Here is a 55,489-nt window from a genome sequence, read left to right as displayed (position 1 = left end):
GTCGACCTTCACGCCGGTCGCGCGGACGCGCTCGGCGAGGGCCGGGACCTGGGCGAGGCCGGGACGCGGCGCGAGATCGGCCTCCTCGGGCTCGCCGTCCATGGTCAGCAGGTTCATGACGTGCCGGAGCTCGGTCATCGCCGCGCGCCCGCCGGACTCGACGGCCCGCATCGCCGCCTCGGCGCGGTCCGGTTCGTCCCGCAGGACCATGCGGGCCGCACCCGCCTGAACCACCATCACGCTCACATTGTGGGTCACGACGTCGTGCAGTTCCTGGGCGATGCGCGATCGTTCCCGTTCGACGGCGCGGCGGGTGGCCTCCTCCTGCCTCGCCTCCAGCGCGCGGACGCGCTGCTGCCAGGTGTGGATCGCGTTCGCGCCGAGCCCGACCGGGATCAGCAGCAGGAAGCCGAGCAGGCTCGGGTTCATCTGGGGCACCAGCGAGTGGCGGAAGAGGACGACCGCCAGGACGTCCACGACGGCCGTCCCGATCGCGAGCCGCTGGTGCGGGCTGTAGACGACGGCGCTGTAGGCGGCGATGACCAGGGCCGCGAACGTGAAGGTCGGATTCAGGTAGACGCCCTTGTGGAACAGCACCGCCGCGACGGACACCGTCCACAGCGCGCCGAGCGGGTACCGGCGGCGGACGGCGATCGGCAGGGCGATCAGGAGCGCCAGCGCGATGTGCCACCACACCGACAGGCCATGGAGCGTGGTGTGCGCGGGGTCCAGCCCGCGCATGCCCGGGACGTGCACGCCCGGCCCGTAGTGCGGTTCGGGCGGTGGGGGTGGTGCGAGCGGTGCACCCGGAACATCCGGCGCGTCAGGTTCGTCCGGGACGTCCGGCGGGTCGCTCGGGTCCGGGGGGTACTGGTCCCCCGGAGGAAACGGGTGCGGACCATCGTCGGACACGTCCATCACGACGCCCAGCGCGCCCACGGCCAGCAGGACGGCCAGCACCGCGTCCGCCATGACGGCCCAGCGGGACGTGCGCGACGGCGGGTCCGGCGTCACGCGCCAGAGCGCGTTCCAGAGGGCGGCCCGGCGGTCCGCGAGGACGGTTCTGCTCACCGGCTCACTATGGCAAGCAACCAGAAACCGGCACATCCTCCCCGGGAACGCGACGGACCCGCCGCGCGGCGTACATCGCGAGGATGACCCGGACCGGGAATCGCCCGCGCGGCCGACCCGATCCCATCAGCGCGGCCGACGCGCCGTCCGCCCCACGCTTCCTACCGTCTGGGCGACCCCAGACGATGAGGAGACGCCGTGATCGAGATCCGCGCGGTGACGAAGTCCTATGACGACGGCGGGCCCGCCCTCGCCGACCTGAACCTGACCGTGGCGGAGGGCGAGGCGCTCGCCGTGCTCGGGCCGTCCGGCAGCGGGAAGTCGACGCTGCTCAACCTGGTCGCGGGCCTGGACCGTCCCACCGAGGGGACGGTCACGGTCGCCGGGACGCGCGTGGACGACCTGTCCGAGACCGCGCTCGCGAGGTACCGCCGCAGGAAGGTCGGGATGGTGTTCCAGTTCTTCAACCTCCTGGACGACCTGACCGTCATCGACAACGTGCTGCTGCCCGCGCAGCTCTCGCGCATGTCGCGGCGCGCGGCCCGGGACCGCGCCGAGGAGCTGCTCGGGAAGCTCGGCGTCCTCCAGCACGCGCGGGCGTTCCCCGGACGGCTGTCGGGCGGCGAGCGGCAGCGCGTCGCGGTCGCCCGCGCGCTGATGAACCGCCCGCCGCTGCTCCTCGCCGACGAGCCGACCGGCGCGCTGGACACCGCGTCCGCCGCCGACGTCCGCGACCTGCTGACCGGCCTGAACGCCGACGGCCAGACGATGCTGCTGGTCACGCACGACACCGCGCTCGCCGACGCGTGCGCGACCCGGACGATCGAGCTGACCGACGGCCGGATCACCCGGATGGCGACCCGATGAGCGCGCTCGGACGGATCGTCCGCTCGGGCGTGGCGCGCAAGCGGGTGCAGACCCTCGTCCTGACGCTGACGACGATGCTGGCGGTGACCGCGTCCGTGCTGGCGGCGGGGCTGGTCGTGGCGTCCCGGGCGCCGTTCGACCACGCCTTCGCCAAGCAGCACGGCGCGCACCTGACCGCCCGGTTCGACGGGAGCCGCGCCACGCCGGAGCAGCTCGCCGCGACCGCGCACGCGCCCGGCGTCACGGCCACGGCCGGGCCGTTCCCGGTGCTGACGCTGCGGCCGTCCTTCGGTGAGGGCGGCGGCGGCCCGGACCCGCTCCCGATGACCATCGCCGGACGTCCCGCGCCGGACGGCCCCGTCGACGACGTCGACCTCGTCGACGGCCGGTGGGCGACGACACGGGGCGAGATCGTCGTCGACGCCGACGGCCCGCCGTTCCCGGTCGGCCACAAGGTCACGTTCTCGCAGGCGGCGGGCCATCCGACCCTCACCATCGTCGGACGGGCCCGGTCGGTCGGCCGCAGCGCCGACGCGTGGGTCGCCCCCGCGCAGCTCACCGCGCTGACCACGCGGGCCCCCGACCAGCAGATGCTCTACCGGTTCCGGCACGCGGCGACCGACGCCCAGATGTCCGCCGGCCGCGCCGCGGTCACCGCCGCCGCCCCGCGCGGCTCGCTGACCGGCGCGGGCTCCTACCTGACGATCCGGCACAAGGCGCAGCGGGAGACCGCGACGTTCGTGCCGTTCATCGTGGCGTTCGGGCTGCTCGCGCTCGTGATGTCGGTGCTGACGATCGGGGTCGTGGTGAACGCCGCCGTCGCCGCCGCGACGCACCGGATCGGCGTGCTGAAGTCGCTCGGCTTCACGCCCTCGCAGGTCGTGACCGGGTACGTGGGCAAGGCGCTGATCCCGGCCGCGATCGGGACGGGCCTCGGCGTCGTGTTCGGCAACCTGCTGGCGATCCCGGCGATGCGCCAGGAGGGCAACGCCTACCAGACCGGGTCCCGGACGGTCGCGCCGTGGATCGACGTCGCGGTGGCCGCCGCCGCGCTCGCCGCCGTCGCGGTCACGGCCCTGGTCCCCGCGCTCCGCGCCGGACGGCTCCGGGCGGCGGAGGCGATCGCGATCGGGCGCGCGCCGCGTCCCGGCCGGGGCCGGACGGCCCGCCGCCTGCTCGGAAGACTGCCGCTGGCGCGTCCGGTGAGCCTCGGCCTCGCCGCGCCGTTCGCCCGTCCGGCCCGGTCGGTGGCGATGGGCCTGGCGCTGATGCTCGGCACGGCGGCGGTCGCGTTCGGAACGGGCCTCGCCCTCTCCCTGAACGGCATCCAGAACGGCCTGAACCAGGACGAGGCCGGAGCCGTCACGGTCCACGTCATGGGCCGCCCCGGCATGCAAGCCGGCCCGGACGGAGCACCCGAGGCCCCCGCGCCCGGTCAGCGGCCCCGGAACGGGCCGGCGCCCACCCCCGAGCCCGCCGACCCCGCCGCCATCGCCCGGACGATCGAGGCGCAGCCGGGCACCCGCCGGTACTTCTCCGTGTCCGAGGCGCGGATCGGCGTCGCCGGGATGACCAGCGCCGCCTCCCTGACCGCCTACACCGGGGACGCGTCGTGGGGCGCCTTCCAGATCGTCTCCGGGCGCTGGTTCCACGGCCCCGGCGAGGCGGTCGCGCCGTCCGCGCTGCTGAAGGCGACCGGGACACGGGTCGGCGGCACGATCACCCTGACCAACGCCGGACGGACCGCCCGGGTCCGGATCGTCGGCGAGATCATGATGGTGCGCGACGACGGCATGGACGTGCTGACCGACACCGCGTCCACGGCACCGCTCGGCATCGGCTTCGACCCCGGAATGACCGAGTTCCACATCGACGTCAAGGACGGCACCGACGCGGGCGCCTACACCAGGTCGCTGGACCGTGCCCTGCAAGGCGTCGGCGGAGCCGCCGACCGGAACACCGCCCACATCAGCCCCACGGTCGTCGCCATGGACACGCTCGCGGGGATGCTGACCGTCCTGCTGGTCGTGGTGGCCGGGCTCGGCGTGCTCAACACGGTCGTGCTCGACACCCGCGAACGGGTGCACGACCTGGGCGTCCTCAAGGCGCTCGGGATGGCTCCACGGCAGGTCATCGGCATGATCATCACAACGGTCGGGCTGGTCGGGCTGTGCTTCGCGGCGGCCGGGATCCCCCTCGGGATGGCGCTCCACGCGGCCGTCGTCCCGGAGATGGGCAAGGCCGCCGGGACGGGCATCCCCTCCGCCGACCTGAACGTCTTCGACCTGCCGCTGCTGGCCGTCCTGCTGCTCGGCGGCGTCCTGATCGCGGTCGCGGGCGCGCTGCTCCCCGCGGGCTGGGCCGCCCGGACCCGCACGTCCACGGCCCTCCGCACCGAATGACCCACCCCGAACCCCCGCACACCAGACACCCGCGCACCGGACGACGGCGTGCCGGACGGGTCAGGGCCAGCGGTGGGCGGCGTCCGGCGCGGGAAGGTGGGGCGGCAGGTAGCACATGGTGGTCACGTGCTCGTCCTTGCAGGTCAGGCACAGGTAGGTGCGATGGCCGCGCAGCCCCCGCCCCCGTTCCAGGCACGGCGGGCAGCCGCACGGGGACCAGCCGACGATCACCCGGCCGGGCCCCAGGCGGTGCCCGCGCGGGCACAGGAAGGGCACATGCTCGGTCGTCACACCGAGCACTCTAATCGAACATACAATCGAAAAACACCAGCGGCCCGGCATAACGCCGGGCCGCGAGGCGTCGGGTCACCGCGTCCAGTGGGGGTCGCGGCCGGACAGCGCCAGCGCCCGCGCGAACACCGGCGCGGACGCGTCGATCTCGACCGGGTCGGCGAACCCGTCGTACTGGCGGTAGATCTCGGCGTTCGCCTCCACCACCGACAGGACGAACACGGCGGCCTCGTCCGAGACCTCGAACGTCTGCCCCGTGGACATGGCGACGTCCCATCCGTGGACGGCCATCTCCTTGATCACCATCCCCGCGATGTCCTTCGCCGGGACGGTCATCTCGCCGAGGTCGATGTCGCCCTCCCAGACCTCCGGGTCGGCCCAGGCGGCGACGGCCCGGTCGAGCTGCGCGGCGTAGGCGACGGCCCAGTCCGGGTCGGCGGTGAAGTCGCGCCCGGTCAGCTCGTCCGGCAGGGCCTCCCGCCGCGCCCGGTGCTCCAGGCCGTGCGAGGTGTAGAGGACCCAGTGGTTCACCAGCGTCCGCAGGTCGAAGTCGGCGCACGTCGTCGTGTCGTCCCAGTGGCCCGCCGGGACGCCCCGGGCGACGCGCGCGGCCTCGGCGGCGCATTCCTTCATGTGAGTGTGCAGGTCCTTCATGACGACCACACTAAGGGCCCGCGACCTCCCGGTTCTTGGAGATTCGCGACAGCTAGGCTGGTCCCCGTGGAGAACCCGTCACCCGGCGACAGCACGACATCCCGCGAGAGCACACCCCCCGCCGGGAACGCAACGCCCGACCCGAACACGACGCCCCGCGCGGGCGCGGCACCGGGCGCGGCGTCCGGCTCAGCACCTGGCGCGGACGTCACGGCCGACGGCGGCGCGGCGGCCCTCGGACGAGTCGCGCGGGGGGTTCTGTATCCGGCGCGGCATGTGGAGGTGGTCGAGACCGCGCGGCACGACCCGTCCCCCGAGGCCGCCCGGTACGTCGAGCTGTACTGGCACGTGCGGTGGCGTGTGGACGAGCCGCACGACAGCAAGGTCCTGTCGTATCCGAGCGTCCACCTGGTGTTCGAGGACCCGGAGCCGATGATCTACGGGGTCGTCCGCGACCTGTTCGTGCGGCGGCTGGAGGGCGAGGGCCAGGTGCTCGGGGTGAAGTTCCACCCGGGCTGCTTCCGGCCGTTCGCGGGCGGACCGGTGAGCGCGTTCACCGACCGCACCGTCCCGGCCGCCGAGGTCTTCGGCCCTGAGGTCGTCGACGTCGGACGGCGGGTCATGGCGGGCCGCGAGACCGCCGACCTCGCCGCCCCGGCCGAGAGGTTCCTGCTCGACCGGCTGCCCGAGCCCGACCCGACGGCGCACGAGGTCGCGGGGATGGTCGAGCGGATCACCGCGCGTCCGGACCTGTTCCGCGTCGACCAGGCCGCCGAGGCCCTGCACGTCTCCACCCGCACGCTGCAGCGGCTGTTCGCCGAGTACGTCGGCGTCACCCCCAAGTGGGTGATGCGCCGCGCCCGGCTCCAGGAGGCCGCGACCCGCGCGGACGCGGGCGACACCGTCGACTGGGCGGCGCTGGCCGCCGACCTGGGCTATTTCGACCAGGCCCACCTGGTGCGCGACTTCACCGCCACGGTCGGCGTCCCGCCCGCCCGCTACGCCCGCAGCGTGTAGACAGTCCGATCCGAACCAGGAGTGGGGGACGCATGGCCCGAGCGGGGCTGACGGTGGACAGGATCGTCCAGGCGGCGGCGGAGATGGCCGACGAGCAGGGGGTGGAGAACGTGTCGGTCTCGGCGCTCGCGCGCCGGTTCGGCGTCCGGGACGCGAGCCTGTACTCGCACATCAGGAGCCTGGCCGACCTGCGCCGCCGCGTCGCCCTCAAGGCGGGCGACGAGCAGGCCGGACGCATCGCCGAGGCCGTGGCCGGACGCGCCGGACGCGACGCCCTGGTCGCGTTCGCCAACGCCTACCGCGACTACGCCCGCGAGCACCCCGGCCGCTACGCCGCCATGCAGATCCCCGTCGACCCGGAGGCGGCCAGGCTCGTGGCCGAGGGCCGGGCGGAGGGCTCGCGCGGCGTCGAGGTCACCGCCGCGATGATGCGCGCCTACGACCTGCCCGACCCCGACCTGACCGATGCCGTCCGGCTGCTGCGCAGCACCTTCCACGGGTTCATCTCCCTGGAGGCGAACGGCGCGTTCGGGCATCCGCGCGACGTCCAGGCGTCCTGGGACAAGGCCCTGGAGGCCCTGCACCAGCTGCTCACCGCCTGGCCGAGGACCTGAAAGGCCCGGCACCACGGCATGGCTTGCCGTCGTGCCGGGCTTGACAGGTGGTCTGCGCCGCGCAGGTGGTCAACGCCGCGCGGGCGGTCGGCGGGTCAGTGGTCGCGCGTGGTGACCAGCCCGGCGAGGCCGCGGAGGTGCTCGGCGGCCGGGCCCGCCGGATCGGCCGCGTCGAGCTCGGCCAGGGCCTCCTCGAGCAGTTCGAGCGCGCGGGTGCGGGCCCAGTCGCGTCCGCCCGCGGCCTCGACGAGCTCGGCGGCCCGGGCGCGTTCGGCCTCCCCGAGCGGACGGTCCTGGTGGTAGAGGGCGGCGAGCTCCCCGGCCGCCGCCGTGCCGGACGTCAGGGCCGCGACCACCGGCAGGGACTTCTTGCGGCTGCGCAGGTCGGAGTGCGCGGCCTTGCCGGTGGTGGCCGGGTCGCCCCAGATGCCGAGCAGGTCGTCCACGAGCTGGAAGGCCAGCCCGAGGCGGTGCCCGAACGCGGTGAGCCGGGCGGCCCGCGCCGCCGGGGCGCCGCCGTACAGCGCGCCCAGCCCGCAGGACGCCCCGATCAGCGCGCCCGTCTTCCGGTCGGCCATCTGGACGCACTCGGCCAGGTCCACGTCCGAGCGGCGCTCGAACGACATGTCGCTGGACTGCCCTTCGACCAGCTCCAGCACCGCCCGCGACAGCATCACGACGCCCTCGCCCGCACCGGCGAGCAGCTCGAGCGCGCGCGCGAGCAGCGCGTCCCCGGCGAGGATCGCCGGACCGGCGCCGAACACGTTCCACGCGGTCGGACGGTGCCGCCGGGTGAGGTCGCCGTCCATCACGTCGTCGTGCAGCAGCGAGAAGTTGTGCACCAGCTCCACCGCGACCGCGGCGGGCAGCGCGGCCTGCGCCGTGCCGCCCGCCGCCTCGGCGCACAGCAGCGTGAGCGCGGGCCGCAGCACCTTCCCTCCGTCCGCGCGGGCCGGACGGCCCTCGGCGTCCTCCCAGCCGAAGTGGTAGGACGCGATGCGGGCCATCGAGCCCGGCATGCTCCCGACCGTGTCCCGAAGCCCGGGATCGATCAGGTCCCGGGCCCAGGTGAGCGTCTCCGCCGAGGACGCGCCCGCCGGACGGGCCGGGCCGCGCGCCCGCCGGGCCGCGGGCGGCTCGGCGGGCGGCTCGGCGGGACTCGGTGTCGCCTCGGTCGCCGGCGGGGCCGCGGGAACGGTCGCTGCGGCGCGCGTCGGCACAGTGCGTCGGCGGGGCACTACGGCCTCCTGGTGGGGGTGAGGGGGATGGGGGGACGTGCGGGTCACCGGTTGACTTCGACGTTCTCCAGAACACCGAGCGCGTCCGGGACCAGGACGGCGGCGGAGAAGTAGGCGGACACGAGGTAGGACAGGACGGCGCGGTCGTCGATCCCGGTGAACCGGGCCGACAGGCCGGGCTGCAGCTCGTCGGCGAGGCCGGTCTGGTGCAGGCCGACGACGCCCTGGTCGTCCTCGCCGATCCGCATCGCGAGCACGGCGCTGGTGCCGCGGTCGCTGATCCGGATCTTGTCGCAGGGGAAGATCGGCACGCCGCGCCAGGCCATCACCTGCCGCCCGAACCGCTCGACCGACCCCGAGTAGACGCCCTGCCGGGTGCACTCGCGGCCGAACGCGGCGATCGTGCGCGGGTGCGCCAGGTAGAACTTCGTCCCGCGGCGGCGGCTCAGCAGGTCGTCCATCGCCTCGGGGGTCGGCGGGCCGGACCGGGTCTGGATCCGCTGCTTCAGGTCCGCGTTGTGCAGCAGCCCGAAGTCGCGGTTGTTGACCAGCTCGTCCTCCTGCCGCTCGCGCAACGCCTCGACGGTCAGCCGCATCTGCTGCTCGACCTGGTCCATCGGGTCGCTGTACAGGTCGGCCACCCGGGTGTGGACGCGCAGCAGTGTCTGCGCGACGCTCAGCTCGTACTGCCGCGGGGACGGCTCGTAGTCGGCGAACGTGCCGGTCAGGACGGGCTCGCCCTCGTGCCCGGACATCAGCTCGATCTCGGCCTCGCCCTTGGCGTTGGTCGCCGGACGGGGCGCGCCCGCGAACGACGCCAGCCGCTCGCGCAGCTCCGGGTAGCGGCCGAGCAGCTCGCCGATCTGCTCGTTCGACAGGACCAGGACGCTCGTCGGGGTGACCGCGCGGTAGGCGTGCTCCCACTCGCCCGGCGCGGGCAGCAGCGCGCTGGCGCCGAAGTAGCGGCCGTCGGCGAGCAGGTCGAGCACGGCCTCCGCGCCGTACTCGCCCCGGCCGACCCGCTCGACCTTGCCGTGCGCGACGAGCACCACCCGGTCGACCGGGCCGCCGGGCTCGACGATCAGGTCGCCCGGCTCGTACTCGCGCTGGACGAACCGTCCGGCGGTGTCGGTCAGGAGCGCTTCGTCGACGCCCGCGAGCTGCGGGATCTCGGCCAGCTCGGCGGGGATCACGTTGATCGCGGCGCCGGTGTTGACGAACTCGACGATCCCGTCCCCGACGGTGTGGGCGAGGCGGCGGTTCACCCGGTAGGTGCCGCCCCCGACCTCCACCCAGGGCAGCAGCCGCAGCAGGTAGCGCGGCGTGATGCCCTGCATCATGGGCGCGGACTTGGTGGTCGTCGCCAGGTTCCGCGCGGCCCCGGTCGACAGGCTCAGCTGCTGCGGGTCCGCGCCCGCGGGAGTGGTCACTGCGCCACCCCGATCTCCACGCTCTCCAGCACGGCGAGCGCGTCCGGCACCAGCACGGCGGCGGAGTAGTAGGCGCTGACCAGGTAGGACATGATGGCCTTCTCGTCGATCTGCATGAAGCGGGCCACCACGCCGGGCTGGACCTCGTCCTTGAGGCCGGTGCGGTGCAGGCCGACGACGCCCTGCGCGGACTCGCCGGTCCGCATGAGCATGACCGAGCTGGTCCGGGTCTTGCTGATCGGGATCTTGTTGCACGGGAAGATCGGCACCCCGCGCCACGCCGGGATGTGGTGGCCCTGGACCTCGACCGGGTCCGGGTAGACGCCCTGCCGGCTGCACTCGCGGCCGAACGCGGCGATCGTGCGCGGGTGCGCGAGGAAGAACGCGGGCTCCTTCCACACGAGGGTGAGGAGCTCGTCCATGTCGTCCGGGGTGGGCGGGCCGGACCGGGTGGGCACGCGCTGCCGCAGGTCGGCGTTGTGCAGCAGCCCGAAGTCGCGGTTGTTGACCAGCTCGTGCTCCTGCCGCTCGCGCAGCGCCTCGATGGTCAGCCGCAGCTGCTGCTCGGTCTGGTCCATGGGCTGGCTGTACAGGTCCGCGACGCGGGTGTGCACGCGCAGGACGGTCTGCGCGACGCTCAGCTCGTACTCGCGCGGCTCGGGCTCGTAGTCGACGAACGTGCCGGGCAGGACGGGCTCGCCCTCGTGTCCGGCGGCGAGCGCGATCGCGGCCTCGCCGTCGGCGCTCTTCGCCGCCTCCGGACGGTCGCGGAAGGAGTCGACGTGCTCGCGCAGGCCCTGCGCGCGGTCCATCAGCTCGCGGAACCGGGCCACCGGGAGGGTCAGGACGGTCGCGGGGGTCACGGCCCGGACCGAGAACTCCCAGTCGTGCTCCCCGCCCTCCAGGACGTCCGCGCCGAAGAAGGACCCGTCGGCGAGGGTGGCGAGGACGGTCTCGCCGCCGTACTCGCCCTCGCCGACCTTCTCGAGCTTGCCGTGCACGACGAGCACGACGGTGTCGGCGTTCTGCCCCGCCGTGACGATCACGTCACCCGGCTCGTACTCGCGCTGCTCGAACCGGCCCGCGAGCTCGCCGAGGACGTCCTCGTCCTCGTAGCCCCGCAGCACCGGCAGCTCGCCGAGCTCGAGGGGGATGACCTGGACGTCGGCGCCGGTCTGGATGAACTCGACCCGGCCGTCCCCGATGGTGTACGCCAGCCGCCGGTTGACCCGGTACGCGCCGCCCGCGCACTGCACCCACGGGAGCAGCTTGAGCAACCAGCGCGAGGAGATGCCCTGCATCTGGGGCACGGTCTTGGTCGTGGTCGCGAGGTTCCGCGCCGCGCCGGTCGCCAGACTCCGCTGCTGTTGGTCGGTCTGCTGTTCGGTCACGCTGGACACCACCGTTCCGGTACTTGTCGGCCGCCGAATGGCGCGCTATCGCGCGCGGTCCTCCTGACCGACGCGTCGCCGGGGGGATGGACCGCGTGCAGCAGTGACATTACCCAGCGTAATCACACTGACACAACGGAAGTATTACCTCACCTTGGGTAACACAAAACGCAATCCTTAGGCGACCCTTGCCCTGCCGCCGCGGGGACCGGCCCCCGGGAACCGCCCACCCGCCGCCGTCCCGCCGCCGGTGGACGAAGTCGATCAACGACGGCGACCCGGCGATCACGCTCGGTGATCGCCGGGTCGCGCCGGACGGGGAAGGGCCTTACAACTCGTCAGGAAGTTCGGGGAGCTGGACGGTGCGCTGCGGGTCGCGTCCGCCGTTCGACGACCCCCCGGTCTCGTCCTCGTCCTCCGGGATCATCAGGAGCGCCTGGGTCGTCTGCGACTCGCGGGTGATCACGCCGCTCGACAGGATCGTGTTGCGGTGCCGCAGCGCGCCGTTCTCCCGAAGCAGGTCGTCGTTGTCCCTGCGCGCCCGGGCTAGCCGCCTGGACATGCGCGCGTAGACGACGAATCCGCCGATCGCCGTGCCGAGGACGAAGCCCGCCAGGGGCAGGCCCACCAGGCGCGGCAGCGCGAGCGCCGCCGCGGCCGCCAGCACGAGAGCCACCACCGCCGCGAGCGCGCCGAAGTGCTGCTCCGCCCAGTCGAGGGCCGCGTTGACAGGCTTGGGGATCCGCACCTTGGACTACTCCTCCTGAGCCGTGACGGGGACGGGCGTCCCTTGAACGTTACCGTCCCGCAACCAGGCCCGACCCTGACACAGTGTGACGAACGCCTCTCCGGGGATGGCGCATAAGATGCGAGCACTGCTCCGCGCGCAATATCGTCGGAGGAATGAGCGAACACTTTGACGTCGTGGTCCTGGGTTCCGGCCCGGGTGGCTATGTCGCCGCGATCCGCGCGGCCCAGCTCGGCCTGAAGACGGCCATCATCGAGGAGCGGTTCTGGGGCGGCGTATGCCTCAACATCGGCTGCATCCCCTCCAAGGCGCTGCTCCGCAACGCCGAGCTGGCCCACATCTTCACCACCGAGCAGGACAAGTACGGGATCAAGGTCGAGGGCCCGGTGTCGTTCGACTACGGGGTGGCCCACAAGCGCAGCCGTCAGGTCTCGGAGAAGCTCGTCAAGGGCGTCCAGTTCCTGATGAAGAAGAACAAGATCACGACCTACGAGGGCCGTGGCTCGTTCTCCGACCCGAACACCCTTCAGGTCGCCGGGAAGGACGGCTCGTCCGAGACGGTCACCTTCGACAACTGCATCATCGCGGCGGGCGCGCACACCCGCCTGCTGCCGGGCACCAGGCTCTCCGAGCGCGTGGTGACCTACGAGGAGCAGATCCTCTCGTCCGAGCTGCCCGAGAGCATCGTGATCGCGGGCGCGGGCGCCATCGGCGTCGAGTTCGCCTACGTGCTGCACAACTACGGCGTGAAGGTCACGATCGTCGAGTTCCTCGACCGGATGGTCCCGAACGAGGACGCCGACGTCTCCAAGGAGCTCAACCGCCGCTACAAGAAGCTCGGCATCGAGGTCCTCACCTCCACCCGGGTCGACGCGATCGACGACTCCGGCGCGAAGGTCAAGGTCACGATCACCGGCAAGGACGGCGTCCAGAAGGTCCTGGAGACCGACAAGGTCCTGCAGGCCATCGGCTTCGCCCCGAACGTCGAGGGCTACGGCCTCGACAAGGCCGGCGTCAAGGTCACCGACCGCGGCGCGATCGACGTGGACGGCCGCTGCCGCACGTCCGCCGGGCACATCTACGCGATCGGCGACGTCACCGCCAAGCTGATGCTCGCGCACGCCGCCGAGGCCATGGGCATCGTCGCCGCCGAGACCATCGCGAACGCCGAGACCATGGAGATCGACTTCGCCATGGTCCCGCGCGCCACCTACTGCCAGCCGCAGGTCGCCTCCTTCGGCTACACCGAGCAGCAGGCCCGCGACCTCGGCTACGACGTGAAGGTCGCCAAGTTCCCCTACAGCGCCAACGGCAAGGCGCTCGGCATGGGCGAGGGCGACGGCTTCGTCAAGCTCGTCTCGGACGCCAAGTACGGCGAGCTGCTCGGCGGCCACCTGATCGGCCCCGAGGTCACCGAGCTCCTGCCCGAGCTGACCCTGGCCCAGCAGTGGGACCTCACCGTCCACGAGGTCGCCCGCAACATCCACGCCCACCCCACGCTGAGCGAGGCCGTCAAGGAGGCCGTCCACGGCCTCGCCGGCCACATGATCAACCTCTAGCGACCAGGCCCCACCACGGCGCTCACACCGGCCGTCCCCGCCCCGCGGGGACGGCCGCGTGCGTCCCCGGCCCCCTCCGGACGACGGCCCCTCACCCCCGCGGGGGGACATCTCACGCGCGCGGACGATGGTCGCGCGCGCACGGCGCGAAGGGCGCTCTGCGCCCGTAGTGCCGGGCTTGGTGGGGTGGGCGCAACGAATCGCCGGGGGGAGGGGGATAGACGCAACGAAACTCCTGGTCAGCGCAATTTCGTGGGGTTGGGTGCGGGGCGCGGCGTTCCTAGGCTTTCGGTCATCTGATGGCCCGTGGACTGAGCAGGAGCGCGCGTCATGACCGTCACCCCGGCGATGGAGCCGACACAGCAGCCGTCCGCCGCACCGGCGATCCCGGAGCGGACGGCGCACCGGCGGCACTACCTGATGTGCCGTCCGGAGCACTTCGCGGTCACCTATGCGATCAACCCGTGGATGGACCCGTCGGCGGGGGCGAGCGCGGAGCTGGCCGTGACGCAGTGGGAGATGCTGCGCTCGGCCTACCTGGCGCTCGGGCACGAGGTGAGCCTGATCGACCCGCTGCCGGGAATGCCGGACATGGTGTTCGCGGCCAACGGCGCGCTCGTGGTGGGCGGACGGGCCTACGGGGCGCGGTTCACCTTCGAGGAGCGGGCCGCCGAGGGCCCGGCGTACAGCGCCTGGCTGCGCGCGAACGGGTTCGCGGACGTGCGTGACCCCGAGCACACCAACGAGGGCGAGGGCGACTTCCTCACGCTGGACCGGCTGATCCTCGCCGGGACCGGGTTCCGGACGGACCTCGCGGCTCACCAGGAGGCGCAGGAGTTCCTGGGCCGCCCGGTGGTGACGCTGCGGCTGGTGGACCCGCGGTTCTACCACCTGGACACGGCGCTGTTCCCGCTGGACGGCGAGAACGTCGCGTACTACCCGGGCGCGTTCTCCCCCGGCAGCCGCGCGGTGCTGGAGCGGCTGTTCCCCGACGCGGTGATCGCGACGGAGGAGGACGCGGCGGTGCTCGGCCTGAACGCGGTGAGCGACGGCCGGAACGTGGTGGTGAACGCGGAGGCCACCGGGCTGATCAGGACGCTCGCCGAGCACGGCTTCGAGCCGGTCCCGGTGGACCTGACCGAGCTGCGGAAGGCGGGCGGCGGCCCGAAGTGCTGCACGCTCGAACTGCGGGCCGGCTGACCCCGGTTCGCCCGATTCGCCCGACGTCCGGGACGATGGGGTCATGCTGCTCGAGGACTCCCCCGGCCACCTCCCGTTCGACGGCGCGGACAACGTGCGCGACCTGGGTGGGAACGCCCTGCCCGGGGGCGGCGCGACGGCGTCCGGCCGGGTCCTGCGCGCGGACGCGCTGACCCGGCTGAGCGACGCCGACGTGCGCCGGCTGGAGGAGTTCGGGGTCCGGACGGTCATCGACTTCCGGACCCCGATGGAGGTGGACACCAACGGCCGCGACCGGCTCCCGGACGGCGTTCTGACCGTCCACCTGCCGGTCGGTGGCGGCAACCTCGGCGTGTTCTACGACGTGATCGGCAGCGGCGACGCCGACCGGCAGCGCGAGGCGTTCGGGGACGGCCGCCTCGAGGGCCTCATGATCGACATCAACCGGACGTTCGTCCGGGACGAGGCCGAGCGCGGCCGGTTCGCGGACGCGGTCCGGCTCGTCGCGGACGCCGGGTCGGTGCCGCTGCTGTTCCACTGCACGGCGGGCAAGGACCGCACCGGCTGGCTGGCCGCCGTCCTGCTGGCCGCGGTCGGCGTGGACCGTGCCACGATCATGGACGACTTCCTGCGGTCCAACCACCACCTGCGGCACACCACCCGGAAGATCCTCGAGGTGATCGGCGAGACGCGCCAGATGGCCGAGCCGGAACTGCTGCGCCCGCTGCTGGAGCAGCAGCCCGCCTACCTGGAGGCCGCCTTCAACGAGGCGGACGCCCTGTTCGGCTCGTTCGAGGACTTCCTCCGCGACGGCATGGGCCTGGACGACGCCACTCTCGCCGCCCTCCACAAGAACCTCACCTGAGGGCCGCCGGGGATCCCGCCCCCGAAGGCTGTTGACGGCTCGCCCGTCTCGGTCGATATTCGGCGCACGGCCAGCCGTACGGAGGAGGCGGTGCGTTTGGGCGGTGCGCGGGATCACGGGGGCGCGCCGGGCGGACGGTCGCGGGCCGCTACCGGCTGCGGGAGCGGATCGGCAGCGGCGGCATGGGCACGGTGTGGCGGGCGGACGACGCCGTCCTGCACCGTGAGGTGGCGGTCAAGGAGCTGACCGTTCCGGCGGGCGGCGGCGAGGAGCTGCGGCTGCGCCGGGAGGCGCGGGCGGTCGCGCGCATCGATCATCCGGGCGTGGTCCGGGTGCACGACGTCGTGGACGACGGGGGCGGGCTGTGGATCGTCATGGAGCTGGTGCCCGCGCCGTCGCTCGCGGACGTCCTGACGGCGCGCGGCCCCCTCCCGCCGGGCGAGGTGGCGGCGCTCGGCGCGCAGCTGGCGCACGCGCTCGCCGCCGTGCACGCGACCGGGGTGCTGCACCGGGACGTCAAACCCGCGAACGTGCTGCTGCGCGGGGACGGGCGGGCGGTGCTGCACCAGGATCCAGAGCGCCGTCCGTCCGCCGGGGAGGCCGCGCGGCTGCTGGAGACGGGCGCCGAGCCGCCGAGCCGACGCCGGGCGGCCGTCGTCGCGCCGGTGATCGCGACCGTGGCCGCGGTGGCCGCCGGGACGGCCGCGGCCGTCCTGTTCACGCACCCGTTCGACCGGCACCATGCCGCCGCCCAGCCGCGCGCGGCGCTGAGCGGCACGATCAGCGTCCCGCCGTCGAGCAGCGCACCGCCGTCCTCGCCGCCGTCGACGCCGTCGTCGTCCGCGCCGCCGACGTCCGACGCGCCGGAACCGTCCAGCCCACCCGCGACGCACACGGCGGCGGCCCCGCCGAGCGCGAGCCCCTCGCCCACGCGCCGGACGGAGACGGTCTCGGTGCGCGTGGACGCCACGAGCGGCTGGCAGAGCACCGGCCTGAACGTGAAGGCGGGGCAGCGGATCGGGATCGACTTCGTGGGCGGCGGCTGGACCGTCGACCACCGCTACTTCCCCGAGGTCGGGCCGCAGGGCTACGACTCCGCCACCGACGCGCGGATCTACCAGGCCTGCAAGCTCGACCCGAACCTGCGCTACGGCGTCCTGATCGGCCGGGTCGGCGGCGGGAGCCGGTTCGTGGTCGGGACGCGCGACTCGGTCACCGCGCCGGACCCGGGCGAGTTCCAGCTCCGCATCCACGACCAGGACCACTGCCTGGTCGACAACGGCGGAAGCCTGTTGCTGAAGCTCACGTATGTACCGTGAGGGGCATGTGGGAGCGGACGCGGGAGCGCCTGAACGACGACCGGCACGGCTTCGGGCTCGCGGCGGCGGAGCTGTACCCGGACGTGCCGCGCGTCGCGGACACGACCCTCCTGACGCGTCCTGGGTGGGTTCCGGACGCGCCGGTGCCTCTGGCGGACGTCCACACGCGCTGGGAGCCTCTCCCTAAGCCTCCCGCTGTTACAGCGCCCACTGCGGGTCTGCCGGAGGGCTTCAACAGTTACGCGGACGCCATGGCCGTCCTCGCGCGCCCGCGCGTGTTCGAGGACAGGTCGTCCTACCGCCTCCTCGCCGTGGACGACCTGACTTTGACCTTCGGGCCCGCCCACTACTTCGACGCGGTCAATGTGGGCGAGGCCGCCGCGCACGAGCTCGCCGCCGCCGTCCCCGGGCTTCCGGTGCGGACGGCGATCGGCGACCCGACCGACCTGACGCGGCGTCCGGCGCTGATCGCGATCACGACGCTGACCGTCACGACGTCCGGACGGTACGTCCTGCACTGGCGCGATCCGGCGAAGGTCGCGCACGCGGGCGGGCTGCGCCACGTGATGCCGGTCGGCGTGTTCCAGCCGCTGACCGGACGCGCCGCCGAGCTGGACCCGTGGTTCACGATGGTCCGCGAGTACTCGGAGGAGCTGCTCGGCGCGTCCGAGGAGTACGAGGACGACTTCGACCAGGAGGCCTGGCCGTTCCACCAGCGGATGACCAGCGCCCTCGACGACGGTTCCCTGCGCGCGTACTACCTCGGTCTCGGCGCCGACCCGCTGACGCTCGCCGTCGACCTGCTGACCGTGGTCGTCTTCGAGGACGAGGCGTTCGACGCCCTGTTCGGCGGCGGACGCCTCGTCCGGGAGAACGCGGAGGGACACGTCCGGCTCACGGACCTCGACGGGACCGTGCCCGAGCCGATGCAGCCCGCCGGAGCCGCCGCGCTGCGGCTGGCATGGCGGCACCGGCGGGCCCTCGGCATCCGGGCGCGCTGAGCCTCAGCCCTCGGCGAGCGCCCTGAGCTCGGCCATCGCGTCGGCGAGGTGGTCGATCAGCTCGCCCGGGTTCGGGACGAGGTCGCGGCAGGACACAAGGCCCACGTGCACCGTCCCGTCGTAGGAGAACACGGTGATGTTCAGGCCGCCGCTGATCCCGCTGACCACCGAGAGCGGGTAGTACGCGAGCACCCGCGCGCCGCACAGGTACAGCGGGAACTGCGGGCCCGGCACGTTCGACACGATCAGGTTCAGCGGCCGGACGGGCAGCCCGGGCAGGACGCTCAGCGCGAGCCGCGCGACGGGCCCGGCGAGCGGCGCGGGCACCATCCCGGTCAGGTCCCGCACCCACGCCCCGGACGATCCGACGAACCTCCGCTTGGCCCGCTCCATGTCGTCCCGGACGGCCGCGTACCGCTCGGCCGGGTCCGCGATGTGCACGGCGAGCGGCGCGGACATCAGCGACACCTGGTTCTGGCCGTCGTTCTGCCCGCCGTCCGCGCGCCCGGCGTCGTCGCGGCGCAGCGACACCGGGACCCCGGCGACGAGCGGGCCGTCCGGGAGCGCGCCGCGCTTGTCCAGCCAGGTCCGCAGCGCGGACGCGCAGACCGCCATCACCACGTCGTTCACGCTGCCGCCGAGCGCCGCCCGGACCCGCTTGATCTCCGCCAGCGGCAGGTCGCCGAACGCGACCGCGCGGTGCGGCCCGACCGGCCCGTTGAACGGCGTCGGCGGAGCGCTGACCCGTGGCGCGCCGGGCGCCTGCTCGCGGCCGAGCGCGCCCTGCACGGCGTGCGTGACGCGGGCGACGCCGGGCAGCGCCGCCACGCCCGGCACCTCGTCCAGGTGCGGGGCCGTGCGCGCCACCGACAGCGCGGCGCGGAACGGGTGCACCGCGGTCCTCAGCAGGCCCGTGCCGACCCGTGAGAACGGGCTCGGGGCGCGCAGCGGCGCGGCGTCGGCGGCGGGCAGCTCGCGCGGCTCGGGCGACAGGTCGAGCAGCGCGGCGAGCGTCTCGGCGGCCAGCACGCCGTCGACGGCGGCGTGGTGCGCCTTGATGTACACCGCGGCCCGTCCGCCCGCCAGGCCCTGGACGAGCACCAGCTCCCACAGCGGACGGCTCCGGTCGAGCGGGCGCGCGTGCAGCGCGGCGACCGCCTCGGCGAGCTGCTCGTCGGTTCCGGGGGCGGGGAGCGTCACCTCCGACACGTGCCGTCCGGGATCGAACTCCGGGTCGTCCTCCCAGTAGGGCAGGTCGAGCCCGAAGGGAACCCCGGCCAGCCGTTGCCGCAGCGGCCTGGCGGCCAGGTGCGCGCGGTCGCGGATCAGCTCCACGGCGGCGGCCACCGTGACCCTGCCGCCGGGCAGCGCGCCCGGGTCGAGGATCCCGAGACCCGCGATGTGCGCGTGCGTGCCGCCGGTCTCGGCGTGGAGGAAGGTCGCGTCCAGGGTGGTCAGCTGAGTCATCTGCCGGTTTCCCGCTCTCGTCGCCGGATCGTGCGCCGGGCCTGCTGGAGGTGGGCCGGTCCGACCGTCGGGCAGAGCGGTCGGGCGTGCCGTCGGGGCGATGCCCTGTCTCAAGGAGTTATGCGGTACGGCACGGTAGGTCAATGCTCGGTGTCAGGAAGTAACGCCGACTTAACGGGACGTTCCACCCGCTTAACTTGGGCGCCTTCGGCTGGACGGTCGGAAAATAACCTGTTTCGAGCGTCCGCATGTGGTCAGATTCCCACCCTGGCTAAGCTGGTGCGCCATGACCGCACGACCACTCGCGGAGACCGTCGAGGCGGGATGGGCCAACGCCCTCGCGCCCGTCGCCCCCCAGATCGCCGCCATGGGCGAGTTCCTGCGCGCCGAGGTCGCGGCGGGGCGCCGCTACCTGCCCGCCGGGAACCACATCCTGCGCGCCTTCCAGCAGCCCTTCGACGAGGTCCGGGTGCTGATCGTCGGGCAGGACCCGTACCCGACGCCGGGCCACCCGGTCGGCCTGTCCTTCTCGGTCGCCCCGGACGTCCGCCCGCTGCCCGGCTCGCTGATCAACATCTACCGCGAGCTCAACACCGACCTCGGGCTGCCGCAGCCGTCCAACGGCGACCTCACGCCCTGGACGCGGCAGGGCGTCCTGCTGCTCAACAGGGCCCTCACCGTGATGCCCGGCAGGCCCAACTCGCACAGCGGCAAGGGCTGGGAGGAGGTCACCGAGCAGGCCATCCGCGCCCTCGCCGCGCGGGGCGGCCCGCTCGTCGCGATCCTGTGGGGCCGCAACGCCCGCAACCTGCGCCCGCTCCTCGGCGGCGTCCCGTGCATCGAGTCGGCCCACCCGTCCCCGATGTCGGCGAACGGCGGCTTCTTCGGCTCCCGCCCGTTCAGCCGCGCCAACCAGCTCCTCGCCGAGCAGGGCGCGTCCCCCGTCGACTGGAAGATCCCCTGAGCCGCTGACCCCTTGGGCTGAGCCACTGAGCCGCCCTGCCCCCGAACCTCACGAGCCGTGCCTCCGGCGCCCGGACGGGCGCGACGGGGCACGGCTCGGCTAGTCCCCGGTCTCGGGCAGGGTCCGCAGGAGCTCCTTGAACTCGGTGTTGACCGGGCCGCCCGGGGTCTGGAGGACGGGCGTCAGGCGGCGTTCGCCGTGCGACCAGTAGACGCCGGGGGCGCAGGGGTCGTCGGCGGCGGCGTGCATCTCGGCGACGACGTCGGCGAAGACCGGCAGGACCTCCTCGACGGCCCGCGTCGTGACCGGGTAGACCAGCAGCGTGTTGTGGCTGGGGGCGCCGACGAGGGCGCCGTGCTCGTTCGGGGACGGCAGGAACTGGTGCACCTCGGAGAGCAGGGCCGACACGTAGCGGCTGCCGGGCTTGGTGATCACGCGGACGTCGCGTCCGGGCAGCAGCGGCTGGTCGCGGACCTCGACGTCGGCCAGCTCGCGGTCGTGGGTGTTGGTCATGACGTAGCCGAGGCGGCGCAGGCCGAGCAATCCGGCGCGGTCGCGGGTGAGCGGCCCGCCGTAGCGCGGGTGGTCGATCACCACGACGGCGTCGAAGTGGTCGCCCGCCGGGACGACGACCAGGCCCTCGCGGTCGCGGGGCGTGAGCTTCGGGACGATCCGCAGCCGCAGCAGTTCGCGGACGTCGCCGAACAGCTCCATCTCGCCGACGGCGCGGAAGGCGCGGTCGCCGACCTCGCGGACCCACTCGTCCACCAGGCTGGGCCAGCGGGTGCGGGGCTGGTCGACGCAGCGCTCCAGGACGGTCGCGGTGGAGGCGCGCGCCTGCGAGTGCCCGATCGTGAGCACCATCTCCGACGTCGCGGCGTCCAGCCACGCGCTCGGCGCCAGCACCGGGAGCAGATCGCGGATCAGGGCGTGCACGTCGGAGGCCGCGTCACGCGGAGCGCCCGCCCGGCCGCCGCCGGTCATCTCCGGGTCCATCTCGCAACCCCCCTTCACCGGAGCCCACCGCTGTCCCACACAGCTTCTCAGAGTCGGCCCCTCCCGCGCGATCCATCCGGCACGACCGTACGTGATCTTGGTAGTCGGAGGCGGGGGGCAAGGTAGGTTGCAGGCATGTCGGAATACGTGTACCCGCCGGTGATCAAGGCGGCGCTCGGCCTGTTCAGGGCCCTGAACCTGAAGATCCGTCTTGAGGGGACCGAGCACGTCCCGCCCACCGGGGGCGCGGTTCTGGTCAGCAACCACATCAGCTACCTGGACTTCATCTTCGCCGGGCTCGCCGTCCACCCCGCCGGGCGACTTGCCCGATTCATGGCGAAAAGTGAGATCTTTGACCACAAGATCGGCGGGCCGCTCATGCGCGGCATGCACCACATCCCGGTCGACCGGGACGCGGGCGCCGCGTCCTTCAAGGCGGCGCTCACCGCGCTGAAGGGCGGCGAGATCGTCGGCGTGTTCGCCGAGGCCACGATCAGCCGCTCGTTCACCGTCAAGGACATCAAGAGCGGCGCCGTCCGGATGGCCGTCGCGGGCAAGGTCCCGCTGATCCCGATCGCGATCTGGGGTCCGCAGCGGATGTGGACCAAGGGCCGCAAGAAGCGGCTGTTCCAGCGGAACATCCCGGTCACCATCCTCATCGGCGAGCCGATGTACCCCAAGCGCGGCGACGACTACGACCAGGTCACCAAGGACCTGCGCGCCCGGATCTCCGAGCTGCTGGAGAAGGCGCAGCGCGAGTACCCCGACATCCCCTCCGAGTCCGAGACCTGGTGGCAGCCCGCCTACCTGGGCGGATCCGCGCCCACCCCCGAGGAGGCCGAGGCGCTGGACGCCCAGGAGGCCGAGGAGCGCCGCGCCCGCCGCGAGGCCCGCGCCGCCGCCGAGCAGGAGAAGCAGGCCGCGCAGGCCCCCGCCCCCGCGCCCAAGCCCGCCCCCGAGCCGAAGGAGACCCCCGCCGCCCCGAAGCAGGCGGACGCCCCCAAGGCCGAATCCGAGCCGAAGGCGGAAGCCGCGGACGTCACGTCCGAGCCCGCGGACGCCAAGTCGGATGAAACGGAAGAGAAGTAAATCGCTGGACGCGAACGGCCCCCGCTACCGATCATCGAGGACATGACGGCATCACGAGAGGGACGCGGGGAGTTCCTGCATCTGGTCGAGGTTCCGGAGGTCGCCACGGCCTCCGGTGACGACCTCACGCTGCCCGTGGTGCTGAACCTCAACGACGGCAACTCGCCCGCGGACGTGATGGACGTGCTGTCGCTGCGTCCGTTCGCGTCCGGGGAGCAGCCCTGGTCGCGGTCGACGCGGCTGGACGACGTCCGCAAGGACGCGCCGCTGCTGCCCGAGGGCGCGCGGCTGTTGCGGGTGGCACAGGAGAAGGACAAGAAGTCCGTGCTCGCCGTGGGCGAGGGCTGGACGCTGCTGGTGAACCGGTGGTCGCACGGCACCGCGTACATCGCGGTGTCGGCGGTGGACGAGACGCTCGCCGAGTCCGTCCTGGACGAGACCGTCCGGGACGCGACCGAGCCGCCGAAGCCCGCCGACACGCACGTGGAGATGGGGTTCTGGCACCACGGACGGCACGGTCCGCAGCGCACCGAGCGGTCGATCACGGCCGATCCGTGGAGCGACGTCCGGCGCAACTACACCGCGGGCGTCGCGACCGCGCTCGACCGGGTCATGGCGCTCACGCCGGGCGAGATCAGCGGGCGGATCCTGCTGCTGCACGGCCCGCCGGGCACCGGCAAGACGACGGCGCTGCGGGCGCTCGCGCGCTCGTGGAAGGACTGGTGCCGGTCGGACTGCGTGCTCGACCCGGAGGTGCTGTTCTCCTCGCCCAGCTACCTGTTCCAGGCGACGATGGGCGAGGACGACGACGAGGAGCGCGACTGGCGGCTGCTCATCCTGGAGGACTGCGACGAGCTGATCCGCGGCGAGGCCAAGCAGTCGGCCGGGCAGGGCCTGTCCCGGCTGCTGAACCTGACCGACGGCATGCTCGGCCAGGGCCGGGACGTGCTGGTCGCGATCACCACGAACGAGGACCTGGCGCAACTGCACCCGGCGGTCGTCCGTCCGGGGCGCTGCCTGGCCCAGATCGAGGTCGGACGGCTCGGACGCGCCGAGTCGGTCGCCTGGCTCGGCGACGAGGCGGACGACGCGGCCCGCAGGGCCATCGGCCCGGACGGGGCGACGCTGGCGGAGCTGGCGGCTCTCCGCAAGGGAGAGCCGCGCCCCGCCGACGGCCCGGATGCCCACGGCACCGCGACCGGCTTCTACCTCTGACGGCCCGGCGGGGGTGACCAGGCCGGGGACCGCCTCACGCGGCCGTCCCGCGGGAGCGCCCTTCGGGGCGTTCTCCGGGACGGCTCCCGCGCGGGCGTCCCCGGGACGCCTCGATGGACGTCCGGGAGGCCCGCGATGGGCGTTCCCCGAGGTGAAGGCTTCGGCAGGACCGTCTTCGGAACGTGGGGTCGTTCCGTAGGACCGCCGCACCGCGCGGCTCCGGGACTCCCCACCCTTCGCCGCGCCCCCCGATCGAGCACCCTGGCGCGGTACGGGCGCGCGCCCGTTCACACCGCCTTCGGGTGCCCCGCGCCCCCGGCCGACCCCCCGGCCGGGGTGCGCAGGTCTAAGCCCCCGCGCGCCTCCTCGGCGCACGGGGGAAGCCTGTTCTGTGGCAATCGGGATCACAGGACGGCGCACCCGGTCCCCCGAGACCGGGTGCGTCCGCCTTGTCGCCGCGGCCCCGGATCCCCCGATCCGGGGCACGGCCACCCCGTGCCGCCCCGGTCCCCCGACCAGGGCGTGTCATGCGGGGCGTCCCGGTCCCCCTCGGGACGCCTCCCCCGCGAACGCCCCGGCCCCCGAGCCGGCGCGCTCTCCGCCTGACGCCCCGCTTCCCCCGAAGCGGTGCGTCGTTCTGTTGGACGCCCCGATCCCCCGATCGGTTCGTCCCGTTTTCGCCGCACCGGGAGCCCCCGATCCCGGTGCGGGCGGCCCCGCCCCGAGGCGGCCGCCGAACCCCACTGGTCGACGATCGCACGCCTGGTCGGTTTCGCCAGTCGTACTGCCCGGCCGGAGCGCCCGCCCACCTCGGGAGGAGAGGGTCCGTCCACCGGAACTCCCACCCCGCGAAGGAGCTCCGGCGGCCGGGGCCCGTGCCCGGTTGGGCGGGGCGCTCTCGGCCGGTGAAAGAACTATCCCTCGTACCGGCCCCCACCTACATCCGGGATTCCACGGCCATCGAACCCGTATCCCTACGCAGCGGGACCACGTACCGAGTACGGACCTCCGCCACATACGTGGTCACGAACCCCTGACGCGCCCGGACGCGCCGGACGCGAACAGCCGCCGGTACGCGCGGCGCAGACCGTGGACATCCCCGACCGCGCCGCCGAAGCCCACGCGGAGGTCGCCGTCCGTCGCGCGCAGCCACAGCCCGTACCGGTCGAGCGCCACCGGGCGGACCCGTCCGGGCTCCGCGCCGGGGACGAGTCGTCCCAGCTCAGCGCGGTGCGCGGCGTCCAGGTGCCCGAGCAGGGACGCCTCGACCGCGACGAACGGGTCGGGGCGGGCGTCCCGGTACTCCTCGGGGCCGAGGTCCGCGGAGCCCCAGGCGTCGGCGATCTCGATCTCGGCGAGGTCCATGGTCAGGATCGTCCAGCCGGACGCGTCCCCGTCCGGATCCGCGCCGGACGGATCACCGGCGGCGGCGAGGTCGAGGAGCTCGGGGCGGGGGTGGAGGCGGGCGAGGCGGTCGGCGGCGGCGCGGCGCTCGCCCGCGGGGAGTTCGGAGACCCAGCCGTGCAGCCAGGCCCGGCCGCGCACCCGGTCGGCGAGCGGGACGGGGGCGACGTCGCTGATCCGCAGGGTCGCGGGGAGGTCGTCGGCGCCCGTGAGAGCCACCACGGTGGGCGACTTCCGGGGCATGAGGAGGAGCGGCGCACCGTTGTCGTCGGTGGCGTGCGCGGGCACAGGGTCGTAGGGGACGCCGGGCGCTACGAGCACCGCCCCCGCGATGCCGTAGGTGGCCGTCCGGGCCCGTTCGGCGGCCGTGGGGGCGTCGTGGGGCGCGTCCCGCGCGGCGTCGCGCGGGGCCTGGGCGGCGTCGCGGGGTGCCTGGGCGGCGTCGCGCGGGGCCTGGGCGGGGTGCGCGTCGTGCGCGCCGGCGCTCGCCTCGTGCATCACGGCCTCCTTTGACTATGTAGGTTAGGCTTACCTAAGTAAGCATGTCCTCAGCAAGGAGGTCAATCCGTGAACAACACCGGGCCGAAGGTCCGTCTGTCCCGCGCTCTCGGCCTGCCGCTCACACCGAAGGCCGTGAAGTACTTCGAGGCGCGTCCCTATCCGCCGGGCATGCACGGGCGGGGCCGCAAGAACGAGTCCGACTACAAGATCCGGCTGCGCGAGAAGCAGCGGCTGCGCGCGCAGTACAACATCCGCGAGACCCAGCTCCGCAACGCCTTCGCCAAGGCGTCCAAGGTCAAGGACGCCAAGACCGGCGAGGCCCTGATCGTCGACCTGGAGCGCCGGCTGGACGCGATGGTCCTGCGCGCCGGTTTCGCCCGGACGATCTACCAGGCGCGGCAGTTCGTGGTGCACCGTCACGTCCTGGTCAACGGCCGCCGGGTGGACCGGCCGTCGTTCCAGCTCCGCCCCGGCGACGTGATCCAGATCGCCGAGCGCAGCCGTTCGATGGAGCCCTTCCAGGTCGCGGCGGCGGGCGCGCACGCCGAGCACGTCCCGGCCTATATGGAGGTCGTGCACGACGCGCTGACCGCGCGGCTCTCGCGGCTGCCCGAGCGCGCCGAGGTCCCGATCGTGTGCGACGAGCAGCTCGTCGTGGAGCACTACTCCCGCTGATCCTGCCGGGCCCGTCCCCGGTCGCCCCTGGACAGGCGTCCGCCTCCATCGGTTAAAGTCAACCTAGCGATTGCTTGGCTTCGCGAGCGCCGCCGCACCCCGGCCGCCGTCCGCACCCCCCGATGGAGGCACCAGGACATGATCGAGTTCCAGCCCATGACCGCGAACATCGGCGCCGAGGTGAGCGGCGTCGACATCGGCAAGCCCCTGGACGAGGAGCAGATCCAGACCCTGCGGGACGGGCTGCTGAAGCACATGGTGCTGTTCTTCCGCGAGCAGCACATCTCCGACGAGGAGCACGTCGCGTTCGCCAAGCAGTTCGGCACGGCGAACATGCCGCCGATGGACACCTCCGGAAGCGCCGTCCACATCCTGGACCAGACCGACCCCAAGGGCGAGGGCGGCGACCAGTGGCACAGCGACAACACCTTCATGAAGGTGCCGCCGATGGGGTCGCTGCTGCGCGCGGTGATGCTGCCCGACGTCGGCGGCGACACGCTGTGGGCCAACATGTACATGGCCTACGACTCACTCGCGCCCTGGCTGCGGCGGCTCTGCGACGACCTGTACGCCGAGCACGACCTGACGATGTCGGTCAGCAAGGCCATCGACAAGGGCCACCGCATGGACCTGCGCGCCATGCAGGAGAAGAACCCGCCGTCCGTCCACCCGGTCGTGCGCATCCATCCGGAGACCGGGCGCAAGGCCCTGTACGTGAACCGGTCGTCGGTGACGCGGCTGATCGGGCTGTCGCGGCGTGAGAACGAGGCGCTGCTGCCGCTGCTGTTCGACGCCGTCCGGGACCCGCAGTTCCAGGTCAGGCTGAAGTGGCGGGTCGGGACGCTGGCGTTCTGGGACAACCGTCCCACCCAGCACTACGCGGTCGCCGACTACACCCAGCGCCGCAAGATGCACCGCGTCACGATCAACTGCCCCGAGACGATCGACGACGGCGTCCCGAAGGGCCCGGACGGCGTCACCGGCGCGGACGCCCCCGCCGAGAAGGCCGCCGCCCGCTACCTCTGACCGTCCGCCGCACCCCTGGCCACGCTGCCCCCTCGACCGCCCCTCGCCCGTCGTCCGCCCGCCCTGCCTCCACCCCTCAGGGCGGACGGCCGGCGGTCGTCGCTTCCTGACCGCTCCACCTGACCTTCACAGGTTCCGGACGGACAAGTTGATCAGCGCGCGCGGGGCTACCTAGGCTCGTGCTCCCGTAGTCCCCAACCATCTCGGGAGCACCCATGCGTGCCTGGGGTCACCCCGCCGTCCTCGCCTCGGCCGCCGCCGCCTCGGTCGGCCTCGCCGCCACCCTCGCCTCCCCCGCCATCGCCGTTGCCCCCGCCATCGCCGTCTCCCCCGCCGTCGCTGCTGTGAAGGTCAGCCGGTACAGCGTTCCGTACGGCAGGTCGTCGATGAAGGGCACCGTGTCCTGGTACGCGGACCGCGCGGTGTTCACGACCACGGAGGTCGCCGCGGACGGCTGCCACGTGTTCGCGTACGTCGTCGGCGGACGGTCGAAGGAGCGGACCGTCCGGACCTTCTACTGCGACACCACCAGGAAGCGGACCGTCACCCTGAAGGTGACCGCGCCGAACGTCGCGCTGGTCTCGCTGTACAGCTTCGATCTGAGCGGGATCAGTTCGGCCTGCTATCCCGTGCGCCGGACCTGCGACCGGCCCGTCCTCATCAAGCCGTAGCGGGACGCGGGCCCGGATCCGTCCGGGCCCGCCGCCGCGTCAGTTGCTCGGCTTCGCCGACGGAGTGGAGGACGGCTTGCCCGTGCCGGGCTGCCCGTTCTGACCGTTCGGGCTGACCGGGATCTGGTTCGAGCCGGAGCAGTCGTTGCTCTGCTGGTTCACCCCGGACGGGAACTGCTGCGTCACCTTCCACCCGCCGCCGCTCTTCGCCAGCGACAGGCGGATCAGGCTCGCCGGGGCGGACGTCGAGCCCTGGCTGCTCTGCACGGTGATGTCGGTCGCGATCGTCGCGGTCGCGAACTTGCCGTCCACGTCGCCGACGAACACCTTGCTCGTCCGGGACGTCAGCGACAGCCCCGGGTTGGACTTGAAGTTGTCGCCCAGGTTCGGCACGGTGCACCGCTTGTAGAGGTCGAGCAGGTCCCCCGCGAGCATCTTCTGGACCTTGTCCATCTGCCCCTGGTAGTTGGACGAGTTGTAGGTGAACACCGCGTCCCCGTACGCGGCGGCGGCCTTCCCGACGTCGTCGCGCGCGTGCTCGTCGCCCGACAGCTTCGACGCGCTCGTCCACTGCCAGATGCCGAGGCTGGCCAGCAGCGCGACGACGACCACGGTCACGATCGCGGCGTTGCGGCTCATCGAGAACCCGCTGGAGCCGGAGGCCGCGTCGAGATCGATCGCGCCGCCGCCCGAGGACGCCTTCTGGACGACGGCCTTCGCCTCGGGCTCGGCGGCCTTTTCTTCGTCGGCCAGGATGGACTTCGGCTTGGACTGCTTCGCGGCGGGCTTCTCCGGCGTCGGCTCGGGTTCGGGCTCCTCCTCGAGGAGTTCGCCGGACTCGATGGCCTCCAGCACCTCGTCCAGGTCGTCGTCGTCCTCGATGACCTCGATGACGCGGACGCGCCGCTTCTTCTTCGCCGGGGCCTTGGTCCTGGTCTCCTCCCGGGCCCGCCCGGCCTCGAGATCGTCCTCGGCGACCACCTCCGCGGCCCCGGACGACACACCCTCCGTGGTAGCGGACAGCACACCCTCCGCGGTAGCGGACAGCGCGGCCTCTTCCGCGGCGTCGTCCTTACCGGTGTTCCGGGTGGTCTTGGCAGTCACTTGGAGCACTCTCCTCGCGGGACTATCGACTCACTTCCTGCGGCGGCGACGTGGCCGGGGCAGGCGGGACAGGCGGGACATCACAGGCACCGAGCCCATCATCACCCTGACCAACACCATCAAGGCGACAACCGGGGGGACGTACACTAGCCAAGCCGGAGGCCCGGATGAAGGGTTCCCGCCGCTGCCCGCGGCGTTCCTGGCGTTGATGTCCCTCGGGCGGTCGAGCGCCGGATCGTGGACGGGAAGCGTGTCCCCCGTGTTCTTGCCCTTGTAGGGCTTCTGCGGGACGGCTCCGGGCACACGTCCGCCGGGGCAGGTCGGCGGGGTCGTCACCTGCGGCTGCGGCATCGGGTACTTGTACTCCAGCGCGGCCTGGGTCTTCAGCGTGAACATGAACGCCACGTTCAGCACCGTCTGGCCCTGGTGCTCGCCGATGATGCCGTTCAGCACCCTCCCGAGCGCGGGGGCCTGCTGGAAGATCTGCCCGAGGTGGGTGAGGATCGCCGGGTCGTACCGCTTGAGGTGCAGCGTCCCGAGGTTGTCGACCATGCAGTCGAGGTCGTCGCCGCTCTTGTCGAGCAGGGTGTTGACCGAGTCGAGCAGCCCGGGCCCGCGGTCGCGCAGTTCGGCGAGCTCGCCGCGCACCTGGCTGAGCGCGCCGGTCAGGGACGCGAGGTTGTCGACGCCCTCGCCGAGCGCGTTCCGGTTCTGGTTGAGGACGGTCGAGACACGGCTGAGGTCCCTGACCAGGCCGTCCAGCATCTGGGTGTTCTGGGCGAACGTCCCGGCGAGCTGGTCGCCGCCCTGGATGATCTGGCGCAGCGAGTCCTGCCGTCCGGACCAGCCGGCGGCCAGCTCGTGCGTGATGATCTTCGCGTCCTCGGGCTTGATCGACTTGAGCGTCTGCAGGACGGCCGCGAACAGGTCGCTGTACTTCGGCGGGACGGTCGTCTTCTCCTTCGGGATGACCGTGCCCGGACGCATCGGCGGCGCGTGTCCCATGCCGGGCGCGGGCGTCAGCTCGACCACCGGCTCCCCGACCGCCGACTTGCGCGCCGCGGCGGCCGTCGCGCCCTGCGGGATCTTCACGCCCCGGTCGATCCCGAGCCTCACGACCACGCGGTCCTTGGCGAGCCTCACCTGCTGGATGTGCCCGACGCGCAGCCCGAGGTAGTCGACCTCGAAGTTCGGGTGCAGACCGGGCGACGACTCGAACTCCACGGTCAGGTGGTACGGCCGTTCGATCGCGTCGAACCGGACGACGTTGGTGAACGCCCACACCGTCATGACCACCGCGAGGGCGGCGAACACCCCGAGGTTGATCGCGATTCGCCTGTTCATCGCGGCGGCTCCAGGAGGGAGTCGAGGTTGGGGAACGCGTCGCGGACCTTGGGCGGGAGGGCGCTGGTGTTCTTCGCGCCCTTCTTCTTGCCGCCGCCCGAGCCGGAGCCGCCGGAGCCGCCCAGGCCGGGGAGGACGGGGGTGCCGTCCGGCCAGACGAGGCGGAGGACGGGGTACATCATCAGGTTGCCGTCGTAGCTGGCCAGGGGCAGTTTCTGCTCGAAGGAGACCAGGCCGTTGACGAGGTTGGTGAGGCGGGTGCGCTCGCTGCCGAGCTCGGCGATGATCGGGTCGACGTCGTTCAGCAGGCGGCGGAAGGTGGCGACACGTCCGGCGAGGACCTTGTCGTTGAGTTCGGCGGCGGCGTAGCCGAGCCGGTCGACCGTCTTGAGGATCTTGTCCTTGTCCTCGTTGAGCAGGTCGGTGGTCTTGGCGATCTCGCCGGGGGCGCGGTTCAGGGCGTCCTTGCCCGCCGCGAGCGAGCGGCCGAGCCGGGCGAACTGGTCGATGGACTCGCCGAGCTCGGCGCGCTGGTCGGCGAACAGTTTCACCAGGTCGGAGGTCTGCCTGACGGTCTTGTTGAGCTTGTGGCCCTGGCCGTCCAGGGCCGTGGCGCCCGCGTTGACGATGGTCGAGATGTCGTTGCCCGCGAGGGACTTCAGCAGGGGGCCGGTCTGGCCGACGACCTGCTCGAACGCGGGCTGGACGGTGGCGTCCTCGATGCGGGCCCCGTTGGCGAGGTAGGGGCCCTGGTCCATGCTGCCGCCGGGCGGCAGGATCATGTCCACGTAGTTCTCGCCGAGCAGCGAGGTCACCTTGATCTCGGCCCTGGTCCCCTGCGGGAGCCGGTACCTGTCCATGATCGCCATGGTGACCTTGGCCTTGTAGCCGTCGCGCCTGACCGACAGCACCGTGCCGATCTTGACGTCCGACATCTGGACGCCGTGCCCGGCGACCAGGCCCTGCGCGTCGTCGAAGTCCGCGGTGAGGTGCACCTTGCCCTTGGGCGCGCCGAAGGTCTGGAACGAGCAGCCGGTCAGCGCCAGGGTGAGGGTGAGGAGCAGGGCCGCGAGCGTCCGTCCGCGCATCAGTGGCCTCCGGTGATGTCGCCCGAGCCCGGCCACGGGCAGTTGGAGTTCGGCTTGGGGAGCGGGCAGCCGACGTTGTCGTCACGCAGGATCGACTTGAGCCACGTCCGGAGGAAGGCGTCGGTGGCGACCCGGATCTGCAGCGACTTGTTCTTCGGGTTGTAGCCGTCGATGAGCGCGCCGCTCAGGCTCGGGAGCGCCTTGACGAGCTGGGCGAGGCGGGCCGCGTTGCCCTTGAGGATCAGCGCGACGCGGGTGAGGACGGCCAGGTCGTCCGGCAGCTGTCCCTTGTACTTGTCGAGCAGCCTCTGGCCGTTGCGGGAGAGGTCGACGAGGCCGTGGACGAGGTCCTGGATCTCGCCGCGTTCCCCGGCGAGGACGCGGCTGGCGGTGCTGAAGTCCTGGATCACCTCGCCGAGGACCTGCTCGCGGCCCCGGACGACCCCGGCGAGCCGGTGCAGGTTGCTCGCGACGGCGATGAGGTTCTTGTCCTGGCCCGCGACGTTCTGGACGAGCCGGGCGCTCTCCTCGAGCGTCGCGTTGAACGTCCTGCCGTTGCCGTTGAAGGAGTTCGCGGTCTGGTCGAGCGCGGGCTGCACCTTGGTCGGGTCGAGCGCCCTGGCGAGGTTGGTGAAGGAGTTCAGCGCGTCGTCCACCTCGACCGGGACGCTCGTCCGCTCGATCGGGATGGTGTCGGAGGTCTCCTTCGGGTCGCCCGGCTTCCACGCGGGGTGCAGGACGAGGTTCCGCTCCCCCACGAGGTTCAGCGGGACGATCGCCGCCTGGACGCCCTTCGGCAACGGCACGTCCCTGGAGATGTGGAAGCGGACCCTGATGCGGTCGCCGTCGGTCTGGACCGAGTCGACCGACCCGACGTCCGCGCCCATGACCTTGACCTTGGACTCCTTGTAGAAGGAGCGGGCCTTCGGCAGGTAGACGGTCATCTCGCGGTCCCCGCCGCCCCCGGTCGGGGAGAGCGAGCAGCCGCCGAGGACGGTCGCCAGCGCGAGGCCGATTCCGGCGAGCGCGCGCTTGCTGCGGCCGTCGCGCGCGCGTTTGTGGCGGCCGTCGCGCGCGCGTTTGTGGCGGGTGGTCATCAGTTGCCTCCCCCGTGCGCGCCGGTCTGGTCGGCGGTCTTCCCGCCGGGCGGTTTGATCGGGGTGGAGATCGGGCCGTCGGGCTGGAGCGGGCCGAGACCGGTCAGCACGCCCTCGATCCACTTGCCGTTCCCGCGCACGTTGGACACGCCCTCGAAGGTCGGGCCGAGCAGGGAGAGGTCGGTGTTGAGGACGTCCATGTTCGGCGCGAGCCGGGTCGTCAGCAGGTGCAGGTTGTCGAGGAGGGTGTCGAGCTGCCGCTGGTTGCGGGAGATCGTGTTCGACAGCGTCCGGACGGTCCGGCTGCCCTGCCCGATCGTGGACGCGAGCTGGTCGCGGCGTTCGATCAGGACGCGCAGCAGGATCCGGCTGTTGTCGATGATCTCCCTGAGCCGCCCTTCCTTGGCGGCGAGCGTCGCGGTGATCGTCTTGGAGCCCTGGAGCAGCTTCTCGACCTCGGGGTAGGAGTCGTTCAGCGCCCGCGACAGCGACTGGACGTTGCGGAGCATCTCGTTCAGCTTCGCCGCGTTCGGGGACTTGATCTTCGACATCTCGGTGAGCAGCTTGTCGATGGACCTCTCGTCCAGCTTCCCGATGATGTTGTTCGCGCCCTGCAGCGCGTCCGGGACGGTGTAGGGGACCCTGGTGCGGTCGAGCGGGATGCGCCGCCGCGACGTGGACAGGCTGGACATGTAGGGGTGCGCGACCGGGCCGCTCAGTCGGATGTAGCGTCCGCCGAGCAGGGTGGTCGTCTCGATCGCGGCGCGGGTGTCGGGGCCGAGGTCGATGCCCTTGTTCATGTGCCACGACACGATGACCGTGCCGGTCCTGAAGTCCGGGTGGACGCCCGTGACCCGGCCCGCCTTGACGCCCGCGACCCGGACGTCCTGTCCCTTCTTGACGCCCGCGGTGTCGGCGAAGACGCCGCTCATCGAGTAGCCCTGGTCGAACAGGTGCAGCTGCCCGACGGCGAACGCGAACACGCAGCCCGCGCCGATCACGGCGAGGGTGCCCACGGCGACGAGCTTCTGGTTGACGTCGCGCAGCGAGGGGAACAGCGGCATGCGTCACCGCCCCCCGTTGAGGATCGACTTGAGCTTGGCGAGGTCCTGCTTCGAGGGCCCGTCGTTCCCGGGTTCGTTCGGCAGCCGCATCGGGAACGGGCACGGCCCCTCGACGAGGTTCAGGCACATGACGTCGGTGCGGAGGAAGTGGCCGCCGTTGGTGGTGGCGAAGAGCTGCCGGAGCGGGAGCGGCAGCGTCTGCACCATCTTCTCGAGCTGGTCCACGTTGATCCGGAACGTGTCGCTGAACTTGCCGAGGTTGTCGATGATCCGCGCGAGCTGGGCGTCGTTCCCGCCGAGCACCGCGTTGAGGTTGGTGGTCACGCCGGACACCTGGACGACGGCGTTCTCCAGCACCTTCTTGTTGTCGGCGAACACCTTCGCCAGGTCGCGCAGGTTGTCGACGCTCCTGGCGATCTGCTTGTCCCGGACGGCCACGGCGTCGGTGACGGCCGAGTAGTCCTTGATCATCTGCTGGATCGTCTGCCTGCGGGAGCCGAAGGTCCGCAGCAGGCCGTCCAGGTTGGTGATCATGGTGTTGATCGCGGTCTCGTTGCCGTCGAGGGCCTGCGAGAGCGCGAACAGGATCCGGTTCAGCTGGTTCGGGTCGAGGTTGTTGACCAGCGGCTGAACGGCGTTGACGAGCTCGCCGAGATCGACGACCGAGCGGGTGTGCGGGACGCGCGCGCCGCCGTGCAGCATCGTCCGGCTCTGCCCGGGTTCGAGGTAGACCACGCGCTGGCCGAGGACGTTGCGCCAGCGGATCGCGGCGGTCGAGTCGTCGGGGAGCTTGACGTCCTTGTCGACGGCCATCCCGACGACGGCGCGGCCCTGCCTGACCTTGATGCTCCTGACCTGGCCGACCGGGGTGCCCGCGACCTTCACCTGGTCGCCGGTGAGCAGGCCGGTGACGTCGTCGAACTCGGCGGTCAGCCGGTACCGGTCGTTGAAGCTGGTGCCGAGGATCTGCTGGCCGATGAAGAACGTCAGCATCCCGGTGACGACGACGAAGACCAGGAACTTGGCGGTGGTCGCGTAGTCGGGGCCGCGCGCGGCCTTCCGGCGGAGGGCGAGGCGGGGGCTCACTTGCGCATCACCCGCCTCAGCCCGTCGTTCTTCTGGTCCACGTTGGCCTTCTGGTCGAACACCGTGGTCTTCGGCGCGACGGGGCAGACGTCGATGAACACCTTGCAGAGGTCGAGCGGCAGCGGGCCGACCACGTTGGCGATCATCGTGCCCTTCGGGCCGGGCACCTTGATGACCTTCACGAGCAGGGTGAAGAAGCCGTTCAGGTCGTCCAGCAGCACCGGGATGTTCCTCTGCTGGCCGTGCACGACGCGCGCGGCGTCGCCCGCGCCGTCGATGATGTTCCCGATGTTGCCGCCGTGGTCGCGGAGCGAGTCCCCGACGCGTCCGGTGAGCTCGCTCGTGCCGTCCAGGATCTGGTTGATCTTGTCCGGACGGTCGTAGATGACGGGTGAGATGCGGTTGACGTCGCCGACGATCTGGTTGACCGTCCCGCCGCGCGAGGCGAGCGTGGGGGCGAGCCCGGCGACGTTGTCCATGATGGTCTTGAGCTGGGCCTTGTCCTGGTCGGTCGCGTCGATGACCTTCGCGCCGTTCGAGAGCGCTCGGCGGAGGGCGGGGCCCTGGCCGTCCAGCCCGGCGGAGAAGGTGCGCAGGATCGTGGCCAGTTCGTCCGGGTTGATGGCCTTGGTGAGCTTGTAGGCGGGCCACGCGGTGTCGGACAGCTCGACCGGGTCCCTGCCCTGGCCGAGGTCGGCGTTGTTCTTCAGGTACGGGCCGGTGGTCTCGTTCTTGCCGAGGTCGAGGACGAGGTCCTTCGGGCCGAACACCGACACGGGCTCGATCCGCGCGGTCGTCCCCTGCGCCAGTCTCACGCCCTTGTCGACGCGCATCCGGACGCTCACCCGGCCGTCCCGGTCGAGTTTCACCTTCTGGACGGTCCCGACCGTGATCCCGCGGATCTTCACGTCCGACTTGCCGGGGTCCAGGCCCTGGCCCGCGCGGTGGAACCGGGCGGTGAAGTAGGTCGAGCCGCCGTTGGACGGCGTCGCGCCCAGCACCAGCGCGGCGACCGCGGCGGCGAGCGCGCCCGCGCCCGCGACGCCGAACATCGTCCGGGTCCTCCCGGAGAGGGTCTCGTCGCTCATCCGGTCAGCCTCACCGTGCCGCCGTGACCCCAGAAGATGTAGCTGAGCAGGAGGTTCATCAGGATCATGAGGATCGTGGACTCCCGGATCGCGCGTCCGGCCGCGACGCCCACGCCCACCGGTCCGCCCGCCGCGTAGTACCCGCGGTAGCAGTGGACGAACATCACGATGAACGCGAAGATCGCCACCTTGACCACGCTGTAGAACACGTCGATCGGCGGCAGGTACAGGTGGAAGTAGTAGTCGTAGATGCCGGGTGACAGGCCGTAGACGGAGACCGAGATGAACCTCGTCGCCCAGAAGGCCATGAACAGCGAGACCAGGTAGAGCGGCACCAGGGCGATGACGCCGGCCGCCACGCGCGTGCACACGAGGTAGACCAGCGAGTTGATGCCCATGACCTCCAGCGCGTCGATCTCCTCGGAGATCCGCATCGCGCCGATCTCGGCGGTGAAGCTCGTCCCGACCTGCGCGACCAGCGCGACCCCGGCGATGATCGGGGTCACCTCGCGGACGTTGGAGTAGGACGCGACCAGTCCGGTGAACGCCTCCGCGCCGATGCGTTCCAGCCCGGGGTAGCCCTGCTGGCCGACGATCGCGCCGGTCGCGAGGGACATCGTCGCGATCACGAAGATCATGCCGCCGCCGATCACCAGCGCGCCGACGCCGACGGTGATGTCGCTGACCTGCTTGGCGAGCGTCCGGCCGTACTTGCGTTTGAGGATGATGTCGAACAGCAGCCCGTACAGCACCCGGCCGAGGAAGACCGGCAGGTTGAACGAGGCGGCCAGGCCGGCCGTCCGGCCGCGCACCGCGCGGCCGATCCGGCGTACCGGGGAGATGGCGACCATTCAGAACCTCGGGGGGAACAGGACCTGGTAGAGCGTGGTGAGGACGTAGTTGGAGGCGAACACCACGATCGAGGTGACCACGACCGCCCGGTTCACCGCCCGTCCCACGCCGACCGGGCCGTAGTCGCAGTTCATGCCCATGTAGCAGGCGACCGCGGCGGCGATGAACCCGAACACCCACGCCTTGAACAGGGTGATCATCAGGTCCGGGAACTGCAGGAGCGTCGTCGCGCCGTCGAAGAACGCGCCGGGGCTGACGCCCTGCTGGATGACGTTGAAGTAGTAGCCGCCCAGCGTCCCGGCGACGATGACCACCGAGGCGAGCAGGACCGCCACCGTGCTGGCCGCCCACAGCCTGGGGGTGACCAGGCGGTGAATCGGGTTGATGCCCATGACCTCCATGGCCGCGAGTTCGTCGCGGATGTTGCGGGCGCCCATGTCGGAGGTGATGGCCGAGCCGCCGACGCCGGACACCAGCAGCGCGGCGGCGAGCGGCGCGACCTGCTGGACCATCGCGGCGATCAGCAGCGCCCCGGTCGCGGACGCGGCGCCGAGCTGCCGGGCGATGTCCCCGACCTGCAGCGAGATCGTCGCGCCGAGCGGGATCGCGATGAGCATGACGGGGATCGAGGTGACCCGCGCGAGGAACCAGCACTGCTCGATGAACTCGCCCCACCACTGGCGCACGTCCCAGGTGCGGCGGAGGCCTTCGAGGAACGTGACGCACAGCAGGCCGGTCTCGTCCAGCGCGCGGGCGGCGCGGCGGCGGGCGAGATCCGGCACGGCGGTGAGGCTCAGGGCCATCTCGCCCCCGGGGGGCCGGGGCGACGGAGCATTCGTGCCTCCTGGGGTGTTCGGGCGGCGGGGTCCCGTCCGATGGAGCACAGGGTGGTCCGGTCGAGCTTGATGGTTCCGGTCGAGCTGGGCAGAGCACACAGGTGGCAGCAGCATCACATGGACACACCGGCACCGCCTGTGATCTGGAGCACTCTATTGGAGAAAGGTCTAAGAAGCGAGTACTTACTTCCGGGGGTGTCCAGGGCTAGGATCTGCTGGTGCACCAAGACCTCGACGGTTCCGCGGGCCGGTCGGCCGACCTTCCGGAAGATCCGCTGGTGACCGGGATCCACGACCGCTGGGACGGCCAGGGGCTCCCCGGCCAGCCGTGGCCGTTCATGGCCATCGCCTCCGTCGGACGCCTCTACCAGCTGATCAAGAAGGCGCTGGACGGCGAGCTGGAGAAGTCCGGGCTGAGCCGCACCGGGTTCTTCGTGCTGACCACGCTGGCGCTGACGTCCGAGGGACGGGCCCGGCTCAGCACCCTCGGCCGCCTGCTGATGCTGCACCCGACCTCGGTGAAGCTGACCGTCGACCAGCTGGAGGCCGACGGCCTGGTCTCCCGCTCCCGGCACCCCCGCGACCGGCGCGCCACCCTCGTCCTCATCACCCCGTCCGGACGCGACCTCGCGGGCCGGGTGAACGTCGCGCTCGAGTCGCCGGACGGCCCGCTGGGGCGACTCGCCGGGCTGCACCGTCCGCTGTTCGAGTCGCTCCAGCCCGCGCGGCTCGCGGCCGGGGACCTGGAGATCTGAGCCCCCTCCCGCCGGGGATCCGGAGGGGTCGCGAGGGCCGTCCGCGAGGTGTGAGGGTGACGACACAGGGCGTCGTACCAGGGGATTGACGGACGACCCGCTCCGAGCTTGCGGCAAGGTATGGGCATGGCACCGACCCGAACGAGTCCCCCGCCGTCGTCGTCACGGCCCCCGCGCCGTGGCAAGCGGCGCTCGTCCGGACGCTCCCCGAAGCGCTCCCGCGCCCGTTCCGCGGAACGCCCGGACGAGTATCCGGCGGAGTTCCTGGACGAGAACCCGTGGGAGCGTCCGCCCGGCAAGGTGCGCAAGACCTGGCGCTTCCTCACCCACAACGTGACGATCACGATCGTCGGCATCGTCGCGATGCTCGTGGCGATGGTGTGGGTCATCCCGAAGTGGATGGGGCCGGGCGAGCCGCCGAAGGCCGCCGACGGCGGCATGTTCTCGACCAACGACATGCTCGCGAGGCTCTCGTCGTCCAGCATGGACCCGGTCGCGGCCGGGGTGATCGCGCAGGCGAAGAAGAACGCCTACGAGGAGCAGCAGCGGCGGCTGAAGGCGCTCCGGGAGAAGGCCAAGCGGGACGCCAAGGCGCGCGAGCAGCTCAGGATGCAGCAGGAGCGCGAACGGCTCGCCAAGTCCAACCCCAGCGCCAGGCAGAACAAGGCGTGGGGCAGGAAGATGAGCGCCATGAAGGGCTGGGGCCGCTGCTGGGACTCGCTCGAGACCCTGTGGGACCACGAGTCCAGCTGGGACGAGCACGCCACCAACCCGTCCAGCGGCGCGTACGGGATCCCGCAGGCGCTGCCCGCGAGCAAGCTCGCCGACGCGGGCCCGGACTGGAAGAACAGCTCCCCCACGCAGATCGCCTGGGGTCTTGCCTACATCAAGGCTCGGTATCACGACCCCTGTGGAGCCTGGTCGTGGTGGTCGGCGCACCACTGGTACTGAGACCATCGGACGATGCAGAACGGTGGGGCGCCGGTGTCCCGTCAGTGGGCGCGCGCGGACGCCACCCGGCGCGCGTTGCTGGACGCCGCGCAGGAGGTGTTCGCCGACCGCGGCTACGCGGACGCGGGCATCGCCGAGATCGTCGAACGGTCCGGGATCAGCGTCGGAAGCCTGTACCACCACTACGGGGGCAAGTCCGGGCTGTACCTGGCGCTGTACGAGGAGCTGTCCGGCGAGCAGGAGACCCGCGCCGCCGAGGCCGTCGCGGACGCGCGCTCGTCCGGGGAGGACGACCCGATCGCGCAGTTCGTCGCGGGGGCTCGGGCGTACCTGGAGACGTGCTGGGAGCGCCGGTCGGCCGCGCGGCTGTTCCACGCCGGTGAGGGGCCGTCCGGGTTCTCGCTGATGCGGCGGAGCCGGGCGCAGCGCTGGATCGAGCGCAACACGCGGCTGCTGCTCCGCCGCGAGGACGGCGGCGACCGCGCGACGTCGGTGCTCAGCATGGTGCTGACGACGGTGATCGGCGAGGCCGGGCGGGAGATCGCGCTGGCGGACTCGGCGTCCGACGCGTCCGAGATCATCGACGAGGTCCTGCGCATCCTCATCCGCCTCGCGGACTGATCGCGGACGGCTCGCCTGCGGCTGGCAGGGCGTCTACCTGCGGCGACGCGAGCGACGGGCCCGGAGGGGGGCGGGAACGCGCGCAAACCCTTGTGGACAAGGGCCTGCGGAAGATCGGGGATCGGGTGTAGAAGACGTGGCGGGACGGTTACGCTGACCGTCGCGTCACCGACTCTGACACCCCCTGTGATCATTTCGGAGAGCCGACGGCCGATGCCGACTTCCACCTGGTTCCGCCTGAACGTCGCCAAGCGTGAGCGTGTGCTCGAAGCGGCGATGCGCGAGTTCGGCGAGCACGGCTACTCGACCGGCAGCCTGAACACCATCGCGCGCGAGGCGGGCATCGCGAAGGGCTCGCTGTTCCAGTACTTCAGCGACAAGCTGGAGTTCTTCGCGTTCGTGTGCGACGAGGCGTCCCGGCGGATCCGCGAGGAGATGGAACGGCGGATCGCCCGCCTGGACTTCGACCAGCCCTTCGACGGCTGGCTGTTCGACACGCTGTGCGAGTGGTCGGAGTTCTACGCCGACCATCCCCTGGAACGCGGCATCACGGCGGCGACGAACTTCGAGCTCGACAACGGCGTCCGGTCGGTGATCCGCGAGACCGCGAACCAGCACTACCTCCAGGTCATCGACCCGGCGCTGAAGCTGTGGAAGGAACGCGGCGACATCCATCCGGACGCGGACGTCGAGGTCCTCGCGTCCTTCCTGCTGATGACGCTGCCGTTCCTGGCCCTGGCCCCGTACTACGACGGCATCGACCCCGTCCTGAACCTGCGCGGGCGGACGCCCGCCGAGCAGCGTCCGATGATCCGGCAGATCGTCGCCGGGATCAGGCCGATGTTCGGGCCTCCTTCGTCCTAGTCCCGCCGGATGTCGGCGACCAGGACGTCCATGCGCCGGACGAGGTGGCGCGCCATGCCCGGTAGCTGGTCGGGTGGGGTGTCGGCGTCGAGCACCCGGGGGTTGTCGATGCGCCGGAGGCGCCCGAGCCGTTCGACTCCGGCGTGACCCGCCGCGAGGACGTTGCGGACCCAGTCGCTGTCGGCCCCGTAGGCGAGGCCGACGATCAGCTGGTCGCCGTGGCGGAAGGCGACCACGGGCGTCCGGTACTCGCGGCCGGACTTCCGTCCGAGGTGCACGATCACCGCGTAGGGCGGCAGGTAGGGAGCCCAGATCCCCTGGATCGGGTTGGTGACGATCCGGTTGAACCTGGCCAGTGAGCGAGGAAGCAGAGCGTCTTTCATCTTTCCATTCTGTCCCGGAGGCCACGCGTGGCTCGGATGAGGGCGGCTTCGGCCTCGGCGGCGATCGTCCTGACGAGATCCTCGGCGGACGGGACGTCGTGGATGAGGTCGACGCCCTCCCCCGCCCAGACGGGCAGTTCGGGGATGGTCCCTCGTTCCAGGTCGCGCTGGTAGTCGCGTTGGGCCTGCCGGTCTCGGGCGATCTCGTCCTCGGCGCGCCCGCGATGCCGGTCGAGGTGGGGATGCGCGAGCGTGCGGGCCGTGTAACGGGACGGCCAGGGCGAGCGGCGGAGCCTGTCGAGCGCGCCGCTGCGGACGGTGTCCTCGGCGCGTCCGGCGACGATGGCGTTCTGGACGTCCGGGGCGATGAGGGCTTCGCGCGCCGCTTGGAAGCGGGTTCCGATGAGGGCTCCGTCCGCGCCGAGCGCGAGGGCGGCGGCCAGCCCCCGTCCGTCGGCGATGCCCCCGGCCGCGAGCACCGGCACCTGCGCCTGGGCCTGGTGGACGAGGTCGAGCACGGCGGGGACGAACGGCAGCGTTCCCCGTCCGTTCCGGGCTCCGTGGCCGCCCGCGTCCGTGCCCTGCGCGACGATGACGTCCGCGCCCGCGTCGAGGGCCTGGCGCGCCTCGTCCATGTCCGTGACCTGGATGACCAGGGTCCTGCCCGCGTCGTGGACGGCGTCCGCGAAGGGGCGCGGGTCCCCGAACGAGAACATCACCGCGTGGGGCTCGTACTCCAGCGCCCGTTTCACGCCCAGGACGTCGATTCCCCAGGTCAGGAAGCCGACACCCCACGGCCGTCCCTGCCCGGCGACGATCGGGGCCTCGCGTGCCAGCCACTCGGGATCGGCGTTGCCGGAGCCCAGCAGGCCGAGCCCGCCACCGCGTGACACGGCCGCGGCCAGCTCCCCTCCGGCCGACCCGCCCATGGGCGCGAGGGCGATCGGATGCCGCAACCCGAACATTTCCGTGAACACCGTCGACAACGTCATGCGGTCATCGTCGCCGAGAGGTGTGGGCGTGGGGTGTTGGGTGGGGGTGTGAATGGTGAGTTTCGTGAGGCGCTCATTTATCAGGGTCGGGCGGTTCGGCTGCTTGACGGGTTCTTGGGGGCCGAGCTGCCGCCTCTGATGTGGAGCGTGGGGGACGGTGCCCACACGCACAAGGTCGATCTGCGCGGTAATGCCCTGTACTGCGCGGACGCTCGGGAGCTTCGGACGTTCCTGGAACCTTGGGCCGTGCACCTGGACGAGTCGCTGGTGGCCGATCGGACCTTCGCGGAGATCTGGCTCAGGAGTACGTGCGAGCGTGACGGGGTCGAGATGACCTGCGTCGGTTACGCGCCTCGGCGGCGGTTCGGGATCCGGCGGCGTCCCGGAGGGGTCATGCCGCCCCGGGTGGGCGAGGGGGCCGGGGAGATCCGGCGTGAGCAGCGGAGGGCGGCCCAGGTGCTCGGATCACTGCTCGGGGAGGATCTCCCGGTGCTGGGCTGGCACGTCCACGACAGCGTCTTCCGAGGGCAGGTGACCTTGTCGGGAAGCCTGTCGACGTACCCGGTCGCCCAGGCCGAGGGGCCCCTACGGGCCGAGGCGGTCGCTCGTGAGGCCATGGACCGCTGGGGACGGTTTCTTGGATCGGATCCGGTGGAGAGGGCGCTTCCCAGGACGCGGGTCGTCGAGGTCAAAGCCGAGTGGGACGAGTTCCGCGTCGGGGTGTCCGCCTACTGGACGCCCTGAACGGTTCACATGACAGCGGCGCCGCACTCCGGATCGGATCCGGATCTGCGGCGCCGCTTGGTCTGTGCTGCCTCTGTCTGAGGCTTCCTACATCGAGGTGGACGGGTCGGGGGTCTCATCGGGGTCACCGGGTGGTGAGGCGCTCGAGGAGCCAGGCGGCGAGCATGGCGGTGGAGAGGGCCGCGCCGAGGATCGCGACGGAGGACCAGCCGCCGTGCGTCCAGGCGAGGGAGGCGAGGGCGGAGCCCGCGGCGCCGCCGGCGAAGTTGCCGGTCATGAAGGCCGAGTTGATGCGGTTGCGGGCCTCGGGGCGCAGGGCGTAGACGACGTTCTGGTTGCTGATGAGCAGGGCCTGCTGGGCCATGTCGAGGCCGACGATGCCGACGATCAGCCAGGCGAGGTTGTGCCCGCCGAGGGCGAGGGGCAGCCAGGAGACGAGGTAGACGACGGCGCCGATGCCGGTGACGGCCTGGACGCGGCCTCGGTCGGCGAGGCGTCCGGCGATGTTGGCGACGACGGAGCCGAGGGCGCCGAAGAGGCCCATGAGGCCGATCGCGCCTTCGCTCCAGCCGTAGGAGCCGCCGGAGAGCAGGAAGGTCAGGGACGTCCAGAGGGCGGAGAAGGCGGCGAAGGACAGGGCGCCGATGGCCATCCGCCAGCGCAGGACCGGCAGTTCGCGCATGAGGGTGGCGATGGAGCCGAGCAGCTTCGGGTAGGTCATGCCGGCCGGGGTGTGCAGGGTCGGCAGGTTGCGGCGGAGCAGGACGGCCATGAGGAGCATCAGCCCGGCCTGGACCCAGTAGACGGTGCGCCAGCCGCCGACCTCGGCGAGGGCGCCGGAGACGGTGCGGGCGAGCAGGACGCCGAGGAGCAGGCCCATCATCACGGTGCCGACGACGCGTCCGCGCTCGGCGGGGGCGGCGAGGGACGCGGCGAAGGGGACGACGACCTGCGCGGCGACCGAGGTCAGCGCGGTGAGGGCCGTTCCGATGAGGAGCACCGTGCCGTTGGGGGCGACGGCGGAGATGAGCAGGAACGCGGCGGTGAGGAGGTAGAGGGTGACCGCGAGGCGGCGGCGTTCGAAGAGGTCGCCGAGCGGGACCAGGAGGAAGAGGCCGATGCCGTAGCCGACCTGCGCGGCGGTGACGATCAGCCCGGCCATGCCGGTGCTCAGGCCGAGGGAGCCGCCGATGAGGTGGAGGAGGGGCTGGGGGAGGTAGTTGGACGCCACCGTCAGTCCGGTCGCGACCGCCATGAGGAGGAGGAGTCCGCGGCTGAGGCCGGTGCCCTCGGCCGCCACCGCCGTCGTCTTCGTCGTCGCCCGCCGCTGCGCGGGGCGCTGAGTCATGATCGCCATGGCAAGAGAATGCGTCATCGGGGATCAATGAGTCCAACGCATTCTTTTCATCCGATCGATCGCGATTGTAGATTGATCGGATGGACCTTCAGCAGATGCGGTACGTCGTCGCGGTGGCCGAGGAAGGCGGGTTCACCCGGGCGGCGGAGCGCTGCCGGGTCGTCCAGTCGGCGCTGTCGCACCAGATCGCGCGGCTGGAGCGGGAGCTGGGCGCGCGGCTGTTCGAGCGGACGTCGCGGCGGGTGCGGCTGACGCCCGCCGGGGAGGCGTTCCTGCCCGCGGCACGGCAGGCGCTGGACGCGTCGGAGCGGGCGCGCGCGGAGGTGGCGGCGGCGGCCGGGGAGATCCGCGGGCGGCTGGCGATCGGCGCGATCACGACCGTCGCGGCCGTGAACCTGCCGTCGCTCCTGAAGCGGTACCGGGAGCGGTATCCGCAGGTGCGGATCACGCTGCGCGCGGGGATCAGCGAGGAGCTGATCGAGCAGGTCAAGGACGGTTCGCTCGACATCGGGTTCCTCGGCCTGCTGCCCGGGACGATCCCGAAGGGCGTCAGCGACCTGGAGCTGGAGCGCGGCAACCTGGTCGCGGTCGTCGCGCCCGACCACCGGCTCGCGGACGCGTCGGAGACCGACCTCGCGTCCCTGGCGAACGAGACGTTCGTGGACTTCGCGGCGGGCACGATCGGCCGGTCGCAGTCGGACCAGGCGTTCGCGGCGGCGGACGTCCAGCGGGACGTCGCGTTCGAGGTGACGTCCCCCGAGTTCATCGCGGAGATCATCCGGGAGGGCCTGGCGATCGGGATGCTCCCGGCGAACTACGCGCAGCGGTTGCAGGGCGTGCGGCGGCTCTGCGTCCGGGACGCGCCGGGCCGGGTCGAGCGCCTGATCTGGTCCCGGCACCGCCCCAGCCCACCCGCCGCCGCCTTCCTGAAATTCCTGGACGTCGAGATCTAACGGCTGCCACGGAGATCCAACGGCTGCCGCAGAAATCCAACGCCTGCGGCAGAGATCCAACGGCTGCGGCAGAGATCCAACGGCTGCCGCACAGACCTAGCGGGTGCCGCAGAGGGCGTTGTCAATGAGGGTGGAGGCGGCGTTCTCCTGCTGGACGGCGTGGTCCATGGTGTCCTCGAGCATCGTGGACATGGAGATCACGACGCTGCGGCGGCCGTCGAAGGTGACGGCGTTCCGGGTCTTGTAGCCGAGGATGTCGCCGGAGTGGAAGGAGTAGGTTCCGCCGCAGGTCAGCGGGCGGGTGAAGAGGCCGAGGCCGTCCTTGGCGCCCGCCCAGACGGTGGCGAGGGGGCCCTTGACCGGAACGCCCCGGCGCATCTCCCCCTGCTCGGCGGGACGCAGGAGCCGGCCCGCGTCGAGGGCGCGGAGGAAACGGTCGAGGTCGGCGGTGGTGCCGATCAGGCCGCCCGCGGCTCCGGCCCAGGCGCTGTCGCGGTTCTCGGTGACGTCGGTGAGGCCGCCGGTCTCGAACCGCTGGTAGCCGCGGGCGTGCGGGCCGGTGATGCGCGGCGACCCGTCCGGGAAGGCGGTGTGGTTCATTCCGAGGGGGCGCAGGACGCGGTCGCGCACCTCGGCGTCCCAGGGGTTTCCGGTGACCCTCTCGATGATCATCCCGAGGAGGATGTAGCCGGTGTTGCTGTACTTCCAGTCCGTGCCGGGCGCGAAGTACGGCTCGTGCCTCATGGCGCGCGCGACGAACTCCTCCGCCGTGTGGGTGTCGAGCCGGTGCAGGTCGTAGGACTCCGGTGAGTCGATCGACGGCATGTCGTCGTGCAGGCCGCCGGTGTGCTGGAGCAGGTTCCGGACGGTGATCCTCCGTCCGTCGTTGCCGTTGCCGTGGACGACGCCGGGCAGGACGTGCTCGACGGTGTCGTCCAGGGAGAGGCGTCCCTCGCCGACGAGTTGCAGGACGACCGTGGCGGTGAACGTCTTGGTGACGCTCGCGAAGCGGAAGCGTCCGTCGGGCGGGACGGGCCGCTTCGTCCGGACGTCGGCGACGCCGCTGGTCACGACCTGCGAACGGCCGTCCGGCCCGGTGACGCGGGCTTGGACACCGGTGACGCCGAGGTCGCGGATCGCGTCGGCGTCCCGCTGCAAGGCGGACGGGGCGGCCGAGGCCGGGGCGGCCGAGGCCGGGGCAGGGGCCGGGCCGCCGGAGGCCAGGACAGGGACGACGAAGGCGGCGGCGACGGCGGAGGCCGCGACGGCGAGGGCGAGTGGTGCGGTCAGGCGCACGGCGGATCTCCTGGTGAGAGCTTTCTTGATCAACATTCTCGACGCTAGGTTCCGCGTCCGGACGTCACTACCGGCCTCGCCCCCTGATCGGTGGTGGTGCCCGCTACACCTTCACGCGCCGGGGACGATCAGGCCGGATTCGTAGGCGGCGATGACCGCCTGGGTGCGATCGCGGAGGCCGAGCTTGCCGAGGATGCGGCTGACGTGCGTCTTCACCGTCTCCTCGCTGACGATCAGGTGCGCGGCGATCTCGGGGTTGGAGAAGCCCTCGGCCATCGCGCGCAGCACCTCGGTCTCGCGCGGGGTCAGCGCGGCGAGCGCGGACGGGGTCGTCTTCGGGCGGCGGCGCGACCGGGCGAACTCCTCGACGAGGCGGCGGGTGACGCCGGGGGCGAGGAGGGCGTCTCCGGCGGCGACGATGCGGACGGCCTCGAAGAGGCGTTCGGCGGTGACGTCCTTGAGGAGGAAGCCGCTGGCTCCGGCGGCGAGCGCGTCGTAGACGTATTCGTCCAGCTCGAAGGTGGTGAGGATGAGGACGCGCGGGGTGTGGTCGGCGGCGGCGCGGACACGTTCGGTGGCCTCGATGCCGTCCATTCCGGGCATCCGGACGTCCATGAGGACGACGTCCGGGTGGAGCGTCGCGCACAGGCGGACGGCCTCGGAGCCGTCGGCGGCGGTGCCGGTGACGGTGAAGTCGGGCTGGGTGCCGAGGAGCGCGGCGTAGCCGGAGCGGACGATCTCGTGGTCGTCGGCGACGACGATGCTGATGGTCATGCGGGCCGTCCGGGAAGGGTCGCTTCGATGAGGAAGCCGCCGCCGGGGGCGGGGCCGGTGCGGAGTTCGCCGCCGACGGTCGCGGCGCGTTCGCGCATGCCGAGCAGGCCGTGCGCGTCGGGGCGGACGTCGTCGCGCGGGCCCGGTCCGAGGTCGCGGACGCGCAGGTGGAGGGCGTCCGGGGTGTAGTGGAGGGCGATGTCGACGGCCGTTCCGGGGGCGTGGCGGCGGGCGTTGGTGAGGGCCTCCTGGACGATCCGGTACGCGGTGAGCTCGACGCCCGGGTCGAGCGGGGCGACCTGCCCGCTGACGATGAGCCGGACGGCCGAGCCGGTCGTCTCGCGCGTCTCGTCCACGAGGCCGACGAGCTGGGCGAGGCCGGGCTGGGGGCGGCGGGCAGCCTGCTCGTCGTCCCCCGCGTCCTCGCGCAGGACGCCGAGGAGGCGGCGCATCTCGGTGAGCGCGGTGCGGGCCGTGTCGCCGATGCCGAGCAGGCGTTTCGCGCCGTCGGCGGGCATGCCGGGGGTGGCGAGGCGCGCGGTCTCGGCCTGGACGGCGATCATCGAGATGTGGTGCGCGACGACGTCGTGCAGCTCGCGGGCGATGCGGGCGCGCTCGCTCTTGGCGGTGTTCTCCAGGAGGGTCGCGCCGATGGTCTGCTCGGCGGCGGTCTGGCGTTCGGCCTGCGTGCGGGCCCATTGGACGATCCCGGCTCCGGCGGCGACGGGCGCGAGGACGGCCGCGACGCGGGCGGCGAAGCCGGGATCCGGAAGCAGCGCGAAAACGGCGAGCGGCACGATGAGGACGGCGGCGAGGGCGTAGGTTCCGGCGCGTCCGAGCAGGTAGAGGGTGATGAGGAGCGCGGCACAGCCCGCGCCGGTGAGGCTTCCGGTGGCCGCGAGCGACGTCAGGCACGCGCCGGACACGGCGACGGCCGCGAGCCCGACATGCGGGATGACCAGCGGCAACGTCGTGAAGACGCACAGGAGCAACCCGTAGAGGAGCGCGTTGGTGTCCGTGCCCCTGCCGGTCATCTGAGCGACGGCGGCCACCGCCAGCAGCACCCCGAGCCCGACACGTCTCCACACGCTGGACATCTTCCCGGGGTTTCGGACATCCCGCCATCGCTCGCGTGAGGGACCCGCCGCTCGCGCCGGGGACCCCGAAGACCGCTCACGTGGGGGACGCGCCGCGCGTGCCGCCCCACCTAGCGTCGGTGAGCATGGAAATAGAAGTCGACGGCCTGCGCAAACGGTATGGGCAGGTCAGCGCACTGGACGGAGTGTCGTTCACCGTGCGGTCCGGCCTGGTGACCGGGTTCGTCGGGCCGAACGGCGCGGGGAAGTCCACGACGATGCGGATCGTCCTCGGCCTGGACGCGGCGGACGGCGGGCGGGCGCTCGTCGGGGGCCGTCCGTACCGGTCGCTACGCGATCCGCTGCGCGCGGTAGGCGCGATGCTGGACGCGTCCGCCGTCCATCCCGGACGGCGCGGACGCGACCACCTGCGCTGGATCGCGAACGCCGCCGGGCTCCCGAAGCGCCGCCTGGACGAGGTGCTGGAGCAGGTCGGCCTCACGGGCGGCGCGGCGAAGCGCCGGGTCGGCGGGTACTCGCTCGGGATGCGGCAGCGGCTCGGGATCGCGGCGGCGCTGCTCGGCGATCCGCGGGTGCTGATGCTGGACGAGCCGGTCAACGGCCTCGATCCGGAGGGCATCATGTGGATCCGCGGGCTGCTGCGCTCGCTCGCCGCCGAGGGCCGCGCGGTCCTGGTGTCGAGCCACCTGATGGGCGAGCTGGAGGACACGGCCGACCGCCTCGTCGTGATCGGCCGAGGCCGGATCATCGCGGACACGAGCGTCCCGGAGCTGCTGGCGGCGGCGTCCGGCGGACGGGTCGCGCTGCGGACGTCCGCACCCGCCGAGGCCATGGCCGTGCTGAGCCGGGCGGGCGGGACGGTCGCGTCGGTCGGCTCGGACGCCCTCACCGTGACGGGCCTGGACGCGGAGGCGACGGTGGCCGCGCTGGGCGCGTCCCGGGTGCCGTTCACCGAGGTCAGCGCGCATCGCGCGACGCTGGAGGAGGCGTACATGGAGCTGACGCGCGACGCCGCCGAGTTCCAGGCCGCGCCGGGAGGCCGGTCATGAGCGCCGGGGGGACGGACGTGAGCGCCGGGCGGTCGGGCGTGGGTGCGGTGGCGTTCCGGCAGGTCAGGGCCGAGTGGACGAAGCTGCGGACGGTCCGCCGGTGGACGCTGACGCTGCTCGCGGCGGCGGTCGCGATGGTGGTGGTGTCGCTGCTCGGCGCGTCCGGCGGGAGCGTGCAGCACGCGGGCGGCCCGGAGGCCCCTCCGCCGACGGGCCCGGACGGCAAGGTCGTGCGGGACGCGTTCCGGTTCGTCCACCAGGGGCTGAACGGGGACGGGACGATCACGGCGCACCTGGCGTCGTTGAAGAGCCTGGTGCCCGCCGGGCCCCAGGGAACCGCGACGGAGCCGTGGGCGAAGGCCGGGATCATGGTGAAGGCCGGGACGAAGCCCGGCGCGTCCTATGTGGCGCTGCTGTCGACGGCCGGGCACGGCGTGCGGCTGCAGAACGACTTCACGCACGACAAGACGGTCTCGGCGGACAGTTCAGGCGCGTCGTGGCTGCGGCTGACGCGGTCGGGGTCGCGCTTCACGGCGTACGTGTCGTCCGACGGGACGAAGTGGACGAAGGCGGGCAGCGTGACGGCTCGCGGGATCCCGGCGGACGCGCAGGCCGGGGTGTTCGCGACCTCTCCCCCGCACACGATCATGGAGCGGCACTTCGGGTCGTTGACCGTGAACGACGTCCCCGCGCACGCGGTCGGGACCTTCGACAACGTGGACGTCACGGGCACGCACCCCGGCACGTGGACGGGCACGACCGTCGGCGAGTCCCCCACGAACGGGCTGCCTGGCGGCGGCGGTCCCGCACAGACCGGCGGGAACGACGCGCCGGACGTCAAGGACGGCTCGTCGATCTCCGCCGGGACGATCACGGTGACCGGATCGGGTGAGATCGCGCCCGAGCCGCACGGCATGGACCTGGTGCAGAAGGGGTTGCAGGGCGCGCTCGTCGGGATGCTCGTGGTGGTGGCCGTGGGGGCGCTGTCCATGACGTCCGAGTTCCGGCACGGGCTCGTCCGGACGACGTTCACGGCGCTTCCGCGACGCGGCGGGATGCTGGTCGCGAAGGGGCTGGTGCTGGGCGTGACGGTGTTCGCCGTGTCGGCGGTCGCGCTGGCGGTGGCGTTCCCGATGGCGGAGTCGAGGATCCGGTCGTCCGGGTTCAAGCCGCCGGGGTTCCCGAGCTGGAGCCTGTCGGATCCGGAGGTGCTCCGGGCGATCATCGGGTCGGCGCTGCTGGTCGCGCTGGTGGCCGTCCTCGCGATGGCGTTCGGGGCGGTGTTCCGGCACAGCGCGGCGGCGATCGCCGTGGTGCTGGTCATCGTGCTGGTCCCGCAGATCCTGGCTCCCGCGCTGCCGATCGGCGCGTCGCGGTTCCTGATGAGCGTGACGCCGGCGGCCGGGTTCGCCGTCCAGCAGAGCCAGCCGCACTACGCGTTCACGGCGGACCTGTGCCTGCCCGAGGACGGCTGCTACCCGCTCTCGCCGTGGGCCGGACTGGCCGTCCCGTGCCTGTACGTGCTGGTCGCGATGGTGCTCGCGTGGTGGCTGCTGCGCCGGAGGGACGCGTGAGGCGCGAACTGCACGCCGAGTGGACGAAGTTGCGGACGCTGTCCAGCACGGCGTGGCTGCTGCTCGCGACGCCCGCGCTGACCGTCCTGGTCGGGGCGCTCGTCACGGCGGGGACCGGGGTTTCGGACGGTCCGCAGGACCTTCCGAAGCTGGTGCTGGGCGGCGTCCAGTACGGGCAGGCGACGATGGTCGTCCTCGCCTGCCTCGCGGTCGGTGCCGAGTACGGGACGGGCACGATCGGCCCGACGCTGGTCGCGATGCCTGGGCGGCTGCGGGTGCTGGCGGCGAAGTCGCTGGTGGTCTGCGGTTTCGCTGTGGTCGCCGGGGTGGTGGGCGTCGTCGGGTCGCTGCTGATCGGACGGGTCGTCCTGGCGTCGGACGGTCTCGACTCGTTCGCGCTCGCGGACGGGGCCACGCTGCGCGCCGCCGCCGGGACCGTCCTCTACCTGGGGCTCGTCGCCCTGCTGAGTCTCGGGCTGGCGACGGCGCTGCGCGACTCCGGGGCCGCGATCATCACGGTCCTGAGCGTCCTGTACGCGGTGCCGATCCTGACGCGGCTGGTGTCGTCCGAGCACTGGAAGCGGCGGCTGGAGAAGTACGCGCCGATGAAGGCCGGGCTGTCGGTGCAGGCGACCAAGAACCTCGCGGAGCTGCCGCTGTCCCCCTGGCACGGGCTGGGCGTGCTGGCCTTGTACGCCGTGGGGTGCCTGTGTCTTGGTGCGCTGCTGTTCCGCTTGCGCGACGCCTAGCGTCGAGGAGGCTAGGCGTCGCCTGCGAGGGTTCGGGCGGCGGCGAGTTCGTCGTCGTCCCAGCCCAGGTGGCCGGGTTCGGGACGCTTGGCCTGGTCGTCGATCCAGCGCTGGTGGGCCTCCCAGGCGGCCTGCTTGGTGGTGCCGAGCGCGCCGCCGATCTGCGACCAGGACGCGCCCGCCTGACGGGCCGTCCGGACGGTGAGCTGGCGTCCGTACCCGGCCTTGCGGGCGATGACCTCGCCGAGCGCGAGGAGTTCGAGGGCTTCCGCCTGGGTGAGCGCCTCGTCCGCGATGATCTCGCGGGTGCGCAGGTCGTCGAAGCGGGCGACGGCGGCCACCAGCGTGTACTGCGTTTCGAGCTCGTCCACGGTTCCCATGGGACGAGCATGCGCGTCAGGATGCCCTGACGTCAAGACCCCTTGACGATTGGGTGATCTCCCCTCACGGAACGCCACCCGTCACTACGCTGACGGCTTTTCGGGCTCCCGAAGGTGGACGAACGATGCTTCAGACCGTGGAGGGCGGCCGGTACTGGTGTGCCCTGGTCATCCGGCTTGAGGACGAGGTGGACGACGCGCTCCTCGCGGCGGTCGGGGACGCGACGGGCCTGTCGTTCGAGCAGTACGGGACGGGCGGGTTCGGCGGCGAGACGCTCGCCGAGGTGTGGAAGGCGGGCGACAACCTCCTCATGGAGGTGCTGTGCGACGAGGTCGGGGTCAAGGCGGTGCTCGTCCGGGCGGACACGGCCGAGCACGCGATCGCGATCCGGTCCGCCGTGGGCGACCACATGTCGGCGTGGAGCGAGCAGATGCTGCGCGCGCAACTCGTGGACTCGTTCGCCGAATCGCCGCAGGCCCTGGTCGCGCTGCTGATGGCGACGGGCGGCGCCCGTCCGGACGACGAGACCCTCGACCTGCTGCAACGCGCGCTCGACCACGAGAACGAGGAGGTCCGGCACTTCGCCGAGTACGCCGGGCTGGTCGCGGGCGAGCTGGGGCATCCGCCGGTCGTCATGCACGACGACGCGTCGGAGCGGGAGCTGGAGGAGATCCTGCGTCCGGCGCGTCCGGTGGAGGGCGATCAGGAGTGGGTGACCGTCCGGGCCGGGGAGCCGGGGCGGACCGTCCCGAGGCCGGTGACCTGGCTGAAGACCTCCCTTGACGACCTTGACGACGTCCTCTGGTGGGTCGGCGACCAGTTCTGGGTCATGATGATCAGCCGCGACCACATCGACCGGACCTGGCAGGAGGACATCCACCTCTCGCCCGGTTACGACACCGCGCTGCACGTCGTCCGGCATGAGGCCCTGGGCAGCGTCCACCTGGCGCTTCATGGGAAGGACGTCGAGGCCACGGTGGCTCAGCTGACCGAGGAGTTCGGGGCCGAAGTGCTCCCGGAGGCTCCCGCCGCTCTGGCTTCGACCGCCTCAGGAGAGGCGCGGGCGGAGTAACCGGGCGACGTCGTGGGCGCGGCTGAGCGGGGACCAGGTGTCGCCGGGGTTCCAGTCCTCTGCCGTCCAGACGTCCGACATGACCGCTTTGACGAATCCCCAGGCGATCACGCGGTCGAGAGGGACGGCGAGTTCGCCCGCGACCTGTTCGACGCGGGCCGGGACGAGGGCGGTGAGCGCTTCGTCCCGGTCGTCGGGTTCGGGGTCGTAGAGGAAGGTTCCGGTGTCGTAGCCGGGGTCGCCGACGAGTCCGTGCGGGTCGATGGCGAGCCAGGGTTCGCGCGTCCCGCTGAGGACGTTGTCGTGGTGCAGATCGCCGTGCAGGACGACGCGTCCGGCCGCGTCCGAGCACAGTTCGCGCATGAGCCCGCCCGCGCGGACGACGAAGTCGAGCGGCAGCGGACCGTTCTCGCCGAGCCTGCGCGCGTAGTCGTCGAAGGCGCTGACCTGGGTGATCGCGTCCGGGAGTTCGCAGCCGTCCGGCGGCGGGACGTGCAGCCGCCGCATCACGCTGACCAGCGCGGACGTCGCTTCTTCGTCGCGCTTGGGCACGAGGTCGCGCAGGCGCGTGCCGGGCGTGGCCCGTTCGAGGAGCAGCGCGCCGCGCGCCAGGTCGTCCCGGATGACGCGGACGGCCCCGCGTCCGTCGAACGCTCGCAGGGCCGGGATCTCACCGGTCAGCGACTCCGCGTCCGGAAGGCCGAGCTTGAGGACGGCCGGGGTGCCGTCCGCCGCGTTCGCCCTGGTCACGTAGTGGTAGGAAAGCTCGTACGGCTCGCCGAGCGTCAGTTCCCAGTCGCGGGCGACGGCGGCGAGCGTGGCGGGCAGGTCGTTCAGCCACCGCTCGCCGTCCGCGCCCCACACCTCTACGACGTTCTTGGCCAGCGCCCTCGTGATCACACGTGGACGCTACCTCTCAGCCTTCGGGGTCGAGCTTCTTGAGCGCGTAGCGTCGGGCGTCGAACTCGGCCAGGTCGCGAGCCGGATCCTGCGACTCCTTCCAGATCCGGTCCGGGTGAAGCTTCCCCTGGCCTTGCTGCGCGAGTTCGAAGAGCCGGTAGTTGTCGACCTGCTCGTCGAAGTCGCTGAGCGCCCGCAGCGTGGCCTTCTCGGCACGCCGCCACTTTCCTCTCGCGAGCCAGGTGACGGCTTCGACCTCGCACGCCTCCCACGAGACGGCCCCGCCGTAGCCCGGCCCCGAGGACGCCGCCATCGCCGCGTTCCGGGCGTGGTTCCCGGCCTCGGCGGCCTTGATCGCGTCGTCGTACCGTCCGTCCGCGACGAGCAGCCAGGCGGCGCGGAGCTGCAGGTTCATCCGCCGAAGGTTCGCCTGGAGGTCGGGGTTCGGGACGCTCTCCTCCTCGGAGATCTGCCCCTGAACCCGCTCCAGCTCGGCGCGCACCTCTGTGTCGTCCACCCGTCCTCCTCCTGACACCGCCACGCGCGCATCCTCCGGCATACCGGCCCGGATGATCAACACCCGCAGGTGACGGCCCCGCGCGGGCTGGGGCCCCTACGCCGTGCCGCCTTCGGCCTGCTGCCGAAGCCAGTCCCGGTAGCCGTTGCCGAGCTCGGACGCCTCGCGCTCGAACTCGGCGAGCGCTTCGGGAGTGCGGGTGAACCGGGCCCGATAGGCGGCGCGGGCTGCCCGCAGTTTGGGCTCGTCCGGCGCGTGACGAAGCCCCTCCTCGGCGGACGCGAGCGCCGCGCCGTGGTCGCCACGCGTGGCGTGCAGGTCGGACAGGTCGAGGTGAAGCGACCAGTTGTCCGGTTCGAGGTCGAGCGCGCGGGCGAACGCCGCCGCCGTCTCGTCCAGGTTCCCGAGCGCGCGCCAGGTGCCCCCGCGGACGACCTCGGTGAAGACCGTCCGGCTTTGGGCGTCGGCGCGGTCGCAGAGTGCCAGCGACTCGTCCGGACGTCCGAAGGCGCGCAGCAGGATCGCCATCCTGGCCAGATCCTCGGAACCGGCCTCCGGACGGCCCGCGACCGCCTGAGCCGCGCCAAGCCAAGGCCCTGCGGCCACCTGCCCTGGCTCGGCCCCGTGATCGAAGAGCCGAGGCGACCCTTCGCAGAGCGCCTCGGCACTGACCTGCGAGAGGAATCGCTCGTCACCGAACCAGGGCGCGTCCGCCCACACGAACCGGGGACTGACACCGCCAAGCGACCCGAGGACGAGCACCGCGTCGTCCATGCGCCCGTCCAGAAAGTGCCGAAAGGCCACCACCGGCGCGACCCGCGCATCGTCATCAGGAAGCTCGCCGAACTCGTCCATCAACTCGGCCGCAGCCGCGTAGGGCTCCGGGTCGTGCGGCGCGGCGGCGATCGCACGAGACAGGTGATGAGCGGCCTGAACAGGGTCGCCACCACAGTGGGCGAGCACGTTCGCAAGGGCGATCTCGTGGGACATCCGCCGAGGTTAACGTCCAGGACGAATCGGAAAGGGGACGTCCTGCGACAATCACGCCATGAAGCTCGCCTCGATCACACTGAACTCGGGACGCCGCGTCACCCTCGGCAGCCTTGAGATCTCCTCGACCTACGGCGGGTTGCTGGCGGGGTATCCGTGCGCGCGGCTGAACGATCGCAAGCTGGCACGACTGGCGAAGCGCCCCGAATCGGACCACCCCACGTGCCCGGTCCACCTGATCACCCCGCCACGCCGCT

Annotated in this window: 55 protein-coding genes (2 of these 55 running past the window's edge); 26 read left to right on the top strand and 29 right to left on the bottom strand. The window is 72.1% G+C overall.

The annotated features are described in order from the left end of the window. Positions 1-1,071, bottom strand: the 5' portion of a protein-coding gene (locus P696_RS50245; protein ID WP_064744201.1) for a sensor histidine kinase. 315 nt of this gene lie to the left of the window's left edge; only the first 1,071 of its 1,386 coding nucleotides appear in the window; the start codon lies at positions 1,069-1,071; its stop codon lies beyond the left edge, outside the window. 198 nt (positions 1,072-1,269) lie between these two features. Between P696_RS50245 and P696_RS0135425 the strand changes: the two genes are divergently transcribed. After that, positions 1,270-1,938 (top strand): ABC transporter ATP-binding protein, encoded by a 669-nt coding sequence (locus P696_RS0135425; protein ID WP_026416035.1) that lies wholly within the window; start codon positions 1,270-1,272, stop codon positions 1,936-1,938. Continuing rightward, positions 1,935-4,340 (top strand): ABC transporter permease, encoded by a 2,406-nt coding sequence (locus P696_RS0135420; RefSeq protein WP_026416034.1) that lies wholly within the window; start codon positions 1,935-1,937, stop codon positions 4,338-4,340. Before P696_RS0135425 ends, P696_RS0135420 begins: the two co-directional genes overlap by 4 nt. Positions 4,341-4,400: 60 nt before the next feature. Here the strand turns inward: P696_RS0135420 and P696_RS0135415 are convergent, their stop codons facing one another. After that, entirely contained in the window at positions 4,401-4,631 is a 231-nt protein-coding gene (locus tag P696_RS0135415) for a hypothetical protein (RefSeq protein ID WP_157430105.1), read from the bottom strand. A 75-nt stretch (positions 4,632-4,706) separates the two neighbouring features. Then, entirely contained in the window at positions 4,707-5,285 is a 579-nt protein-coding gene (locus P696_RS0135410) for a TIGR03086 family metal-binding protein (RefSeq protein ID WP_026416032.1), read from the bottom strand. 66 nt (positions 5,286-5,351) lie between these two features. Between P696_RS0135410 and P696_RS0135405 the strand changes: the two genes are divergently transcribed. Together P696_RS0135405 and P696_RS0135400 are read left to right on the top strand one after the other, a co-directional pair. Next, entirely contained in the window at positions 5,352-6,302 is a 951-nt protein-coding gene (locus P696_RS0135405; protein ID WP_245627935.1) for a helix-turn-helix domain-containing protein, read from the top strand. A 32-nt stretch (positions 6,303-6,334) separates the two neighbouring features. Further along, complete coding sequence (locus P696_RS0135400; RefSeq protein ID WP_026416030.1) at positions 6,335-6,916, top strand: TetR/AcrR family transcriptional regulator; 582 nt, start codon at positions 6,335-6,337, stop codon at positions 6,914-6,916. A 95-nt stretch (positions 6,917-7,011) separates the two neighbouring features. Here the strand turns inward: P696_RS0135400 and P696_RS50240 are convergent, their stop codons facing one another. The 4 genes from P696_RS50240 to P696_RS0135380 all read right to left on the bottom strand — a co-directional run bounded on the left by P696_RS50240 (position 7,012) and on the right by P696_RS0135380 (position 11,723). Beyond that, the gene (locus P696_RS50240) at positions 7,012-8,154 is read right to left on the bottom strand and encodes a family 2 encapsulin nanocompartment cargo protein polyprenyl transferase (protein ID WP_245627934.1); all 1,143 of its coding nucleotides are present in this window, start codon (positions 8,152-8,154) and stop codon (positions 7,012-7,014) included. 44 nt (positions 8,155-8,198) lie between these two features. Further along, the gene (locus tag P696_RS0135390) at positions 8,199-9,584 is read right to left on the bottom strand and encodes a family 2B encapsulin nanocompartment shell protein (RefSeq protein WP_026416029.1); all 1,386 of its coding nucleotides are present in this window, start codon (positions 9,582-9,584) and stop codon (positions 8,199-8,201) included. Then, on the bottom strand, positions 9,581-10,975 hold the full coding sequence (locus tag P696_RS0135385) for a family 2B encapsulin nanocompartment shell protein (RefSeq protein ID WP_245627933.1): 1,395 nt from the start codon (positions 10,973-10,975) through the stop codon (positions 9,581-9,583). Before P696_RS0135385 ends, P696_RS0135390 begins: the two co-directional genes overlap by 4 nt. A gap of 328 nt (positions 10,976-11,303) precedes the next feature. After that, positions 11,304-11,723 carry a hypothetical protein gene (locus P696_RS0135380; RefSeq protein ID WP_026416027.1) on the bottom strand — a complete coding sequence of 140 codons (420 nt, stop codon included), beginning with the start codon at positions 11,721-11,723 and terminating at the stop codon, positions 11,304-11,306. A gap of 155 nt (positions 11,724-11,878) precedes the next feature. On the opposite strand from P696_RS0135380, the gene lpdA reads away from it, so the two are divergent. The 5 genes from lpdA (at position 11,879) to P696_RS50230 (ending at position 17,646) form a co-directional block, all read left to right on the top strand. Next, positions 11,879-13,282 (top strand): dihydrolipoyl dehydrogenase, encoded by a 1,404-nt coding sequence (gene lpdA / locus P696_RS0135375; RefSeq protein WP_026416026.1) that lies wholly within the window; start codon positions 11,879-11,881, stop codon positions 13,280-13,282. Positions 13,283-13,630: 348 nt separating this feature from the next. Beyond that, positions 13,631-14,482: a dimethylargininase gene (ddaH, locus tag P696_RS0135370; protein WP_051468671.1), complete on the top strand. Its 852-nt coding sequence runs from the start codon at positions 13,631-13,633 to the stop codon at positions 14,480-14,482. Positions 14,483-14,525: 43 nt separating this feature from the next. Then, complete coding sequence (locus P696_RS0135365) at positions 14,526-15,326, top strand: tyrosine-protein phosphatase (RefSeq protein WP_026416024.1); 801 nt, start codon at positions 14,526-14,528, stop codon at positions 15,324-15,326. Positions 15,327-15,481: 155 nt separating this feature from the next. Next, on the top strand, positions 15,482-16,645 hold the full coding sequence (locus P696_RS57650) for a protein kinase domain-containing protein (protein ID WP_281175027.1): 1,164 nt from the start codon (positions 15,482-15,484) through the stop codon (positions 16,643-16,645). Positions 16,646-16,650: 5 nt separating this feature from the next. After that, complete coding sequence (locus tag P696_RS50230) at positions 16,651-17,646, top strand: hypothetical protein (RefSeq protein ID WP_051468533.1); 996 nt, start codon at positions 16,651-16,653, stop codon at positions 17,644-17,646. A gap of 3 nt (positions 17,647-17,649) precedes the next feature. Here P696_RS50230 and P696_RS0135350 read toward each other — a convergent pair whose 3' ends face one another. Continuing rightward, positions 17,650-19,113: a WS/DGAT/MGAT family O-acyltransferase gene (locus P696_RS0135350; RefSeq protein WP_026416023.1), complete on the bottom strand. Its 1,464-nt coding sequence runs from the start codon at positions 19,111-19,113 to the stop codon at positions 17,650-17,652. A gap of 286 nt (positions 19,114-19,399) precedes the next feature. Between P696_RS0135350 and P696_RS0135345 the strand changes: the two genes are divergently transcribed. Further along, entirely contained in the window at positions 19,400-20,077 is a 678-nt protein-coding gene (locus P696_RS0135345; RefSeq protein WP_026416022.1) for a uracil-DNA glycosylase, read from the top strand. A gap of 99 nt (positions 20,078-20,176) precedes the next feature. Here P696_RS0135345 and P696_RS0135340 read toward each other — a convergent pair whose 3' ends face one another. Continuing rightward, a complete protein-coding gene (locus tag P696_RS0135340) occupies positions 20,177-21,073 on the bottom strand; it encodes a hypothetical protein (protein WP_170026668.1) in 897 nt (298 codons plus the stop codon). Positions 21,074-21,208: 135 nt separating this feature from the next. Between P696_RS0135340 and P696_RS50225 the strand changes: the two genes are divergently transcribed. Both P696_RS50225 and P696_RS0135330 read left to right on the top strand, forming a co-directional pair. Beyond that, positions 21,209-22,162 (top strand): lysophospholipid acyltransferase family protein, encoded by a 954-nt coding sequence (locus tag P696_RS50225; protein WP_084338661.1) that lies wholly within the window; start codon positions 21,209-21,211, stop codon positions 22,160-22,162. Between the two features lie 42 nt (positions 22,163-22,204). Beyond that, complete coding sequence (locus P696_RS0135330; RefSeq protein WP_084338659.1) at positions 22,205-23,377, top strand: DUF5925 domain-containing protein; 1,173 nt, start codon at positions 22,205-22,207, stop codon at positions 23,375-23,377. Between the two features lie 1,023 nt (positions 23,378-24,400). On the opposite strand, the gene P696_RS50220 is transcribed toward P696_RS0135330, so the two are convergent. Continuing rightward, positions 24,401-25,279, bottom strand: coding sequence for a DUF2470 domain-containing protein (locus P696_RS50220; RefSeq protein ID WP_211245926.1), 879 nt, complete (start codon positions 25,277-25,279; stop codon positions 24,401-24,403). 69 nt (positions 25,280-25,348) lie between these two features. Between P696_RS50220 and rpsD the strand changes: the two genes are divergently transcribed. From rpsD to P696_RS56545, 3 genes are all read left to right on the top strand, one after another. Continuing rightward, positions 25,349-25,957, top strand: a complete 609-nt coding sequence (gene rpsD / locus P696_RS0135320; protein WP_026416019.1) for a 30S ribosomal protein S4 — start codon at positions 25,349-25,351, stop codon at positions 25,955-25,957. Positions 25,958-26,095: 138 nt separating this feature from the next. Continuing rightward, entirely contained in the window at positions 26,096-26,983 is an 888-nt protein-coding gene (locus tag P696_RS0135315) for a TauD/TfdA dioxygenase family protein (protein WP_026416018.1), read from the top strand. 215 nt (positions 26,984-27,198) lie between these two features. Beyond that, the gene (locus tag P696_RS56545) at positions 27,199-27,654 is read left to right on the top strand and encodes a hypothetical protein (RefSeq protein WP_157430104.1); all 456 of its coding nucleotides are present in this window, start codon (positions 27,199-27,201) and stop codon (positions 27,652-27,654) included. Positions 27,655-27,693: 39 nt separating this feature from the next. Here P696_RS56545 and P696_RS0135300 read toward each other — a convergent pair whose 3' ends face one another. Genes P696_RS0135300 through P696_RS0135260 form a run of 9 tightly spaced genes read right to left on the bottom strand, consistent with a single transcriptional unit; the run spans position 27,694 to position 37,180 of the window. After that, the gene (locus P696_RS0135300; RefSeq protein WP_026416016.1) at positions 27,694-28,758 is read right to left on the bottom strand and encodes a hypothetical protein; all 1,065 of its coding nucleotides are present in this window, start codon (positions 28,756-28,758) and stop codon (positions 27,694-27,696) included. Positions 28,759-28,788: 30 nt separating this feature from the next. Next, entirely contained in the window at positions 28,789-30,102 is a 1,314-nt protein-coding gene (locus P696_RS0135295; protein ID WP_026416015.1) for an MlaD family protein, read from the bottom strand. Then, positions 30,099-31,190, bottom strand: a complete 1,092-nt coding sequence (locus P696_RS0135290; RefSeq protein WP_026416014.1) for an MCE family protein — start codon at positions 31,188-31,190, stop codon at positions 30,099-30,101. The genes P696_RS0135295 and P696_RS0135290 overlap by 4 nt, the downstream gene beginning before the upstream one ends. Then, the gene (locus P696_RS50215; protein ID WP_084338653.1) at positions 31,190-32,287 is read right to left on the bottom strand and encodes an MCE family protein; all 1,098 of its coding nucleotides are present in this window, start codon (positions 32,285-32,287) and stop codon (positions 31,190-31,192) included. Before P696_RS50215 ends, P696_RS0135290 begins: the two co-directional genes overlap by 1 nt. After that, positions 32,287-33,351, bottom strand: coding sequence for an MCE family protein (locus P696_RS50210; RefSeq protein ID WP_051468532.1), 1,065 nt, complete (start codon positions 33,349-33,351; stop codon positions 32,287-32,289). The genes P696_RS50215 and P696_RS50210 overlap by 1 nt, the downstream gene beginning before the upstream one ends. A gap of 3 nt (positions 33,352-33,354) precedes the next feature. Further along, the gene (locus P696_RS0135275; RefSeq protein ID WP_026416013.1) at positions 33,355-34,437 is read right to left on the bottom strand and encodes an MCE family protein; all 1,083 of its coding nucleotides are present in this window, start codon (positions 34,435-34,437) and stop codon (positions 33,355-33,357) included. Beyond that, positions 34,434-35,525 (bottom strand): MlaD family protein, encoded by a 1,092-nt coding sequence (locus P696_RS50205; RefSeq protein WP_064744195.1) that lies wholly within the window; start codon positions 35,523-35,525, stop codon positions 34,434-34,436. The genes P696_RS0135275 and P696_RS50205 overlap by 4 nt, the downstream gene beginning before the upstream one ends. Continuing rightward, positions 35,522-36,376 (bottom strand): ABC transporter permease, encoded by an 855-nt coding sequence (locus P696_RS0135265; protein ID WP_026416012.1) that lies wholly within the window; start codon positions 36,374-36,376, stop codon positions 35,522-35,524. The genes P696_RS50205 and P696_RS0135265 overlap by 4 nt, the downstream gene beginning before the upstream one ends. Then, the gene (locus P696_RS0135260) at positions 36,377-37,180 is read right to left on the bottom strand and encodes an MlaE family ABC transporter permease (protein ID WP_026416011.1); all 804 of its coding nucleotides are present in this window, start codon (positions 37,178-37,180) and stop codon (positions 36,377-36,379) included. A 251-nt stretch (positions 37,181-37,431) separates the two neighbouring features. Between P696_RS0135260 and P696_RS50200 the strand changes: the two genes are divergently transcribed. The 4 genes from P696_RS50200 to P696_RS0135240 all read left to right on the top strand — a co-directional run bounded on the left by P696_RS50200 (position 37,432) and on the right by P696_RS0135240 (position 40,404). Further along, entirely contained in the window at positions 37,432-37,968 is a 537-nt protein-coding gene (locus tag P696_RS50200) for a MarR family winged helix-turn-helix transcriptional regulator (protein WP_245627932.1), read from the top strand. A 126-nt stretch (positions 37,969-38,094) separates the two neighbouring features. After that, entirely contained in the window at positions 38,095-38,919 is an 825-nt protein-coding gene (locus P696_RS53295; RefSeq protein WP_157430103.1) for an aggregation-promoting factor C-terminal-like domain-containing protein, read from the top strand. A 12-nt stretch (positions 38,920-38,931) separates the two neighbouring features. After that, positions 38,932-39,540 (top strand): TetR/AcrR family transcriptional regulator, encoded by a 609-nt coding sequence (locus tag P696_RS0135245; protein WP_026416010.1) that lies wholly within the window; start codon positions 38,932-38,934, stop codon positions 39,538-39,540. A 213-nt stretch (positions 39,541-39,753) separates the two neighbouring features. Beyond that, positions 39,754-40,404 carry a TetR/AcrR family transcriptional regulator gene (locus tag P696_RS0135240; protein WP_026416009.1) on the top strand — a complete coding sequence of 217 codons (651 nt, stop codon included), beginning with the start codon at positions 39,754-39,756 and terminating at the stop codon, positions 40,402-40,404. Here P696_RS0135240 and P696_RS50190 read toward each other — a convergent pair. Together P696_RS50190 and P696_RS0135230 are read right to left on the bottom strand one after the other, a co-directional pair. Next, positions 40,401-40,787 (bottom strand): nitroreductase family deazaflavin-dependent oxidoreductase, encoded by a 387-nt coding sequence (locus P696_RS50190; RefSeq protein ID WP_034488380.1) that lies wholly within the window; start codon positions 40,785-40,787, stop codon positions 40,401-40,403. The genes P696_RS0135240 and P696_RS50190 overlap by 4 nt on opposite strands. Continuing rightward, positions 40,784-41,779 (bottom strand): NAD(P)H-dependent flavin oxidoreductase, encoded by a 996-nt coding sequence (locus P696_RS0135230; protein ID WP_026416008.1) that lies wholly within the window; start codon positions 41,777-41,779, stop codon positions 40,784-40,786. The genes P696_RS50190 and P696_RS0135230 overlap by 4 nt, the downstream gene beginning before the upstream one ends. A 147-nt stretch (positions 41,780-41,926) precedes the next feature. On the opposite strand from P696_RS0135230, the gene P696_RS0135225 reads away from it, so the two are divergent. After that, a complete protein-coding gene (locus tag P696_RS0135225; protein ID WP_157430102.1) occupies positions 41,927-42,523 on the top strand; it encodes a hypothetical protein in 597 nt (198 codons plus the stop codon). Positions 42,524-42,647: 124 nt separating this feature from the next. Here P696_RS0135225 and P696_RS50185 read toward each other — a convergent pair whose 3' ends face one another. Then, positions 42,648-43,880: an MFS transporter gene (locus P696_RS50185; protein ID WP_245627931.1), complete on the bottom strand. Its 1,233-nt coding sequence runs from the start codon at positions 43,878-43,880 to the stop codon at positions 42,648-42,650. A gap of 80 nt (positions 43,881-43,960) precedes the next feature. On the opposite strand from P696_RS50185, the gene P696_RS0135215 reads away from it, so the two are divergent. Further along, positions 43,961-44,833 carry a LysR family transcriptional regulator gene (locus P696_RS0135215; RefSeq protein ID WP_026416006.1) on the top strand — a complete coding sequence of 291 codons (873 nt, stop codon included), beginning with the start codon at positions 43,961-43,963 and terminating at the stop codon, positions 44,831-44,833. 96 nt (positions 44,834-44,929) lie between these two features. On the opposite strand, the gene P696_RS0135210 is transcribed toward P696_RS0135215, so the two are convergent. The 3 genes from P696_RS0135210 to P696_RS50180 form a co-directional block, all read right to left on the bottom strand. Further along, positions 44,930-46,129: a serine hydrolase domain-containing protein gene (locus tag P696_RS0135210; RefSeq protein ID WP_211245925.1), complete on the bottom strand. Its 1,200-nt coding sequence runs from the start codon at positions 46,127-46,129 to the stop codon at positions 44,930-44,932. 111 nt (positions 46,130-46,240) lie between these two features. Further along, positions 46,241-46,903: a response regulator gene (locus tag P696_RS0135205; RefSeq protein WP_026416004.1), complete on the bottom strand. Its 663-nt coding sequence runs from the start codon at positions 46,901-46,903 to the stop codon at positions 46,241-46,243. Then, complete coding sequence (locus tag P696_RS50180; protein WP_211245924.1) at positions 46,900-47,991, bottom strand: sensor histidine kinase; 1,092 nt, start codon at positions 47,989-47,991, stop codon at positions 46,900-46,902. The genes P696_RS0135205 and P696_RS50180 overlap by 4 nt, the downstream gene beginning before the upstream one ends. A gap of 134 nt (positions 47,992-48,125) precedes the next feature. On the opposite strand from P696_RS50180, the gene P696_RS0135195 reads away from it, so the two are divergent. From P696_RS0135195 to P696_RS0135185, 3 genes are read left to right on the top strand one after another with little or no spacing between them, the layout of a single operon-like run. Then, complete coding sequence (locus P696_RS0135195; RefSeq protein WP_034488376.1) at positions 48,126-49,049, top strand: ABC transporter ATP-binding protein; 924 nt, start codon at positions 48,126-48,128, stop codon at positions 49,047-49,049. Continuing rightward, positions 49,046-50,623 carry a DUF1349 domain-containing protein gene (locus tag P696_RS0135190; protein ID WP_026416002.1) on the top strand — a complete coding sequence of 526 codons (1,578 nt, stop codon included), beginning with the start codon at positions 49,046-49,048 and terminating at the stop codon, positions 50,621-50,623. The genes P696_RS0135195 and P696_RS0135190 overlap by 4 nt, the downstream gene beginning before the upstream one ends. Continuing rightward, positions 50,620-51,372: an ABC transporter permease gene (locus tag P696_RS0135185; RefSeq protein WP_026416001.1), complete on the top strand. Its 753-nt coding sequence runs from the start codon at positions 50,620-50,622 to the stop codon at positions 51,370-51,372. Before P696_RS0135190 ends, P696_RS0135185 begins: the two co-directional genes overlap by 4 nt. Positions 51,373-51,383: 11 nt before the next feature. On the opposite strand, the gene P696_RS0135180 is transcribed toward P696_RS0135185, so the two are convergent. Next, positions 51,384-51,752 (bottom strand): hypothetical protein, encoded by a 369-nt coding sequence (locus P696_RS0135180; protein ID WP_026416000.1) that lies wholly within the window; start codon positions 51,750-51,752, stop codon positions 51,384-51,386. Positions 51,753-51,877: 125 nt separating this feature from the next. On the opposite strand from P696_RS0135180, the gene P696_RS0135175 reads away from it, so the two are divergent. Next, entirely contained in the window at positions 51,878-52,825 is a 948-nt protein-coding gene (locus P696_RS0135175; RefSeq protein WP_026415999.1) for a hypothetical protein, read from the top strand. On the opposite strand, the gene P696_RS50175 is transcribed toward P696_RS0135175, so the two are convergent. From P696_RS50175 to P696_RS50170, 3 genes are all read right to left on the bottom strand, one after another. Next, on the bottom strand, positions 52,802-53,725 hold the full coding sequence (locus tag P696_RS50175) for an aminoglycoside phosphotransferase family protein (RefSeq protein ID WP_034488371.1): 924 nt from the start codon (positions 53,723-53,725) through the stop codon (positions 52,802-52,804). The genes P696_RS0135175 and P696_RS50175 overlap by 24 nt on opposite strands. A gap of 16 nt (positions 53,726-53,741) precedes the next feature. Next, positions 53,742-54,242, bottom strand: coding sequence for a hypothetical protein (locus P696_RS0135165; RefSeq protein WP_026415998.1), 501 nt, complete (start codon positions 54,240-54,242; stop codon positions 53,742-53,744). A gap of 96 nt (positions 54,243-54,338) precedes the next feature. Beyond that, positions 54,339-55,232, bottom strand: a complete 894-nt coding sequence (locus P696_RS50170) for a tetratricopeptide repeat protein (RefSeq protein ID WP_051468529.1) — start codon at positions 55,230-55,232, stop codon at positions 54,339-54,341. A 58-nt stretch (positions 55,233-55,290) separates the two neighbouring features. On the opposite strand from P696_RS50170, the gene P696_RS0135155 reads away from it, so the two are divergent. After that, positions 55,291-55,489 carry the 5' portion of a hypothetical protein gene (locus P696_RS0135155; protein ID WP_026415997.1) on the top strand. 242 nt of this gene lie beyond the right edge of the window, so 199 of the gene's 441 nt are visible here — the first part of the coding sequence; its start codon is at positions 55,291-55,293; its stop codon lies beyond the right edge, outside the window.

It is taken from the genome of Actinomadura oligospora ATCC 43269, from assembly GCF_000518265.1.
GTDB lineage: Bacteria > Actinomycetota > Actinomycetes > Streptosporangiales > Streptosporangiaceae > Spirillospora > Spirillospora oligospora.
This window is presented reverse-complemented; position numbering and strand designations above follow the sequence as displayed.

What these genes read in the sequence shown, in the direction of transcription:
- P696_RS0135420 (WP_026416034.1), top strand. Translation starts at nt 1,935, where the DNA reads ATGAGCGCGCTCGGACGGATCGTCCGCTCGGGCGTGGCGCGCAAGCGG.
- P696_RS0135410 (WP_026416032.1), bottom strand. Translation starts at nt 5,285, where the DNA reads ATGAAGGACCTGCACACTCACATGAAGGAATGCGCCGCCGAGGCCGCG.
- P696_RS0135400 (WP_026416030.1), top strand. Translation starts at nt 6,335, where the DNA reads ATGGCCCGAGCGGGGCTGACGGTGGACAGGATCGTCCAGGCGGCGGCG.
- lpdA (WP_026416026.1), top strand. Translation starts at nt 11,879, where the DNA reads ATGAGCGAACACTTTGACGTCGTGGTCCTGGGTTCCGGCCCGGGTGGC.
- ddaH (WP_051468671.1), top strand. Translation starts at nt 13,631, where the DNA reads ATGGAGCCGACACAGCAGCCGTCCGCCGCACCGGCGATCCCGGAGCGG.
- P696_RS0135365 (WP_026416024.1), top strand. Translation starts at nt 14,526, where the DNA reads ATGCTGCTCGAGGACTCCCCCGGCCACCTCCCGTTCGACGGCGCGGAC.
- P696_RS50230 (WP_051468533.1), top strand. Translation starts at nt 16,651, where the DNA reads ATGTGGGAGCGGACGCGGGAGCGCCTGAACGACGACCGGCACGGCTTC.
- P696_RS0135350 (WP_026416023.1), bottom strand. Translation starts at nt 19,113, where the DNA reads ATGACTCAGCTGACCACCCTGGACGCGACCTTCCTCCACGCCGAGACC.
- P696_RS0135345 (WP_026416022.1), top strand. Translation starts at nt 19,400, where the DNA reads ATGACCGCACGACCACTCGCGGAGACCGTCGAGGCGGGATGGGCCAAC.
- P696_RS0135340 (WP_170026668.1), bottom strand. Translation starts at nt 21,073, where the DNA reads ATGGACCCGGAGATGACCGGCGGCGGCCGGGCGGGCGCTCCGCGTGAC.
- P696_RS50225 (WP_084338661.1), top strand. Translation starts at nt 21,209, where the DNA reads ATGTCGGAATACGTGTACCCGCCGGTGATCAAGGCGGCGCTCGGCCTG.
- P696_RS0135330 (WP_084338659.1), top strand. Translation starts at nt 22,205, where the DNA reads ATGACGGCATCACGAGAGGGACGCGGGGAGTTCCTGCATCTGGTCGAG.
- P696_RS50220 (WP_211245926.1), bottom strand. Translation starts at nt 25,279, where the DNA reads ATGCACGAGGCGAGCGCCGGCGCGCACGACGCGCACCCCGCCCAGGCC.
- P696_RS0135315 (WP_026416018.1), top strand. Translation starts at nt 26,096, where the DNA reads ATGATCGAGTTCCAGCCCATGACCGCGAACATCGGCGCCGAGGTGAGC.
- P696_RS56545 (WP_157430104.1), top strand. Translation starts at nt 27,199, where the DNA reads ATGCGTGCCTGGGGTCACCCCGCCGTCCTCGCCTCGGCCGCCGCCGCC.
- P696_RS0135295 (WP_026416015.1), bottom strand. Translation starts at nt 30,102, where the DNA reads ATGAACAGGCGAATCGCGATCAACCTCGGGGTGTTCGCCGCCCTCGCG.
- P696_RS0135290 (WP_026416014.1), bottom strand. Translation starts at nt 31,190, where the DNA reads ATGCGCGGACGGACGCTCGCGGCCCTGCTCCTCACCCTCACCCTGGCG.
- P696_RS50215 (WP_084338653.1), bottom strand. Translation starts at nt 32,287, where the DNA reads ATGACCACCCGCCACAAACGCGCGCGCGACGGCCGCCACAAACGCGCG.
- P696_RS50210 (WP_051468532.1), bottom strand. Translation starts at nt 33,351, where the DNA reads ATGCCGCTGTTCCCCTCGCTGCGCGACGTCAACCAGAAGCTCGTCGCC.
- P696_RS50205 (WP_064744195.1), bottom strand. Translation starts at nt 35,525, where the DNA reads ATGAGCGACGAGACCCTCTCCGGGAGGACCCGGACGATGTTCGGCGTC.
- P696_RS0135265 (WP_026416012.1), bottom strand. Translation starts at nt 36,376, where the DNA reads ATGGTCGCCATCTCCCCGGTACGCCGGATCGGCCGCGCGGTGCGCGGC.
- P696_RS0135260 (WP_026416011.1), bottom strand. Translation starts at nt 37,180, where the DNA reads ATGGCCCTGAGCCTCACCGCCGTGCCGGATCTCGCCCGCCGCCGCGCC.
- P696_RS53295 (WP_157430103.1), top strand. Translation starts at nt 38,095, where the DNA reads ATGGCACCGACCCGAACGAGTCCCCCGCCGTCGTCGTCACGGCCCCCG.
- P696_RS0135245 (WP_026416010.1), top strand. Translation starts at nt 38,932, where the DNA reads ATGCAGAACGGTGGGGCGCCGGTGTCCCGTCAGTGGGCGCGCGCGGAC.
- P696_RS0135240 (WP_026416009.1), top strand. Translation starts at nt 39,754, where the DNA reads ATGCCGACTTCCACCTGGTTCCGCCTGAACGTCGCCAAGCGTGAGCGT.
- P696_RS50190 (WP_034488380.1), bottom strand. Translation starts at nt 40,787, where the DNA reads ATGAAAGACGCTCTGCTTCCTCGCTCACTGGCCAGGTTCAACCGGATC.
- P696_RS0135230 (WP_026416008.1), bottom strand. Translation starts at nt 41,779, where the DNA reads ATGACGTTGTCGACGGTGTTCACGGAAATGTTCGGGTTGCGGCATCCG.
- P696_RS50185 (WP_245627931.1), bottom strand. Translation starts at nt 43,880, where the DNA reads ATGGCGATCATGACTCAGCGCCCCGCGCAGCGGCGGGCGACGACGAAG.
- P696_RS0135215 (WP_026416006.1), top strand. Translation starts at nt 43,961, where the DNA reads ATGGACCTTCAGCAGATGCGGTACGTCGTCGCGGTGGCCGAGGAAGGC.
- P696_RS0135205 (WP_026416004.1), bottom strand. Translation starts at nt 46,903, where the DNA reads ATGACCATCAGCATCGTCGTCGCCGACGACCACGAGATCGTCCGCTCC.
- P696_RS0135195 (WP_034488376.1), top strand. Translation starts at nt 48,126, where the DNA reads ATGGAAATAGAAGTCGACGGCCTGCGCAAACGGTATGGGCAGGTCAGC.
- P696_RS0135190 (WP_026416002.1), top strand. Translation starts at nt 49,046, where the DNA reads ATGAGCGCCGGGGGGACGGACGTGAGCGCCGGGCGGTCGGGCGTGGGT.
- P696_RS0135180 (WP_026416000.1), bottom strand. Translation starts at nt 51,752, where the DNA reads ATGGGAACCGTGGACGAGCTCGAAACGCAGTACACGCTGGTGGCCGCC.
- P696_RS0135175 (WP_026415999.1), top strand. Translation starts at nt 51,878, where the DNA reads ATGCTTCAGACCGTGGAGGGCGGCCGGTACTGGTGTGCCCTGGTCATC.
- P696_RS50170 (WP_051468529.1), bottom strand. Translation starts at nt 55,232, where the DNA reads ATGTCCCACGAGATCGCCCTTGCGAACGTGCTCGCCCACTGTGGTGGC.